We start from the raw sequence: 56401 nt of genomic DNA on the forward strand, positions 1-56401 counted from the left end.
GTGGGGCAGGTTCGTCGTTGATGTGGGTATGGGTGGGGACCTGCTGACGTGAGGCTGTGGGCGGGCGAGTTGGAGCGTTTGCATGAGCGGTTCGTGCACCGTTTCAGCAGGTCGGCCTCTGACTCCGCCCGCCCAAGCGCGTTCACTGGAGCCATGCCGGATTACAGCGCTGCTTCGTTCAGGGGCGACGATGTAGAAGGGCCGGTTGGCGAAGCGGTGCCGGCGCAGAAGGCGATGGCGTCGATGGCGTTGCCTTCCTGCAGCGCGGGTGGCGTCCGCGGCAGGCAGGACGCGGGCGCTTCGGCCGCAGCAGGTGCGCCGTACCCTCCTCCGCCATCAGCGAGCTTGCAGGGGTGCAGCGCGTTCTGTGTGCTCGGTACGTTGGAGCAGGGTGCGGAGGCGGTCCGCGGTGGCCTTGGTGTGCTCCAGGTGGCGGCCGATGCGGTCGCGTGCTTCTTCGCCGGCTGCGCCGAGGTCGGTACGAGTCATGATGCGCAGGGTGCGCAGTAGCGGCAGGAGCACGTGATCGTGGTGGATGTCGAGATTGTAGATGCCGGCGGTCGCGATGCGCAGTGCTCGTCGTTGGAAACCGGGGACGGTGGTGCCAGGCATCTGGAAGCTGCAGATTTCGTCGGCCAGCGCGGTGGCGGCGGTGTCGGGGGCGAGGTCGAATGCGTGGGCGTACAGGTCACGGTAGAAGAGCATGTGCAGGTTCTCGTCCGCGGCGATGCGGGTCATCAGATGCTGGCCCAGGGGGTCATCGCAGCCTGTGCCGGTGTTGCGGTGAGCTTCCCGGGCCGCCAGTTCCTGGACGGTGACGTAAGCGAGGGTATGTAGCGTCGAGGACTCAGGACGGTGGAAGCCGTTACTGATGGTGCGCATGCGGTGTTGTTCGAGCGCGACGGGGTCCACTGCCCGGGTGGCGTGGAGGTAGGCCCGCAGGACGTGGGAGTGCCGGTCCTCTTCCGCTGTCCACCGGTGGACCCACTCGCCCCAGGCCCCGTCGCGGCCGAAGCGGGTGGCGATCTCGAAGTGGTAGCTGGGGAGATTGTCCTCGGTCAGCAGGTTCACCATGAGGGCATCGCGCACGGCGGGCAGCAGGGTGGACTGGTCAGGCTGCCAGGGTTTGCCGTGGAGCGGCCCGTCGAAGTCGATGGCGTTACCCCAGGGCACATAGGTGTGAGGCAACCAGTCGGAGGCAGCGGCCAGGTGGCGTTCAAGCAGTTGTGCAACGTGCGGTTCGAGCTCGGCGAGGAAGTCGACGGCAGCAGGCATTTCGAGTCCCTAAGAGGCAGGTGATGGCGGTGGGCGGGAGTGCTGTGGAGGGGTTGTCCTCTCGCCCGCGCAGTGCCGATGTCGGTCGAGGGCTGCGCGGGATGGGGTGCTCACGGACGCAGGCCGCACGGTAGCGGCTACCTCGTCGGCCGCAGCAGCGAAGAACTGCTGGGTCTGAGATGTTCGCCGGTGATCGCCCTGCCGCCCTCCCGGGCCGTGAAAACGGGGCGCGTGGACGGCAGCCTGTGGCGTCGTGCAGGGCTTTGACGGCACCGTCGGTCAGCGCGCTGCCTCTGCCGCCGGCTCGGGGAAGGCGAGCACGTAGCGAAAGTACGCGCCAGGTAGGTCGCGTCGAGTGCCGGCGCAGGGGGGATGCCGGCCGCCGCATCGGCGGCGTCCGAAGTACTGCGGTCATAGCGACGTCCGAGGGTGCGGTAGCCGAAGGCGATGGGCGAGTGGCGTTCCAGCTAGTTCTTCCAGGGGAGCGGGGTCGGACAGGTGCGGCACGGTCTGCACGTCGATCCCGGGCGGGTGTCCGATCGATGCCCTGACGCAGGCCTCGACCGGCGTGTCGGTGGGGCGGACGATGTGGTGGGTACGTACTCCGTCGGGGGGGGAAGCGGTCGCCGGCCGCACCATGGCGGGTGCTGCGTACTCAATGGGGAGAACGTTGATCGTGGCTCGGGGGGCGACGGCGAGGCGCGCGGTCACGTGCCGTGAGTCCGGCAGGGACAGGCCTGCTTGACGGAGGAACCGATGCTGGCCGCGAGAGGCCATCATTGCCAGACGGGCACCGATGACCGCGTGGGGGTGACGAGGCGCGCGGGGAGCAGGTGGGTGGGAGGCGACCAGGACGCCGGGCCGCAGCACGGTGGTGTCCGCCCGGTGGGTGGCGGCCCAGTCGCGGATGAGGACCTCCGCCTCGTACTTGGACTGTTCGTAGGAGTTGACGAAGCCGTGGGTGCCGTCGAGGTCGTCTTCGGACACCGTGCCGTTGGGGCGCCGTCCGGCGACGAACGCCGTGCTGATGTGCACCAGGTGGAGAGGTCCGTCGGCGGCTTCGGTGAGTTGCAGGATGCGGCGTGTGCCGTCGACGTTGACGCGGCGTGCCGTCTGCTCGGAAGTGCCCAGGTCGATGCGTGCTGCGCAGTGCCAGAGGGTGTCGATCTCCTGGGCCAGGCGCTGGAAGCTGGGTGGGTCCAGGCCGAGAAGAGGTTGCTCCAGGCTGGCCCGGACCAGGCGTACGTGGTCCAGTCGCTGGAGCTGTTCCGGGCCGGCTCCGGTGGCGGCCACAGCGCGGGTGAGCCGGGCACGGGCAAGCTCGGGCCTCTGACGCACCAAGGCAATGATGGGACCGCCCCGGCGCAGTAGTTCACTGAGCAAGTAGGAACCCATGAAGCCGGTGGCGCCGGTGAGAGCAATGGCCACGATGCTTGCGTCCTCTTCGCTCGTCGGCTGCAGCGTGCCCCGCGCCGCGCCCGCCAGTGCGGCGGCGCGGGCGGGACGAAGTCACGGTATGCAGAACGTCCCGGTCGGTCCGGAGGTGACGTATGCGACGGTCGGTCACTCCGATGGTGCAACGTCAGGATGTTCTCCGCGACCGTTCGCCGTCACCGTCGTTGTGTGCCGTGAAGGACTCGACGAGTCCGGAAGCAGCGACAGAAATGACATCGATGCATGACCGACACGTAAAGCGTGCTCGGCGGCCAACGTTGCCCTGGCCGGGCGACAACGGCCCGCTGCCTTTCCCGCGGTAGCGGGGAAGCGTGTCACCTGTCGCCAAGGGGCGCCGTGGTGGAACGGCCCAGCTGCATCGTGGTATGTGCTCAGGAGGTCGTCCAGTGGCTTGCCCATCGGATCACGGCAACGCGCCGCCCGTCCCCCTCCATCTGCCGGGCACCGCCGAAGTGGGGGCGTCGCAGGCGTATGCACGATTGCACGACCGGGGGACTGCGCATCGGGCCCTTTTTCCGGGGGGGCTTGCGGCCTGGGCGGTGACGGGATGCGAGGCGGTGAGGGCTGCGGCGAAGGGCCGTCGGCTGATCCCCGATCCGCGCAGGGGCAGTGGTACCTGGCGCGTGATTCCGGCGCGACGCTATCCGCTGGTCGGTGTCTCTGCCAGCCGCAATGTGCTGAGCGCCGACGCCGACGATCACGCCCGGCTGCGGGGGCTGTTGCGGCGTTTCCTCACCCCCGGCGCCGTCGCGCAGCGCGCGCCGGTGGTGCGCCAGTCGGTGCATCGCGTGCTGGACCGCTTCGGCGAGCGGGGCGGTGGCGACGTGGTGGCAGATCTCGTGCTGCCGGTCGCGTCGGCGACGGTGGCGCACCTGCTGGGCCTTTCCCTGGAGCGGACACAAGCGCTGTTACACCTCAGCCTTCAGCTCAGCGGACCTGCGCACCCTGAGACGCCGGCGATGAGAGCAGCGGCCTCGGCGATGAGCAAACGACTCGCGGGCGCGGTGGCGCACGTACGGCGGTGTCCGGGGGACGACCTGACCTGCGCGTTGCTGGCCGCCTACCGACAGGGCGCAGTCTCCAGGGATGAGCTGCTGGGGTCACTCGCCTTTGTTCTCTTCGCGGCAGTGGACTCCACGCTGACCACCATTCCGAGCGGAGCACCGCACCTGCTGGCCGACACACAACGGGAGGCAAGGCGATGCCTGGTGACCGGTACGGCACAGGAGCTGACCGTCCTTGAGGACACGATCCGGTCGGCCTCCCCTTTCACCTACGGCGTGTGGGGCTTCGCCATCGAGCCGATGTCACTGGGAGGGCACGCTGTCGAGACCGGCCACCCCGTGGTGCTCTGCTTCCCCGCCGCCAACGTCGACCCGGTATGGCCATCGGCTCGGAAGGTCAGAGCGGACCGTCCGGGCCCGGCGCGACACGTGTCCTTCGGGCACGGCCCGCACTTCTGCCCGGGTGCAGATTTGGGACGGCTCCAGATGAGAACGGCGCTCGTCGAGCTGTTCCGTCGCTTCCCCGACCTCCGTCTCGCAGCCGACCGCAGGGAACTGACCTGTCATGCCAACATGACGCGGCGTTTCGTCACCGTGCCGGCCCTGAACGGTGGGCACCGCGGCACGGGGCGGCCACGTGCGGCTGTCCGGCCCGAAGGGCCGGCCTACGCACACCTGCAGCGGCGACACGTAGGTCCACCGCACAGGACCGGACGTGAGCACCGCACAGTTCACAGGACACCCCCTTCGTCAGCCTCCACCTGCCTCCCACTGAGCGGTAGGCAGGCGGCTGGACGGCTCGCACGCTGTCCGCTGGGGGCATGGCTCCACAGCGCCGTTTCGGCATGCAGCGGGTCTCTCTTGCGAAGCCGCGTGCACGGCCCGGCTCCACAGCGGACACGACAACCGGACCCGGCAACCCCCACCCTCACTATCACCGCGAACAGTTAAGGAATAAGCATGTCCGACATGCCGCATCTCGACGAGGCGATGCTCGCCCGTTTGCTGAGCGAGCACTTCGAAATCGACCCCGGCCAGTTGCGGCCGGATGCCACTTTCGACGAACTCGAACTGGACTCACTGGCGGTGCTGGAGCTGGTCGTGGTCATCGAGGAGCAGACCGGCCTGGAACTGGGGGAGGAGGACCTCGGCCTGGGGCCGACCAGTACGTTGGCCGAGGCCGCACAGGCACTGGCCCGCGCCGGGGCCGAAGCACGCACCGATAGCGCCTGCGCCCAGGGGAGCACGCTGCGATGACATCCGACAACGCGGTGGTGGTGACGGGCCTGGGCCTGGCGACCCCGGCCGGCATCGGGGTGAAGGCCACGTGGGATCGGCTGTGCGACGGCGCCTCCACCGCGGCGCCCGATCCCGAGCTGGACGGACTCCCCGTCGCGTTCTCCTGCCGCGTCGACGACGGCGCCTTGGCGGCAGCCGTCGGAAAGCGCCTGGCCTGGCGTACCGACCGGTTCATCAGACTGGCGCTGGCCGCGGCACGTGAAGCCGTCAACGACGCCGCGTTGGACTACACGGCCTGGGATGCCACCAGGGTCGGTGTGGTGCTCGGCGTGGGCGGCAGCAGCACCGAGATGACGGAGGTGTTCGGTGCCGTGGCCGAGGGGCGGTTCCGAGCGGTCACACCTACCGCGGTTTCCCGCAGCCAGCCCAACATGGCCGCCGGGGAGGTAGGCACGGCCCTCGGCGCGCTGGGGCCCACCCTTTCCCTCAGCACGGCCTGCGCGTCCGGCTCCACTGCCATCGGCACGGCCGCACTGATGATCAAGTCGGGCCTGTGCGACGTCGTCCTCACCGGCGGCAGCGAATCTGCGTGCTCCCGCATCGGGTCGGCTCTCTTCTGGCGGATGGGAGCACTGGCATCCGCACGCCATGACCCGGCCGCCGCCTCCCGCCCCTTCGACGCCGACCGCGACGGCTTCGTACTGGGGGAAGGCGCCGGCCTCCTCGTACTGGAACGGGCCGAGCACGCCCGCGCCCGCCGTGCCCGCCCCTACGCCCGCCTGACCGGGTACGGGGCGACCGGCGACGCCCACCATGCCACCGCACCGCATCCCGACGGCGACGGCACCAAGCGCGCCTTCCGTACAGCTCTCGCCGACGCGGGACTCCACCCGCACGACATCGACCACGTCAACGCCCACGCCACCTCCACTGCCCTGAACGACCGGATCGAGGCGGCAGCACTGCGCGACGTGTTCGACACCCCGCCGCCGGTCACCGCGACAAAAAGCGTCCTCGGGCACGCCCTGGGTGGCGCCGGCGGCATCGAGGCCGTGTGTTCCGTGCTGTCCCTGCACCACCAGCTCATCCCGCCGACGGCCAACCTCGACCGGCTGGACCCGGACATCGACCTGGACGTGGTGACCAAGGCCCCACGTGCCCACCGGATGACCGCGGTGGCCAGCAACTCCTCCGGTTTCGGCGGCCAGAACGCCGTCCTGATCTTCCAAAGCATGTGAAGGCTCTCGATGGCTTCCGTCCCGGACAACCCGTACCGCGCCCTGACCACCGACCTACTGTCTGCCGCTGCCCGGCCTCCCGCAACTCCGGCTCCGGCCTTCCCATCAAGGGCCCAGCACCGAAGCTCCGGGGTTGCCGTGAGCGGGAGCGGACTGGTCACCCCGTCCGGTACGGAGCCCGAGAGCGTCTGGAAGAACGTCTCGGCCGGACACTGCCTGGCAACCCCGGCCCCGGAGCTGGGCCGGGCTTCCGGTCGCGTTCTCCTGCCAGGCCGATGAAATTCGACGCGGCGGCAGAACTGGGGGCGAGAAAGGCACGCCCGCCTGGACAGATTCGCCCACCTCGCCCTGGTCGCCGCCCGGCGCTCCCTGGCCGGCGCGGCCTTGGAGCCGAGCGCCCGCCGTGCGCCACGGGTCGGGGGGTCCGCGGAGTCGGCAGCAACAGCCTGGAAACCTACGTCACCGAGTTCGGCCGCCTGGGCGAGGGCAGGCCCAACGCAGTTTCGCCACTGGCCCGGCCACGCAGTGTGCCCAACATGGTGGCCGGCGAAGTCGCCATGGACCTCGGCGTACAGGGCCCCAACTTCACCATCTCCAGCGCCTGCGCATCGGGAACCACCGCACTCGGCGTCGCTCGCGATCTGCTCCTGGCAGGCACCTGCGACATCGTCCTCGCCGGCGGCAGCGAATCGGCACGCTCGCGCATGACAGCGACCTGCTTCCACCAGCTGAGGGCAGTGTCGCGCCGCTGCGGCCGCCCTGACCGCGCCTCGCGTCCCTTCGATGCCGCTTCGATGCCGAGCGAGATGGCTTCGTTCTCGGAGAGGGAGCCGCCGTGCTGGTTCTGGAACGCCGGAGCGCGCCCGCCGCCGAGGTGCCCGCATCCGTGGTCTGTTGCGAGGCTTCGGCGCCTCAGCGGACGCTCACCACGCCACCGCACCGCATCCACAGAGGATGTCGAGCACGTCGAGGATGTGTCCGGTTCCGCGTACGGGGCGGAACATCTTGGAGATGTGCACGGTGTCGCCCGGCCGCGCGTACTTCAGCAGCTCGCCGAACTGCGGGCGTTCCAGCGGTGGAGGCGGCTGGAGGTGCCGGCTTCCCCCTCGAAGACGGCCGGGTCCTCGATCCCGGCCTCGGCCAGGACGAGGTTCTGACGGTCGGTCGACTGCTGGTCGGTCGACACCCGCTTGTAGACCAGATTGGCCACGCTGTTGCTCGCTTCTGCCGCTGCATCGGCCCTCGGGTGTCATATGACCCTGTCGTCAACCGGCATCGGATCTCATTGGATCTGAGCAGCCGTCAGGCCTCGGACAGCCCGTATCCATTGGACGTCCGCCGAGTCTGTCGTCATTCGTTCGTTTGCCGACAGGTGGTCGACGCGTCCGGGTGATGTGGTCGGGACAGCCTGCTGTCCGCCATCGGTGAACACCACCCCGAGCGGGAGCAACGGTCATTACTGTCCAGTCACATGACGACGGTCACCACTCGTACGGTCGAATACCCGGCCGACAACCTGACGATGATCGGATACCTCGCGCTCCCGGCCGGTGCCGAGCGTCGGCCCGCAGTCCTGATCGGACCCGAGGGGGTAGGGCTCAGCGATGTCGAGCGCCGCCGGGCCGAGGCTCTGGCCGAGCTGGGGTACGTGGCGCTGGCTTTCGACCTCCACGGTGGACGCTATTTGGAAGACCCAGAGGAAATGTTGGCCCGTTGCATGCCGCTGCTCGCCGACCCCGACCGGATGCGAGGAATCGGTCACGCCGCGCTCGACGTGTTGCGTGCCGAACCACGGGCAGACCCCGGCCGGACCGCCGCCGTCGGCTACGGCACCGGGGGCGCAGTCGCACTGGAACTCGGTCGTGATGGCGTCGACCTGCGCGCGATTGGGACGGTCAACGCACTGACCACGGGCCGACCGGGTGAGGCGGCACGCATTCGCTGCCCGGTATGGGCCGGGGTCGGGTCGGAAGACCCGATCATGCCGCCCGCCCAACGGGACGCGTTCACCGCAGAGATGCAGGCTGCGGGCGTCGACTGGCGCCTCGTGGTCTACGGAGGGGCCCTGCACGCCTTCCACCACCCAGCGGTCGACCACACCGTGCGTCCCGGCGTCGGCTACCACCCACTGCACGCACAGCGAGCCTGGCGTGACATCGTCGCTCTGCTCGCCGAGTGTCTGCCCGTCACGGATTGATCCGATTTGATCCGATCGGCTCCTGATGCTCACTCCTCCTCGCCGTCGTCGTCTTCGTCCAGCTCCGGTGCGTCCGGGCCGCGCAGCGGGCGCAGGGCACCGGCGGCCGGGGTGGAGGCGGTGAAGCTGTAGCGGCCGAGCAGGTTCGGGTTGCGGTGCTTGAGCGGGGAGAGCCGGGCGATGTCCTCTTCCCGGATCTCGTGGCCTTCGGCCTTCAGTTGGGCGACGGCGGCGTCGATGTAGCGGAGCCCGGCCGCCCCTGGTCGACCGGTCTCCGTCCGGTTTTGGGCCACCCTTGAGCGCTCGGATGTGAGAACTGTCGATCACCGCCCGGGACAGGTCGAGCCGGCCCGCGGCTCTCGGCTCGGCCGGCAGCACCTCGTGCAGGCGTTGCCGGACGCCCGCATTGTTCCAGTCCCGCAGACGGCGCCAGCACGTCACGCCCTAACCGAAGCCGAGCTCGGCAGGCAGCCACTCCCACTGGATGCCGGTGTAGAGGACGAACAGGATGCCGCACAGCACCTGGCGATCCTCCAATACCTGCTTCCGCTCCGGACGCCGACGCTCAGGCACCGGGTCCGGCAGCAACGGCTCGACTCTCGACCACAACTCATCGTCAAACAACCACGGTTGAGGGTTCCGCTTCCTCACACCCGAACAACCGCGACAACCACTCAGAAGACACGGCAACTCAAGTTGCGTTAGGAGTTCTGAGCCCCGCCCGGTGCGGGTGCACCGCGCCGGCTGTCCGCGGTACAAGCTCCCGCGGATCTCACCGCCGCCCAGGCCCAGGCCGCGTTCGGGCGGCCGCCGACGCCTGCCAGGTGTGTGGCGCCGCCCGGCTTCAGAACTGCGCCGCTGAACCAGGCGAAGCGACGCCTGTCAGCGGCCGGTGTCCGCCGGGACGCCCCTTGTCGTCGGCCCGGCGGAAGGAAGGTCCTGACCGGGCAGCTACGGCCAGGTCACCCGTTCACCCTGCGATATCACCCTGGCCGCGTGGAAGGTGTCGGGCATGCCGCCGCTGCCGAAGGAGCCGATGCTCGCCCAGCCCGTCGACACCTTCGCCCGGCCGGCCGGGTGGGCGGCGGAGCCCAAGTCATGGACGGAGTTCTGAACTGTCCGTTGTCCGCGTAGGAGACGCGTCAGCTGGTCCTGATGATGTCGTCGGGTTTCCAGGTCTGGTCGTAGAAGGCGGTGGAAGTCCCGTACAGGCGCAGGGCGACGACGAAGTTCCTGCCGACGACGGTCTGGATGAACGCCGCGTCGGTGACACCTTCGGGCTGCTGGGGTGCGAACCAGATGTCGACGGACCCGTCGGCGTTCGTGGGGATGTCGTAGTAGCTGTTGGTGGAGGGCAGGAGCTGGGGGGTTTCCGGCATGGTGCCGTCGGTGATGTTGTAGGCGGTCACTGCCCAGAAGAGGTCGGCCGGAGGGTGGGCGGGCAGGCGCAGGCGGTAGGTGTGGGAGCCGGTCAGGAACGCGCCGTCGGCGTCGCGGCCGGTGTAGGGGTACTTCGAGCCCGCGCCGGTGGTGCGTACGACCATGGCGGGGGCGGAGGAGTAGGCGTACTGGAAGAACCGCGAGCGGGCGTTGATGTCGAGGTAGCTGGCCTGCATCCACTCGGCGGTGGCGCCGGCCCAGGCGACTTCCCAGGTGCGGTCTTCGTAGTAGAGGTTGCGCTGGTCCTCGCGGCCGAGCTGGGCCAGGGCGAGAGTCATCCGCGGGGCATCTGTCAGGGCGCGTTCCAGTTGTTCGCGCTGCCAGGCGCTGGGCGCGAACGGCTCGCCCTTGACGATGCCGATGGAGGCGAGCACCCCTCGCAGTTCCGGCTCGATCGCGCTGACCGGCTCGTAGTCGACGAAGTCCTTGAGCTTGGTCCAGTAGGAGAAGTCGGTGGGGTACATCATGTTCACCCGCATGCCGCTGGCGTTGGGGAAGTCCATCGGGGGGACGTTCTTCTCCTCTTCCCACAGGGGGTAGATCCGGGTCTTCTCGGCGGTGGCGGCGCCCACCGAGGGGTCGGGCCGGCCCTCGCCCTTACCCATCACGGTGCGGAAGAACAGGAAGACGTTGAAGGTCCGGGACGGGAAGGCGAAGTACCCGTCCGGGACGTGGCCGTCGTAGCCGGGCGGCAGCAGCAGGTAGAGGCCGCCGCGGGCCCGGTCTGGGCCGACCGCGCCGACGTCGGTGATGGTGCGCTGGAAGAAGTCGGTGAACATGCCGATGACGTTCGCTGGTGCGTTCACCACCAGCGGTCCGGTTCGGCCCAGGTCCAGGTAGCCCATGGAGTAGATGACGTCCGCGTTGGGCGTTGGTACCCAGGTGCGGCTGTCCATCCGGTCTTTCCAGACCGGCAGCACGTGGTAGCCCTCGCCGAAGCGGGCCTGCGAGCCGTCCCGCATCCCGATCACGTTCAGCGCCGGCAGCATCGTCAGATACGCGTGGACCGCGCGCTGGTAGAACAGCTCGGCGCGCAACGCCTCGGCCTCCGACTGCGGAAGCCAGTTCCCGTCGTTGATCTGCCTCAGCAGCGGCGGCACGTCCCCCGCCTCAGGGACTGCGGAAGGCGCACCAGCTTCACCATGACCCTGCTCGTGGGACTTCATCACTCCATAACAACATCTTTGCCGTCAAACACGGTGATCCTTGTTGGTTGAGACCCACGTGTCGGACTCGGAACCGCGGGTCTTCCCGTCCGCCGAGCCGGTGCCGGGCCTGCGGTGCGTACACCACGTGATCGGGTGGCCCGGCGCCGTGAGGAGGCTGGGGTGATGGTGCCGTTGACGTGGTCAGCCGTCCTCAGGTGCGGCTGTCCGGGGCGAGATCGGGGCCGTTCACGTCGGGTCCGGGCTGTGGCGGTCGAGGAAGGCGGCTACCTGCTGGTGCTGCTTGGTCAGGTGGTGTCGTACGTACGGTCCGTCGCAGCTCCCCGCGGGCCGGGGCGGCAGCTGCGAGGGTGCGGAGACGCATGGGTTTCTTCTCCCGTCGGCAGGGACGCTCATTGGCTGAGCCTTGTCCTCCGCAAGTGCTCATTGGGCGCAAATAGTCGACAATCACCCCTCGAACGAGGGACAACTCTCATGAGGCCCGTGGGCCTTGCCGAACTGGTATCCGTTCAGGAGACGGGGCTGTGGGCTCTCTGCTCAGCCGTGAGGGGAGGGCTTCCCCGCGACGTGCATGCCGCCTGTTCTCGTGAACGGCGCCACTGGAGAGCCCGGCATCACCCATGCCTTCCACACCTCGGCCTGCCCGCGGTCGGTGTGGAAGAGGTGGTGCTTCCCGTTCCCGTCACGCAGCCATCGGGGCCGCAGAACGGGCGTGGGTTCCGGGAAGCCGAGTTTCTGGTCCTGCGGGCCCGTCAGCGCGGCACAGGTTTCGTGCGCGGGGTCAGCCGAGAAGCGGCAACCTGTCCGCCGCCGCGCCGAGTTGTCGACGCTCCGTGTCCGAGAGCGTCAGTCGGCCGGTGGCGAGCCGGGCGTACCGGGTGGGGTCCCAGGCGGCGGGCGCGGGGCGGCCGAGGAGGGCGTCGAGAGTGTGACGTACCTGGGCCAGCCCTGCGTCGGAGGGGCCGGGTGCGTCGTCGAGGGCCACGAGCAGGTCCAAGTGGTGCAGTGTCGCCTCGACCGTCAGCGTGCGCATCAGGTCGTCCGCGGTGAGCACGTGACCTTGCGTCGCGAGGTGGGCCGTACCGTCGGCCCCGGCGGCGGCGTGCGCCACTGCGGCTGCCGTCTCGTCGTACAGCGCTCGGACCTGGTCGAAATCCTGGTACGCGTCGGCCATGGTCCGGGTGCGGCGACGGCTCTCCTCCGCGTCGGGAGTGTCCGGCCGGCATTCCCTCCAGTACGTGGCGGCATCTCGGGACGGCGGCTGTGCGGAGGGTGTGTGCAGTGCCACCAGGCCGCGCTGCGCATCGGTGAGGCAGTGCAGCGCCAGGTCGCGTACCGACCAGCCGGTGCAGCCGGTCGGAAGCCATGACTGCTCTTCGGAGACTGTGGCGAGGGCGGCACTGAAGGCCCGGTAGGACGCTCGGAGGTCATTGCGTGGGGAGAAGGAGTCGGTCGGCAACACGTGGCGAGTTTGCCACGTCCGAGGGGGCGGTCACGTGGGCGACGCCGAGGCGTCGCGGCTCCTGTTGCTGGACTGTCCGGCGACGGCGCCGATCGACGCGGCAGTGATGCAGGCGATCGCCGCCCACTGCGGCAGTGAGAGCGCCTCGCGCAGCAGGAGCAGTCCCGCCAGGCCGGCCACCACCGGCTCCAGGCTCTGCAGGACACCGACCACGCGGGCCGGGAGCCGGCGCAGCGCCGTGAATTCCAGGGAGTACGGGCCCGCTGCCGAGAGGATGGCCACGCCCAGGCCCACCGCCAGGGCGTAGGGGTGCAGCAGGCGGGTGCCGCTGTCGGCGATTCCGGCCGGAAGGGACAGCAGCGCCGCCCAGAGCACGGCGAGTGCCAGGGGCCCGCTGCCGGTCATCCGCGCCCCGACGCGCTGGCTGAGGAGCAGGTAGGTGCCCATGGAGACGGCGGATGCCACCGCGAAGACCACGCCGAGGAGGGGGAGCGAGGAGGCCGAGCCGGGGTCGGTGAAGAGGAAGACGCCGAGAGCCGCCAGGGCGCCCCACAGTACGTCGCGCCGGTGTCGGGAGGAGAGGAGCGAGACAGCCAGCGGTCCGGTGAGCTGGATCGTCGCGGCCACGCCGAGGGGCAGGTACTTCATCGCAAGGTACACGAGGTTCATGCCTGCGATCGCGGTACCGAAGGCGAGGATCAGCAGAACGTCGCCGGGGCGCCGGGGCAGCCTGGGCCGCCACAGGGCAAGGAGCAGCAGGGCGGCGAAGGACAGTCGGAGGGCGACCACCCCCCACGGGCCGCCGACGGCCCCGAACAGCCCCTTGCCGAGGGCTTGGCCCACCTGGACGCTGCACACGCTGCCCAGTACGAGCGCGGGTGCCGGGACGCCCCGGATGCGACGGCGCGTGCCGCGCTCTTCGGTCCTCTCGACAGTCGGCGTCTCGGTCGTGGGCGGTATGCAGGTCTTCTTCATCAGGCCCGCTCCTCGCCGCTCGCGATGAGGAGGCGTGGTTCCGCCTCCGCTGCCTTGTCGAGCCACACCCGTAACCGGCCGCAGGCGCAGCGCGTGTAGACGATGACGCCCTGGGTGGTCCGGTGGCAGGACACCACATGGGCGGCCTCGGCCAGCGGCCAGCCACAGTGCCTGCAGGCGGTACGGGAGGTGCTGGTGCGTGCAGTCATGAGTCCAGCGTGCCGCCGGAAATAATGAAGGTCCATCGCAGATTTCAGCACATCATCATGTTGAATGGCCGCATGATTGACTTGCGGCTCCTCCAGACGCTGCGCGTGCTGCATGCGCAGGGCACCGTGACGGCCACCGCCCGGGCACTCAATCTCTCCCCCTCCGCCACCTCCCAGCAGCTGCGTCAGCTCGCCGCTGAAGTAGGCGTGGAAATCCTGCGGCGAGACGGCCGGCAGGTACGCATCACCGACGCCGGACACATGCTGCTCGGCCACGCCGACGCCCTGTACGCACAGTGGGAACGCGTCAGGGCAGACCTCGAGCGGCACGCCACCGGTCCCTATCGCACACTGCGGATCGGTGGCTTCGCCACGAGCCTGGGCTCCCTGCTGGCGCCGGCCGCCCACGAACTGCGGGATGCGGACGATCCGGTCGAGACCCACATCAGCGAGCGGGACACCGAAGAGAGCTTCCAGATGCTGCTGTCCGGACAGCTGGACATCGCCGTGGTGATTCCGCTGGCGGACAGCCCGCCGCCGGACGACCCCCGGTTCGACCAGCAGCCGTTGCTCGACGAGCTGCAGGACCTGGCTGTCCCGGCCGGCCACCGGCTGGCCGGCCGGGACAGCGTCACCCTGCTCGACGCCGCGGGGGAGGACTGGATTTCCGCCCACCACGACCAGCACCGGCTGGCCCAGGCGCTGTGCACCGCGGCCGGCTTCGCGCCCCGGGTGACCCATCACGCCGACGAATGGCAGGCGGTGCTCTCCCTGGTCGCGCACGGGCTCGGCGTCTGCCTGGTCCCGCGGCTGGTGTCCGCCTCCGGCCATCCGGCCGTGGTCCGGGTGCCGGTCCACGGTGACCCCAGACCGTTGCGCCGCGTGCTGACCTGCGTGCGCCGCGGAAGCGACGGCCAAGAGGTGATCGCCCGGGGGCAGGCGGCGCTGCGGTCCGCCGCCGCCCGCGCCCTCGGGCCGGGCGCCGCTCCGGCCTGACCCTCGCGGCCGTCCCGTCACAACGGCAGGACCACGGTAAGGGCCGGCGCCGGTCAGGAGGCTTCGGTCTCCTCCGGCGGCGGGTAGGCCCCGTTCTCGTCGTGCACTTCCTTTCCGGTGAGGGCCGGAGTGAAGACACAGACGTTGCGCACTTCGGTCAGCGCCCGGAAGGTGTGGGGGTCATGCTGGTCCAGTACGTAGAGGGTGCCGGGGGAGATGCGGTGCACTTCCTGTGTGGTCTCGTTGACCACCTCGGCCTCTCCCGAGATGCAGTACACCGCTTCCACATGGTTGACGTAGTGCATACGGGTCTCGGTGCCCGGCGCCATCACCGTGTCGTGCAGGGAGTAACCCAGCTTGTCCTGCGCCAGCATAAACCGGCGGCTGCGCCATCCGGTGCCGCTGACGTCCCGGTCGGTTCCCTCGATCTCCTGCAGAGAAGTGACGATCATGCCTCTCGCTCCTGTTCCGTGGTGTCCATCGCTGTTCCGGTGTCAGGCCGACGGCCGCGCCCGAGGGGCGGCCCGCGCCCGCGCGGGATGCTCGGTGCTGTCCTCACGACACGGCGTGGGCGCGCCGCTGGTACAGGACCAGCGCGGAGGTGTCGGAGCAGTGCTCGGTGCGTACCGGCCGGCCCACGAGCAGGGAGTGGTCCAGAACGGAGACCGTCCGGTCGAGCGCGCACACCAAAGTGGCTGCGGTGTCATCGATGACCGGCAGGCCGTGGGTGAGGGTGTGCGCGACACCGTCGAAGCGCCGGCCCGGATCGACACGGGAGAACCGCTCGCTGAGGTGCCGCTGGTGCCAGCCGAGCACGTTGATCACGAAAGCGCCGGCATCGGTGATCTGCCGCGCCGTGCGACTGGTGCGGGCGAGGGAGACCAGCACCGACGGCGGGGTGAGGGAGAGGGACAGCAGGGCGCTGGCCGTACAGCCCACCGGACCGTGCGGCCCGGTGGTGGTGATGACCGCGACCCCGGTGGGGAGATGGGACATCACGGTGGCGAAACGCTGGTCGTCATCGAGTGGTTGTGGCGGACTGACGGGCATCATGCGTCCTTTCCTGCGGTGCTGTCGGCAAGGGCCGGCGGAAGCCGGTCGCCGGCGATGACCGAGGAGACCGCCTTGCGGTCGGTCTTGCCGTTCGGGGTCAGCGGCAGCCGGTCCAGCTTGTGGAGGGACCGCGGGATCATGTACGGCGGCAGCTCCCCGCGCAGGTCCTCCAGGACCGGGCCGGCGGCGGGCGCCTCGCCCACGTAGGCGGCTTCCAACGCCGTTGTCGTGCCGTCCCGTTGACGTGCGATCACCACGGCATCCTGGACGCCGCGTTGGGAGCGCAGCGCCTCCTCCACTTCGCCCAGCTCCACTCGGTACCCATGCACCTTGACCTGATGGTCCAGGCGCCCCAGGTGCAGCAGCCGGCCGTGGTGTGTGGTGACGCGATCTCCCGTGCGGTACCACAGGGAGTCGTCGACCACGGGACCCGTGGGCTCGGCCACAGTCCCCCGTCCGCCCTCGAAACACACGAACCGGCCCGCGTTGTCGGCCGGGTCCAGGTAGCCGGGGAACCGCTGCGCCCCGCGCACCAGCAGCTCGCCCTCGGCGGCCGGGCGCAGCCGCTCATCCACGATCAGGGCTTCCAGCCCGGGGTGCACCTCGCCGATCGGCACCGTACCGTTCGCCGGGCGTGGCCACCGCGCGGGCTCGGCGGGCAACCGGTACCCCGTGCAGGTCACGGTGAGTTCCGTCGGCCCGTACAGGTTCTCCACCACCGCCCGCGGTGCCGCGGTCCGCCAGAGTTCCGCCTGCCGGAGGGTGAGGGGTTCGCCCGCGAAGCAGGCGTACCGCAGCCCGGGTATGGAGTCCGGCGGCAGCCGCCGCAGCCGGCCGGCGAGGGAGATGACGGAGGGTACGGAGAACCAGTGGGTGATCCCGCGCCCGTTGATGAAGTCCGCCGGCGCCAGCAGCTCCTCGCGCTGGGGGACCACCAGGGCCGCCCCGGTGCTCCAGGCCACAAACATGTCGAACACCGACGGGTCGAAGGTGAGGTCGAAGGTCTGCGAGAGCCGGCTGCCGGGCCCCGTGCCGTAGCGGGGCAGGACGTGGTCCAGATAGGCGCTCACGTTGCGCTGGCTGACGCCGACCCCTTTGGGGCGACCCGTGGACCCCGAGGTGAAGAGGATGTACGCGATGTCATCCGGCCGGGCCGGACACGGCGGCGGGCCGGACCGGCGATCCGCTTCGGGGCCGGCAGCGCCGTCACCCACCGGGTGGGTGAGGATGTCCGGCACGATGCGCGAGGCATCAGCCTCCAGGTCCGCCAGTACAGTTCCCACGCCGGCGGCCTCGACGATGGAGCCGTTGCGCCCGGCCGGCGCGTCCGGATTCAGCGGTACGACGGTGGCACCAAGGCGCTGCGCGGCGAGATAGCCGATGTACGTGCCGGCCCGGCGCTCCGCCAGGAGCCCCAGCCGGGCCGGCGGGACGCCACCGTCCGCCGAAGCCAAGTCCGCGGCCAATTGCTCCGCCCGTAAACGCAATTCCTCGTACGTGAAGGTCCGGCCGCCGACTTCCAGGGCGGGCCGGGCGCCATGCCGGGCGGCCGCGGCGGCAAAGCGCTCCCACAAGGTGGGCAGGTTTCGTACGGTGTGCTCCTCGGGCATCTCACACACCTCCGGCAGCCGGCACTCCGGCCGGGGCTGCGGGCCGGGCCGCCGGACCGTATCCGTGGCGGGCCAGGACCGGCGCCGTGCGGCGCTCCCTCGCACGCAGGGCGTCGAAGGCGGAGGTCACCAGGGAGCGACGGGGGCGGCCACGGCGGGCGGAGTTCACTGCGAACCGGAGCGTGCGCGGCAGCTCCTGCCACCCGGCGACGGCCTCTGTGACCGCGGACCGCTCCGGGGTGGAGAGGTGCGCTCCGTGGGCGTCCAGCAAGTGCTCGTACCGGAAGACGTGGTGCCGGCTCGCCGCCCACAGATCGTCCAGCAGAGCCGGCTCCCCGGGCCGGGTCGCCATGTCCACGGCCCGCTCCGTGACGACGGCCAGCACCTCATCGGTTTCGGTGAGCCACCCGGATTCCAGTTCCCGGGTGGCGGTGCCGGGTTCGGCGGCCAGCCACTGGCGGTCTTCATGTGCCGGGGGCGGGGTGGGGAACCCGAACACGTAGGCGTTGCGATGGCGATGTGCCGGGGGCAGCGGACCGTCGAAGGCCATCAGACGGTGCAGTTCTCCGGCGCTGAGGCGGCCCGCGAAGGGCCGCACCTCACCACCCGCGCTGAACAGGGCACTGAAGGCATCACGTACATGCCAGCTGCCTGCCCGGCAGCGGCCGTCCACCAGCAGCAGATGGGGAGCCTCGCCGTCCCCCGGGCCGTCGAGCCAGGGCAGTCGGCCGCCGTTGGCCACCACCAGGGCCCGGCCCTGGGCGTCGAGCTCGGCCGCGACGCCGCTCTCCGCTTCCGCGGTCGTCGTGGCACCCCGGTAGGCCAGGCGTCGCCCGCCCGGCAGCGCGTTGAGCGGCTGCGCGTGGTGGGAGAAGCGCTTTCCGTCGTCGCTGATCGCCAGCCGTACCGACCGCGCCACGAGCGCAGCCGGGTCGTCGTGGTCGGCGGACAGGTAGGACGCCAGGTTTTCGGTATAGCAACTGAGTCCGAGCGGGCGTGGGAGCAACGCATCGGCTTCCATGGTCCGAGGTCTCCTTTCCGGGATCAGGTGTCGTCCGGCGGCCCGCACGCCCAGCTGACCGGCGCCCGGACGGGGCAGTGCACGAGCGAGTTCCAGCGCAGGTCCCGCCATGTGCCGCGGCGTCGCCCGGCTCGTACCGGGATGCGCCAGGGGGCTCCGGCCAGTCCGGTGCCCTGCGCCTTGACGCAGGCCTCCTGCACCGTCCAGATGCGAGCGAACTCCCTGGCCCGCTGCGACGGAGACAGAGCCAGCAGGGTGCGTGCCGTCCTCGCGTCACAGCAGCGGCGGATCATGCCCGGTGACGGCGGCCGGGGCGCCTGGAGGTCGATGCCGACCCGGTGCCCCGGGGCCACCGCGACCGCGGTGTGGGCCCCGCTGTGCGAAATGCTGACGCCGATGTGCGGGTGGTCGGGCAGCCAGGGCCTGCCGCGGGCGCCCCGTGCGATGTCGGGGGCGCAGTGGAGACCGGGCAGTGCCTCCGCGAGCACCAGAGTCAGCAGCGCGCGCCCGGCCATGAACTCCTCGGCCCGCCACGTAGGCATGCGGGCCATGGTCTCCCGGACCGCCGGCAGCGCCGCGCATACGTTCAGCCCGAGCACGGCCGGAATGTGTGCCACGGCAAGGGTGACGCCCTCCGCCGCGGTACCGGAGCCGCCTCCGGGGCCCCACGCGGGCCGGGCCGCCCAGGACCGCAGGAGGGTGTCCTCAGGCAAGGACGACCTCCTTGTCCAGCAGGGCGAGCGCCCCGTCCGCCAGGTGCAGACGGTCGTTGCCGTAGTTCAGCGAGGCCGAGCGCAGATCACGCAGCGCCCGCTCCAGCGCCAGTGGGCCGCCGCGCAGATAGCCGTGGCGCAGGCCGACCAGTTCGATGAGGTCGTCCACGGCGGCGGGGCACTGTTCCGACGCCGTCAGCTTGACCGCATTGATGAGCAGCTGCCACGACGTGGCATTGAGCTCCTGCTCACCGGCGTGCGCGTACACCTCCTCGGCGTGCCGCAGCAGCGCGTGCACGGAGTCGATCCGCTGCCGCGCCCGGGAGAGCCGGCTGAGCAGGAGTTCTCCCTGCAGGTCTCGCTTGCGGCGTTCGGCAGGGCTGCGCAAGAAGGTGATGACACGCGACAGGGCGCCCGCCGCCGCCCCCAGCCAGCAGGCGGCCCACCCCAGATGCGCCAGGGGCGCGAAGGTCTGCACGGTGATGCTCCGGAACGCGCCGTGCTCGCCCACCACGTGAGACTCCGGGACGTGGCCGGTCAGCCGCATCGGCACGCTGTGCGTACCGCGCATGCCCAGCGGGTCCCAGCCGCCCAGCACCTCGATGTCCAGCTCGTTGCGTTCGGCGTACACCAGCGAGACCTGCTGAGCGGTGTCCGCCCCCGGCGCCTGAGTGGTCACCAGGTAGGCGTCGGCGTACGCACCGCCGGTAACGATCGGAGCCATCCGGTCGAGGGCGAGCCGGCCGGCCTCGTGACGGGTGCGCGATTCGGAGGTCAGCAGATGACCTCCCTTGCCTGCCTCGGTGGTCACCGATGCCAGGTACAGTTCGCCGCCGGCGATCCGCGGCAGCACGTCCGTGCGCAGTTCCGGTGAACCGAACCTCACGAGCGCCGCAACCTGCTGACAGTGCATGGCGAAGATCATGCCCACGGACATGTCCTGGCGGGCCAGCTGCTCGGCCACGTACAGCATGTCCGCTGTCGTACCGCCCAACCCGCCACGCTGCTCGGGCACCAACAGCCCGAGCAGGCCTGCGCCGCGCAACTGGTCCAGCACCTCCGTGGGGAAGGCAGCCTTCTCATCGCTCGCGGCCGCGTGCGCTTGCGCCGCCCGCAGCACGGGTCCCATCCTGCGCTGGAGGTCGGTCGCGGGCGCGGTCACGAGGCGTCCCTCAGCTCGCCCGTGCGCGACCGCTGGACGGCGTCCCACAAGGAACCCGCGGTCTCGAACGTGGCGTCGTTGAGTTCGTCATCGGGCAGGGCCACTCCGCAGCTGTCCTCGATGTCGAAGACCAGGTCGATGGCCTGCATGGAGTTCAGGCCCTGGTCCCGCAGCCGGGTGTCCGGCCGCAGCTCCTCACCTGCCGGCAGGAAGCGCAGGTGCGGGCGGAGAGTCTCGGCGAAAGCGGTGTCCATCTCGTGTCCCTTTCTCAGAACGGGCTGGTGGCAGATGCGGTGGTGACGGGCTGCCGGGTCAGCTGGAGCCGGCTCGCCTCGACCACTCGCTCGCCGTCGGTGACGATCTCCAGCGGCATGGGATGGCCGAGGAACAGCGCGAGGCTGGCGTGCAGGCCGTATGCGCCGGTGTTGGGCACGCTCAGTACGTCACCGGGCGAGACATCGGGGAGGGGATGGCTGCGGGCCCAGGTGTCCAGCGGTGTGCAGAGTGGCCCGCACACCATGGCGGGGGAGCCGGCCTCCGATGCGTTCGTCTCGGCATCCCGGTCCGGCAGGCCCGCCGTCAGGTGCGGATGGAGGGGCGGAACGCGGCGCAGGCCGGACATGCCGCCGAGATGGTTGATCCCGGTGTCGAGCACCACGACGCGGGTTTCGTGCGACCGCTTGGCGTCCAGCACACGGGTCAGCAGCTGTCCGGCGGTGGCGGTGAGGTAACGGCCCGACTCGAACGCCACATGCGGTGCTCCGGTCCGCCAGCCGGGCAGGGAGGCGTCCAGCAGGTCGGTGAGCCGGGCCGCCAGGCCCGGGAACGCGGGCAGCGCGCCGGCGCGGGCGTAGGGGGCGCCGAAGCCGCCGCCCAGATCCACCACGTCGAAGGGGGTCTCCAGCACCTTCTGGAGCTCGCATGCGACGCGCACGGCCTCGGCGAACTGATCGAACAGCGCGTCCTCGGCGTCGATGTTGGTCGCGAGGTAGAGATGCAGCCCGGCCAGGCGTGCGTGCGGCCGTCCGGTGAAGGAGTCGGGATCGGCGACGATGACATCGGCATCGGTGCCGAACTGCGAGGCGGCCCCCGTCATGTGCAGACCGGCACCTCGGCTGCCCTTGTCCGGGTTGACCCGGAGGAGGAAGCGGACGGTTCGATCCTTCCGGGCGGCGGCCTCGTCCAGCTGACGGATGCCGTGGGCGGAGTCGACGGAGAACTCTCGCACGCCGGCGTCGAGCGCGCCCTCGACGTCCTCGGCACGCTTGCCGGGGCCGGTGTACAGGATGTCTTCGGGCGGCACCCCGGCCGTCAGGGTCGCCTCCAGTTCGCCCGGTGAGCTGACCTCCGCCCTGCAGCCCTGCTGGTGCAGCGCGGCGACGACGGCCGGGTGCGGATTGGCCTTCAGGGAGTAGTACAGCGTGCTGGGGGCCGGCAAGAAGGTGCGCAGGCGCGCATGTGACGCTCGTACCTCGGCCAGGTCGTAGACGTATGCGGGGGTGGGAAGGGACTGCGGATCAGCCATGAGCCGCCTCCGTGAGCTGCTCGGCGAGCACTGCCTTCGCGGTCTTGCCGTTGGCGTTGGTGGGCAGCTCGGGAACCGCCCGGCACAGCGAGGGCACCTTGAACTCCTCGATGTGGTCGCGCAGATGCTGTAGTACCACGTCGGGTTCGACGTCTCCGGTGACCACCAGCACCGCGTGCTCGCGGTGGGCATCGGGCACGAGCACGGCCGCGGTGGCCACGCCGGGCACCCGACGGGCCGCCGCCTCCACCTCCACCGCACTCACCCGGAAGCCCTGCTGCTTGTAGACATCGTCCCGCCGCCCCGCGAAGTACAGCCGGCCGTCCTCGTCGACCCGGCCGTAGTCACCCGTGCGCAGTTCGGGGAAGAGCCCGTCGCGTCGCGGGAAGCGCTGAGCGGTCAGTTCGGGGCGTCGCCAGTAGCCCGCCATGACGTGGGGGCCGCGCACGATGAGCTCTCCGGTCTCGCCGGGAGGCAGCCGCCGGCCGTCCTCATCGGCGGTGAAGACTTCCGTGCCGTCCAGCGGTGTTCCGCAGCTGCCGGGATGCAGGAGGTCCTCGTCGGGCTCGGCGATGGAGACACGTTTGCATTCGGTCAGCCCGAACATCAATTGGACGCGGAGGCCGGGCAGGTGTTCGCGCAGGCCCTGCGGGACGTCCGGTGGCATCGCGGCACCGGTATTGGTCAGCAGCCGCAACGGTGGCTTGCGTCCGGGGCGGCGGCGCAGCAACCGCAGCAGACCGGCGGATACCGGGGGCACGGCGGGCAGCACGGTGGCCTGGCTGCGGACCAGGTTGGCCAGCAGGCTGGGGCCGGCTTCGGCGGCGGTGCCCAGCCATAGGTGGGAGCCCGCGTGGGCGGCCAGGAACACCTGGTAGAGACCGTAGTCGAAGGAGAGCGGCAAGGGGCAGTACACGACGTCCCGGTCGGTGTAGCACAGCCGTTGCGCGATCGCCTGCACCGCGAACAGCGCTTGGGCATGGGTGGAGACGACGGCCTTGGGCAGCGCGGTGGTGCCCGAGGTGTAGATCAGGCAGCACGGGTCCACGGGCAACGGCGGGCGCGACAGGGCGGTTTCCTGGGCGGCAGGCGACTGCTCGACCAGGGCGGCGGGGGACAGGGCGGCGATACCGGCCTCCTCGGCCGCTTGCCGCGTCCCGGCCTCGTCGGACACGAGCAGTCGCGGAGTGCAGTCGTCGAGCACGTGCCGCAGCACCTCGCCGCGTACCTGATCGTGGATGACGGAGAACACCACACCGATGCGGGAGGCGGCGTACAGCAGTGCCACCAACGGCAGCCCGCCGTCGCTTGTGGCCACCAGCCGGTCACCGCGGCGTAGTCCCCGTTGCTGCAAGCCGGCGGCGATCCGCCGGCTGAGGCCGGCCAGGTCGCGGTAGTCGAGGGTACGGTTGTCCGAGGTGACCGCGGGGGCGCCGGCCTGCGCCGCCCGCCGGTCGAGCACATCGTGCAGCAGGGTCGGGGTGTTCACCGGTTGGCCACCTCCGTGCGGTGGTCGGCCCGGATCAGCACGGCCACCAGCTCCTCCGTGCGGCACAGCGTTTCGGGCGCGAGGTCGGCGGCCGGTATCTCCACGCCGAACGTCTCCTCAAGGCGCTCGATGGTCTCCACCATCTGGAACGACGAGTAGCCGGCCAGCTCGGTGAGGTTTTCGACCGCCGCCACCTCTGCCGGGGGCACGGCCAGGACATCCGCGACGGTGCGTTGCACCGTCGCGCGAACGTGCCCGGGTTCCAAGTGCATGACAACTCCTGGTCTGTGCAGTGAAGGGGGTGGGCTGCCGGATTCACACGGCGGGTGGCCCGTCGAGGGCTGCGGCACCGGCCAGTACGGCGTCGGCGGTCAGCAGGTCGGCCAGTTGGTCGAACAGGCCCGCGGGGAGGGGGCGCCCTCGCTGAGCCCGACGCATGCCCAGGTAGCACGCCGCGGCGAAATCCTCCCAGGCACGGGCGCGGTCGGCCGCCGCCTCGGCATGCCAGGGCTGCCCCGAGTCCGTGAGCCAGTCCGCGTGCAGACGACGTGCCCGGCTCAGCAGCCAGCTCTCCAGGAGCAGGGAGTCCAACGCGTGACCACGATCGGCGTGGTTGCGGAAGGCAGCGGCACAGCGGGCGGGTACTTCGCCCGCGAGGCAGGCGGCGGCACGCTCGGCGTTCGCGGTGAGCGCGGCGTCGCGGGAGAGCGGTGGCAGGGCGGTGGCGTGCACCTGGAACACAGTCGACTCCATTCCGCCGAGCGCCGCCGCGACCTCGTCGCCGGTGTAGGTGCGGGTGACCGGGCGGGCGCGGCCGAACGGCGTCTCGTTGTCGTAGGCGTCGCTCACCTCCACCGCGCCGTCCTGCAGTGCACGCATCAGGAAGCTGTGCGCCATGTGCTGATGACCGTGGTAAGGGAGCCAGGGCATGGCGTAGGCATCGGAGACGATGTAGACGGGCGTGCCGTCGCCGGGAAGCACGTCGCAGATGGTGGTGCCGCTGGGCTTCGGAAGTTCCGTCGTCTGCACCCCGAGCGTCGCGGCGGTCGTCCGCACCTGGTCGAGGGGGTCCGGTTCGACCGTGGGCAGGCATGCCGAGTCCTGCCCGGGCGATCCGGTCTGCCAGGGGAACTCCAGCCGGGCACCCAGTCGGCGGTGGGTGCCCGGTCCGTGCCTCAAATCGGCGAGCACGGCCAGGTTCACCTGTAAGCAGTCCAGCGTCGAAGTGTCCATGCCGTGCGGGGCGTCGACGAACGGCGGATCGGTGTCGCAGGCGCGCGCTGTGGCGTCGGCCGGAGCGGCCGGGGCCGATCGTGTGGAATGGGCAGGGGTACTCATAGGGGCCCGCCGGCCGGGGCGAAGGCGAGGTCCATCAGGTCGCCGACCGTCCGTACGGAGGCCAGTCGCTCGTCGGGAACGGTGACATCGAAGGTCTCCTCGATGTCCTCCAGGACGTTCACCACTGCCATGGAGTCCATCCGGAGGTCCTGTTCCAGCAGGTCCGTGGGGGAGAAGGGACCGTTGGTCCGGGGGGAGCGGGCCGCCAGCAGCGGAGTCAGGCGGTCTAGGGATTCATGTGGAGACAACGAGGCTCCTCGGTCGTAGGGGAAACCGGGTGCGGCGTCGATGCAGCCGTGCGGCAAAACCTCTCGGCCTTCGTGCGGCAAGGCCTCTCGGTCTGGCAACGAAAAGGCAGGCACCCGGATGCCACTCAGCGGCTTTTGCCGTAAGCGGTCATGTGAGGTGTGAGTAGCCATGGAGAAATCGGGTGGCTTCTCTTCGGGGTCGTGGGCCGCCGAAGTTCACGATTTTGGCGCGCATTCGTTGAGGCCGATTGGCAGCCAGCCTTAACGGTGCCCGGTGGCGACGTCAAGCATCAGCGACTGGGTTGCCCGTCACTCCCGCACCATGCGTCTCAGGCCGGCAGTTGGCGGAAACACGCCAGTAAATCGATCAAGGAAGAACGGAAACGGAGTCGTTGCTGTTATGTGTGGACCGTGGAGCGAAAAGAAAAGATCAACTTCTGCTGTGGAGTGAATCTACGCACGTCCATCCTCGCGTTTGACGCCCCGTCAAGATGGCCGTGCAGTACGGCAAAAGACTTGTGTCGGGAGGAAATCGGAGGATGATCAAGGCCACGCATTGGTGGCAGGAAGGCTCATTTTTCAGCCACGCCGCCCCGCCTGGTCGTGCGGTGAAGCGCCCGCTCCCTTGGTCACGAACCATTCACAAATCCCGTGCTCAGCGCTTTGACGTGCATTAATTCGCAGCGGAGATTCGGGTTAATCCGTAAACCGGTGATGGCGTGTTGGCGTGTCCTGTAATTCCCGTGCTAGACAAGTCGAGTGCCCCTTGTGGTCGACCCGCGACGCCGCAGCGCGGACATGCCCGAAGTGATTCCGGTACATCGTGAGGGTTTTCCATGCGACAAAAGGAAGTCATGCAGGACATCGACATCTCCCGGATACGGCTGCGATCTCCGGAGCCCGGCGACGCCGTAACGATGTGGGACCTCACCCGCCGCTCGGCGATCCTGGACACCAACAGTCCGTACTATTACCTCCTGTGGTGCCGGGACTTCGCCCACACCTCGGTCGTGGCATCGGCGGGTGACACCCTGATCGGCTTCATCACCGCCTACCCCCGCCCCCAGCAGCCGGACGTACTGATGGCCTGGCAGTCCGCCGTCCATCCCGGGTTCCGGGCCCCCGGACTGGGAGTCAGGATGATGCACGAACTCGCGGAGCGCGGCGCCGCGCACGGTGCGGCGACCATCGAGACCACGGTGAACCCCGGCAACAAGGCCGTCATCATGATGCTGCGGAAGTTCGCCGCAGAACGAGGTCTCGACGTCAGTACGCAGCTGCTCTTCCCTGCCGAGTCCTTCCCCGAAGACCATGACGCGGAAATCCTCTACCGGCTGGCACCACCTGACGCCGCGCGCCCGGAGGAGGCCGGCGCCGCCGCAGCCGCCCGAGGCCGTATGGCCGGAACGGCCACCTCATGACGCACGTTCCCGACAGCCGTACACGAGCAGCGCGGACCGGCAAGGCCGCGCCGCCGGCCTGTAGAACCGGCGCGCTCCAGGTCCTACGGCAAGGGCCACTGGCCGAGGTACGCATCGCCGGCACCGGTGAGGGCAATGCCCTCGGCGGCGATTTCTGGGAGCAACTTCCCACTGTCATCGGCGCCCTGGGGGCGGACGCCGAGGTGCGCTGCCTTTCGCTGTCCGGTGCCGGTTCGTTGTTCTCGGTCGGGATGGACCTACGCTGGTATCTCATCCGGTTGCGCCGTGCCGAACGCCGAGGTGACCAGCGGTTCGTCGAGCAGGACGTCAAGCAGCTCCAAGGTGCGGTGTCGGCCGTGGCCGACTGCCCGAAGCCGGTGGTGGCAGTGGTCGATGGAGAGTGCGTCGGAGCTGCCCTGGAGCTGATCGCGGCCTGCGACGTGCGGTACGCCACGGACCGAGCCGAGTTCGCCCTTCCCGAGGCGGAGCTGGGAGTGGTCGCCGACCTCGGAGGGCTGCAGCGTCTGCCCCTCCTGGCAGGGCAGGGGCACGTCCGGGAGATGGCCTTCACCGGACAGCCGGTCTCCTCGGCCAAGGCGGAGCGGATCGGACTGGTCAACGAGGTGTTCCCGACAGCATCCGAAGCGCATGACGCTGCCCGGCAGTTCGCCGCCAAGGTGAGCTGCCACCCCGCCCACGTCCCGGCGGGCATCAAGGCCGTACTGGACGCGCCACGCGCCGACGAAGTGGCACACGGCCTGAGACACAGCGCTCACTGGAACGCTCAATACAGTGGCCTGGCGGGAGTGGCAGCCGGCATGTCGGCGCGTCTCGACCGCCACTCCGGCGCAGGATGAACGGCCCAGTGACTGCGGGCGTGTCAAGGAGCCCTTTCAGAAAGCTGGGAGTCAGCGTGCGAGGACCACTTGTCTGAGGATGGTGACATGTGAGAGACGGATGACAGAGCCCTGACGTGTAGAGATGAGTTGTCGGGGGCCGGGCGTGGCGCCGCCGAGTAGCGGTAGGTGCGTCGTTGTTCGATGCCCCCTTGGCAGCCAGGCGCCGGCGTAGCGACGGAAGCCGGGCCGGCATGCCAGCAGTGGACATTCCCCCTGAGCTTGTCGTTTATCTGAAGAGGTCGAAACAGGCCTCGAACTGCATTGCTGACCTGGGCATTCGCCGGACGCGGGCCGAGCCCTCGGCTTGATCATGTGCTCCGACCAAGGACGCACCGATCAAGCCGAGGCCAGTGGAGACGAGTGTGCTGCAACAGAGCTGGCTCCGGCCGGACGCGGCAACCTGTCCGGACCGCTCGTTCTGCCACACCTACGGACGCGGGGACGCATAGCACCAGATGAGCCCCGGCCGGCCCTACTCGATATCCGACACCCCGGCGATGGCACCGCCAGCGGCCGCCCCGCGCGGTCGGCGCTCGCGTCGGCTGCCGTCCAGTTCTGGCGGCCACGGACGGTAGGTGGGAGGCCCGCGCCCTCGAAACGGCAAGCCCCGCGCCCTGTGGCACCGCGGCCCTGGCCGCGCCGCCACAGGGACCCGGGACTGACGCCGCCTGGTTTGCGAACGCTGGCCGATCCACCTTCGAAAGTGGGCGGGACGAGCGCGGCGCATACACAGCAGACACGTGAAGGAGCACCTCCCGGCCGCCGTGGACAGCCGCACCGATGTCGGGGAAACCGGCACTGCCGAGGCGCCGCCCTGCTCACCGCCTTCGGCCTGTCCGTGGCTACAGGGCCGAGTTCTGGCTGCACCTGGCCGTTCAATGTCTCCCGGACCACGCCGGCCCGTTCGTCCGGGAAGTGCTCGGGTCGGCCCACGTAGTGTGCCGCCCCGCCCGTCCGGCCAGACACATCTGGCACGGCCGGCTCGAACGGCGATTTACTGTACGGACAAGCGACACCGAAACACCCGGAGTCGGCCTTCACTCTCTACGAGGCCATAAGGCGAGGTTATGACCTCATAGAGAAGGAGTACCTACCGGCCCGCACAGCACGTGGGCAAGGTGGTGGCATGGTGACAACGGACGCAGCAACCTTCGCAGCCCGCGGGGTGGTCAAACCGATCTCGGCGGACACCATGGAGGACACCGGTACCGGCCTGGACTTCGGCACCAGGGCGGACCGGATGCCGGGCCATCTCACTCCCAACGACAGCTTCTTCATCCGCAGCCATTCCCCCACTCCTCGAATCGACGCCGACCGGTGGTCCCTTCGGATCGAGGGCGACGCTGTACAGACGCCCATCACCTTCACCTACGACGACCTATGGCGCGCGTTCCCCCTGGTCTCTTTGACGCGCACGATCGAGTGCGCGGGCAACCGCCGTGTTCTCTTCGGCCAGCAGCACGGTCAGCAGATTGCCGGTACCCCGTGGGGTCGTGGCGCGGTCAGCACGGCCGAGTGGACCGGTGTGCGCCTGCGTGACCTGCTCGGCGAGGCGCAACTCAGCCCGGACGCACACGACGTCATGCCCGAAGCGCTGGACGAGTGCCGCGCCCGGCGGCCCATGCCGCTGGCCAAGGCGATGGCCGACGACACCCTTCTCGCCCTCGCCATGAACGGTGCGCCGCTGCCACCCGACCACGGCTACCCCGCCCGTGTCGTAGCCTCAGGCTGGCTCGGCGCAGCCAGTATCAAGTGGGTCGGACGGATCGAGGTGTCACGAGAGCCGCTCTACGTGCCCTGGAATACCGAGGACTACGTACTCATCGGCCCCGAACACCCGGCGTCCGGAACCGTTCTGGGCGCACCGATCAACGAACTGCCGGTGACCAGTCTGGTGGAACTCGACTGGCCCGCATGCTTGGAGGCGCGGCCTCAGATCATCCGAGGGCGGGCGTTCGCCGGGGAACGCCGGATCGCGGCGGTCGAGTACTGCATTGATCGTGGCCCCTGGCAGACGGCGCAGCTCACCGGCCCCCGGGAGCCGGGTTCCTGGACACGCTGGCAGTTCGCGTGGAATCCCGAGCGGGGTGAGCACACCATTTCCGTACGCGCCACCGACGACCAGGGCCGCACACAGCCGGACCGCGTCCCGTGGAACCGGCTCGGCTACCTCTACAACCAGGTCCTCGACCACCCCGTGCAAGTGACGGCCGGCGCCCGTCGCTGAACGATGCCGCAGGCGAACCGGCCGGACGCGAGTACCGCACACGGTGTCCGGACTCTTCGCCTGCGTTCGGCGGAGAGAGCCCTGGGAAAGAGCCTCGCACGCCGATGCAACGGACGCCCCCTACCCCTGGCTCGGCCCCGCCGGCCGCTGCCGATAAGGGAGACGGGCCAGCAAGTGGGCGTCGAGGAAGCTCAGCTCGAAGGGACCGACAGTCCAGCGCACGGTGAGGGTGTTGCCCACTGCGCGTCGGTCATTTCTGCGAGGTCGGCGACCAACGCCGCACGCTCAGCATGCACCAGCGGCCAGACCGTGCTCCTCGAAGGGTTGCCGGGTGGGCCCATCCGTGACTGAGGGGGCGAGCCCCTGGGAGAAGCTGTTCTGCACCGGGGCCCTCAGCACCTCATCCGTGGGTAAGGACCGTGAGTAAGGACGTTCCAAGGCAGCGAGCGGCGGTATCGCTTTCGCAGGTCAGCGAGCATTGTCAGTGGTTCCCCCCCAGCGTGCTCACTGTCCCTGGGACGATGAGGAGACGAGCGGGACCGCCAGGCGCTGCTGCGGGCCCGCACCGGCCGCCGGCCACCCGCCCCAGCCCCGCTCCCACTTCGGGGCCGGACGCGGAGGCGGAGAAGTGGTGGGCGCTACGTGTGCGCGGTACGACGAGTTCGTGGCCGGGGCCGGCAGCTCGTTGTGGACGAGACGAAGATCAAGTTCAAAGCCGCGAGCATGCGGTGGAAGCCGGGCCCGCTTGGTGGAGGCGGGTCGTCTGGAGGGGGGCCTGTGCGGCTGCGGTCAATGTCTGGTGTGGGCGTACGGTCGGCTGCTCGGCACCTGGCGTGCCGAGCGCGCCGACTGCGGGATCAGAAGAGGGCGATCGGGTTGACGGCGAGTCCGGTGGTGCCGGTGATGCGCGGTGGAGCCAGGACCAGCATGAAACTCCAGCGGTTCGATGCCTCGCAGTGCTGGGCGAGTGCTTGGAGGTCGGCGGCGTCGACCAGTGGGAGGCCGAGCCGTGCGAGGGCGACCTGGTGCAGGGGCAGGGGGAACTGTGCGGGGCGGGCGTCGCTGATGTCGCCGAGGTAGACGCTCACCTCGTGCTCCCTCAGCCACTGCACGGCGCTGAGGTCCAGGCCGGGCACGGGCTGGTCGAGCGGCTGATGGGTGTCCCATCCGCCGCGCACCGCGACGGCGTCTCCGGCGGACAGTGCCGTGCCCGCCCGTTCGAGGGCGGCGTTGAGGTCGGTGGCCCCGATGCGCCGGTCGGCGGGCAGGCTGCCGCCTCCGGGTGCCAGGTCCAGCAGGACGCCTCGGGTCACGATGCCCTCGCCGAATGGATCGGCCGAGCCGTGGGTCACGCCGGTCGGTGTCACTGCGGCGTGCACCGGTATGCCGGGGTAGATGTGCTCGTCGACCGGCATGTGGGCGACGGCGTCGAGGTGCGTCAGGCCGGCGTTGTGTGTGTTGATGAGGAGGCTGTCCGTCATCGCCTGGGGTTTTGCGCCGTTGAAGTTCACGGCCTGAAGGACGCCGGCCGGCATGGTGGCCGGGCTTCCGACGGGGCCGAGTCCGGTTGTGAGCGGCACCGGTTCGGTGCGGCGGGCCAGGCTGACGTGGTGTGCGTCGCGTACCTCGGCTGCGGCGCGTTTCCTTGCTGCCGCGTCGATCAGGTGCAGTGTGCCCAGTTGGTCGTCATCGCCCCACCGGCCCCAGTTGGTGGGGAGGTGTGTCGTGGCCATGGCCTTGCTCCGTTCTGATGTGACGGTCGTACGGTTTTCTCCCGTCGCCGGCCTGGGGCCGATCGCCGGCGCCGAGAGGTGTTCTCGGTAGGTGTGCTCGGTGTGTGAGGGGCGGGGTCGCGGCCTGCACGGCCTGGCTGGTGCCTTGCTGCTCACACTCGTGCGCGCTCCCGCAGGTGCAGGCCGGTCAACCGGTCCAGGGCGGCGTTAAGGCTGGTGTCGCCGGTGCCGCGAGCGCTGAGGTAACCGTCGGGACGTACCAGGATCCAGTCCCCGTCGGCCGCGGCCAGCGTGTCCTGGACCCGGCCGTCGGGATCCCACACACCGCTGTCATCCCCCTCCGGCCGCTGCCGGCTGACGGTCACCTTCTCCAGCCAGGCCGGTAGTGACGTGGCGTGCGCGACGACCTGATCCTGAGGGGTGGCGTGCCGGTTCCCAGCGAAGACGAGCAGGTGCCAGGCGGAGGCCCTGAGCGCCGCGCGCAGTGCTGTCCAGCCGGGTGAGTGAGCATCGGCGGCGGAGACTTGGGTGAGTCGCTGGCCAGGTCGTGGGCCCTCACCTGACGCGTCGTCGGGCACCGTCAGCGGGCTGTCGGGGTAGGCGATGCTCAGTCCCGACATGCTCCGAATGAGCTGGCGCATGAAGTCGCGGTCGGCGGTTCGGGTGTCGCTGGTGGTGGCGTCGGTGGTGTCGACCATGGCCGTGTTCATGACCTCTCCGGTGGAGGCGAGCAGGGCTTGGCCGATGGGAACGCGTTCGGCGTCGTAGGTGTCGAGCAGCGCGGCATCGGCGTGGCCGCGTATGACCATGGCCAGCTTCCACGCCAGGTTGTACGCGTCCTGGATGCCGGTGTTGAGGCCCTGCCCGGACGCGGGTGAGTGGACATGGGCGGCGTCACCCGAAACGAAACACCGCCCGACGTGCATCGCAGGTACCGCGCGCTGCTGGATGGTGAACTTCGACACCCAGCTGGGGCTGCCCACGAGCGTGTCGCGCCCCAGAACGTGCGACAACTTGGTGCTGAACTGCTGGGCAATCCGCCCGGGATGCTCAGCGTCTCCTTCGCCGGTCGTGTCCAGAAGCCGCCACTTGCCCGGATCCGGAAACGGGAACAGCATCAGCGCGCCGCCGGCCGGGAACAGCCAGTGCAGGCCGTCTCGCTCCAGATCGGTGTGCACGATCGCATCGGCGATCAGCCAGGTGTGGGCAGTCTCGCCCGACAACGGGAGCTGGAGGGTCTTGCGGACGGTTGAGTGTCCGCCGTCGCAGCCCCAGAGATATCGCGCACGCACCGTCTGGTGCCCCGCGGCGGACCCGTCGCCGCTGCGCAACACGGCCGTGACGGCTTCCTCGTCGTGCTGGAACGACTCCAGCCTGGTGTTCCACTCCACCTCGACCCCGGCCGTACCGACATGGCCGCGAAGGACGCCTTCGGTGATCACCTGATCGATATTGAACATGTAGGGAAACCGGGTCGCCAGGCCGCCGAAGTCATAGTCGACCCGGGATGTGCGGTCGGCCTGATGACGGATGAATCCGTTGACCCTCGTTCCGTGCGGAGCGATGTCGCCGAGGATCCCGAGCTGATCGTAGATTTCCAGGCTGCGGGCGTGCGTACCCAGCGCGCGGCTGGTCGTGGCCGGACCAGGCGCGGCATCCACCAAGCGAACCGAAACACCCCGCCGGGCCAGTTGCAGTGCCGCCGTGAGTCCGACCGGGCCGGCCCCTACGACAAGGACATCAACGTCATAGCCTGCCATGTAAGCACTCCCTCTGTGTCAGCCATGCTTACACAGAGGGTATTCCACGATCGAGAGGACCGCCAGTAATGGGCGCCACAGAGCCATCGGGTGTGAACCCGCCACTCCTCACGCTGCTGCAACGAGGGGTGCGGTGGTTTTCCGACGAGTTGCTGGAGCGCCTGGAGGCCGCGGGTGTGGACCCCATCACGCCGTCGCATGCGGCCGTACTCGCGCACCTGGATCGCGATTCGGCGCTGAGCATCGCCGAACTGGCCCGCCGAGCCGGAGTCACGCGCCAGACGATGCATCGCGCCGTCAAGCAGCTGCTCGGCGAAGGTCTGCTGGCCAGCACACCGGGGCCGGGATTTCCGCGCAGCACCCTCATCAAGCTGACCGATGCGGGCTGCCGGCGGCGCGACGTCGCATCGGGAATTCTCCTTGAGCTGGAAGAGGCTCTTGGCCATCAACTGGGGCCTGCGGCGCTGGCGGAGTTGCGCAGTAACCTGACGCGGGCGTGGCCGCAGTAAATGGCGGCGGCTTCCGTGGACGCCTGCTTCTCATGGCTGGGCAGCCGAGAAGTTGCTGAGGCCGGACTCCTCTCAGACGCTTTCCCCGCTCCCCCCGGAGGCGCCGGCTCCGGGGGCGAGGCCGGCGTCAGGTTCCGTGGCTGAGGGGCTGTCCAACGCCAAGCCCCAACGCGGCTGAGGTGTGATCTGGAGTCTTCTCCGCGCTCTTTCGGCATTGCCAGCTGCCCTGTGCGGGCTTTGTTCGGCCGCAGTGCTGTCGCTGGAACGCTCGCGGCTGCCCGCGCCGCAAAAACCCGGTCCGGCGGTTGCCGGAGTGGGGTCGTAGAGGGAGCGGGGGAGGGGCGTGGAGGCGTTCTCGGTGGCCGCGTGGGGTCCTGGCTGGGCGCGGTGCCCGGGGGCGCCGGAAGGTACTGTCGAGCCCCTCTCCGGATCCGTTAAAAACGGCTCTGACCTGCTCTTTTTGGGATAGTGAGCGCGGTGAACGCCGCCCCCCCCGATGACAGGAGCAGTTCCTTGCCGGTCATACCTGACACCCAGCCGACCGATCTCAACAGTCACCGTTCCTCCTCTCCTCTGCACGACTTGATGTACGGGCACCTCTACGCCTCCGCGCTGCGTGCCGTCGCCCTGCATGGCATCGCCGACCTGGTCGCCGGCACGCCGCGCACGGCCGAGGACCTGGCCGAGCGAGCGGGCCTGGACGCCGCGGCGCTGCGGCGGGTCCTGCGGTTGCTGGCGGCCCGCGGCCTGTTCCGTCAGGACGCCGACGGGGCGTTCGCGCTGACCGATGCCGGCCAGGCGCTGCGCAGCGATGTGGCCGGCTCCCAGCACGCCGCCGTCCTGCTGTTCACCGACGAGATGTTCCGGCGTTCCGCCGAAGGCATCGAGGACATCCTGCGCACCGGCCGGCCCAGCTTCGATGCCGCCTACGGCCGGCCGTTCTTCGACCACCTGGCTGCCGCGCCCGACAAGAGCGAGCTGTTCAATGCCGCGATGACCTCCCTGACCTCCGGGGTCAATGAGCAGATCACCCGGGCCTGTCCCTTTCCCGAGGAGGGCACGGTGGTGGATGTGGGCGGCGGCCGCGGCGGACTGCTCCGGCAGGTGCTCACCTCCCGGCCGCGCCTGACCGGGATCCTCTTCGACCAGCCGCAGACGGTCGCCGACCACCTCTTGGACACCGACGCGCTACGGGGGCGCTGGCGCACGGAGGGCGGAAACTTCTTCGCGGCCGTACCTGAGGGCGGCGACCTGTACCTGCTCAAGAACGTCCTGCACGACTGGTCCGACGAGGACGGTCGGCGCATTCTCGCCACGATCCGCCGTACGGTCACGCCCGGCACCCGGCTGCTGGTGATCGACGCCGTGCTGCCCGGCAATGGGGCGCCGCACCCGACCCTCGCGCTGGACATGGTCATGCTGATGACGCTCAAGGGGCGGGAACGCACCGCTGCCGACTTCGAGGATCTGCTTGCCTCATCCGGCTTCCGCCTCAACCGCGTCGTGCCGACCCAGGCCCTGTCCTCGGTCATCGAAGCCGAGGCCGTCTGACCGGCAACACCACCCACTCACCGACGACCAGACCGACGACCAACGACAGTTCCGCCCGGACGCGAGCCGGGCGGAACCGGGCGAACGAATCCATGGAGCAGGAGCCCGCTCACTCCGCCTGCCGCATCGCATGTGGGCTGGCTCCTGACCTGACCCGGGCCGGCCGGGCCCGCGGGCCGCGGGATGCGCCTGTCCGCCAGCGGTCGCCCTCGTACGCCTTCCTCGGCCCCATCGGCGCCATGGCCTCTTCGCGTCAACGCCCCGCCGAGCCTGACCGCGACCCGCACGCGTACACACGCGCACGCATACACATGTGGTGTCAGGCATACGCTCTTGCGCGGAATTACATAGTTACGTAATCTCGTGATCATGGATTTGGAAGAGCGCGTTGCCGAACTCGAACGGCGCATGGCGGAGCTGGAGGGCGCCGGCCCGACTGCGCCCGCCGTCGGGGAGGGGGATTTCTGGGCCCTCGACGCGTTGAAGGCGCGGCATCCGGTTACGGAGGAGGCGGACGGCGCTGTCCTGTTCACCGGAGCGGTGCGCGTGCCAACGGGGCATCGGTATGAGTGGCAGTACGGCCTCCTGACGGAGTCGCTGTTCGATGACGATTGGCGGGATGTGGCCGAGGCGTTCGCCGCGCTGGGCAACCCGGTACGGCTGCGGCTGCTGCGGGAAATCCTCGGCGGCCTGCGCACCGCCGCTGAGCTGGCCGCGCTGGAGGACGTCGGCACGACCGGCCAGATCTACCACCACCTGCGCCAACTGACCGGCGCGGGCTGGCTGCACACCACCGAGCGCGGCCGGTATGAGATCCCTGCCGGACGGGTGGTGCCGCTGCTCGTGGCGCTCACCGCCGCACGCCCCGTGACCTGACCGTTTTCCGTACGAGGGGGAAGTAATGTCTGCAGACCGACGCAAGATCGCTGCGCGGGTCCAGCATGCACTGTGGCTGATCTTTTTTGCCCAGATCGTCATCGGGTGCTTCGTGGAGCTGCCGTACAACTACTGGCTGAGCTGGTTGCCCGCACTCGGTGCGATCGCCATCAGCCTGGTGACCTCCCGTTCCGCCCGTCGGCGGATCGAGACGGAGCCGCCGGCGCCCGTTGAGGTCGCACCCCCGGTCACCGGCCGCTGGTCGGCCCTGAACAGCCCGGCCGACAAGGTGCCCAGCCACGGCACGCACAACCTCGCGCAGACCTACGCCATCGACATCGTGGCCGAGCCGGCGGAGGGCCCCGTGCGTCCCGATCCGGTCTGGTTCTGGCCCATCGCCCACCCCAACCAGGCCTATCCCGCCTTTGGGGCGCCGCTGCATGCGGTGGCCGATGCCACCGTCGTGCATGCCGAGGACGGACAGCGCGACCACCTCAGCCGCAGTTCGCTCGCCGGAGTCCTGTACTTCTGGCTGATCGAGGGCGTCGGCAGGACGCTCGGCGGGGCTCGTCGCATCGTCGGCAACCACGTCGTCCTGGACCTGGGCGAGGGAACGTACGCCGTGTACGCGCACGTTAAGCGCGGCTCGCTTCAGGTCCGGGCGGGTGACAAGGTCGTCGCCGGCCAGGTGCTCGGCCGCTGCGGGAACTCCGGCAACTCCACCCAGCCGCACGTGCACTTCCAGCTGATGGACGGGCCCGACCTGGACACGGCGCGGGGCGTGCCGTTCCGCTGGCACGGGGTGGGAGTGCCTGCCGGCGGCGAGGCGTTCACGGTGGCCGCGGAACCCGCAGCGCCGGGCCTGTCCCGCGGAGCATGATCCGCCCCGGGCGGCGGCCGGCCCGCCCGCGCGGGGCGCTGCCCGGGAGAGTGGCCCTGAGGGGCCGCGGGCGGATCCCGTACGCGCGGGGGTGGCCAACGGGGACGACTCGAGTTGGAGAGCAGCACTGGTCAGCATGTTGCTGAGGAGAAAACGTTGACCAGCAAGCCCCGTCGGGTGCGCCGCCTCGACAGTCGAGGCGGCGCACCCGACGGGGCGAAGATCACCCGGCTTGTTCCTGCAGGTGTGCTGTACGAACCGGTGCGGGCATGCGCCAGGCGACGACCGCACCGGTGACGAGGCCCACGGTGGCCAGCAGGGCGGCGACCAGGAAGGGATCGAGGGAGTGCAGGGTCGGAGCGAACCCGATCCCGACGCAGATGGCCACCCCGCTCGCACCGCCCAGCTGGTCAGCCGCTCGCTGGATACCCGAGGCGATCCCGGCGTCGTCCTCGGTGACGCCGCTGACCGCGACGTACTGCAGCCCCACGAGGCCGAACCCCATCCCGGCCGCGATCAGGAGCATGGCCGGAATCATCGCCGCCCCGTCTGCCCCCAGGGCCGAAACGAGCGCGATCGCGGCCATCGCGGCCGCGGTGAACCCGACGCCGGCAAGCACACACGCGCGTGCTCCCCAGCGGCCCAGCAGACGAGGCACGAGCATGGAGAACACGATCAGCGAGACCGCCAGCGGCAGCATCGTCAGGCCCGCGCCCAGCGGGCCGATGCCCAACCGATCCTGCAGATAGAAGGTGAACAGCAGGAACGAGGTCGCCAACGCCCCGCTCAGCAGCATCGTGGTCAGGTTGGCCGCCACCCGCGTGCGGTGGGCGAAAAAGCGCAGCGGCAGCAGCGGGTTGCCCGAGCGCGCCTCGACCCGCACAAACCAGACCCCGGCGGCCACCGCCCCGGCCAGCGCCCCCGGGACCACCCATGCAGGCGTCCCGGGTTCACCGGCCTGGACCACGCCGAAGGTGAACAGCAGCGGACAGGCGGTCAGCAGCAGCGCGCCGGGAAGGTCCAGCGGCGGGGCGTCCTTGACCACGGGCCGGTCACCCTCGACCAGGAAGACGGCCGCCACCAGCACGACCAGGATGAACGGAACCGAGACCAGGAAGATCCACCGCCACCCCAGGTGCGCGGTGATGAATCCGGACAGGACGAATCCGAGCACGAGACCGCAGCTGGCCACCGCCGCCCACACGCTCAAGGCCCGCGACCGGCGCGGGCCTTCGGGGAACATCAACACGATGGTGGCCATCGCGGCGGGCAGCGCGATGGCCTCACCGGCGCCCTGCAGCAAACGCGCGAGGACCAGCAGGGCAAACGTGGGGGCCAGGCCTGCCAGCAGGGAGGCGGCACCGAACAGGCCGGTGCCGACCAGCAGCACGCGCCGCCGCCCGAGCAGGTCGCCCAGCCGGCCACCGAGCATCAGCATCCCGCCACCGGTGACCGTGTAGCCGACCACGACCCAGGTCAGAGCGTGCCCGTTGACGTCGAAAGCGGCGCCGATCGAGGGCAGGGCGATATTGACCACGGTCACATCGACCGCGATGAAGAACTGCAGCATGGACACCGCGCACAGCACCAGCCATGCGCGCGCCGGGGACGGGCTGCGCCCGCGTGAAGAAGGGATGCCTGGAAGCATCAGGTACTCCGCTCAGAGAAAGCTCCGAGCAGCACAAACGTGCCGCTCCGGTCCGATCACGAAGCGGCTGGACGCCCAGGAAGAGAAGTGTGAGTCGAACGCCCCGCCGCTAGCGGGACGTCCTGGTCACCGCGGCGCAAGCGGCCGCGCACGAAGCAGCAGACATGCTGCGAACGCTACCAGGGAGAGGCGCTCAGGCCAGGCATCCGCCTGAGGCCCCATGCCCTCGCTGGTAGATCCGGTCGCCGGAGCTCTCGGGCGCGAGGAGCTCCTCGTTGCGGATTGGAGGCACCGGCTCCACGAGAACCTCGAGGCGGTACTGGCCCGCGTCGGCGACTCCGACTGCTCAGGCGCCGGCCTCGAACGGGACCGGGTGCGGCGCACCGGATGCCGGGCACGTGTGGCGCGCATCCCTTGCCCCGCGATCCGAGCGCGGAAGCCGCAACTACTGGCTGTCCTCGGTCTTGCCGCAGTCCGCAGCCGCTCCGAGCACCTCCAACAACTCACCGTACAGAGCAGGCCACGGACTTTGGTCATGCTCACGACCCGGACCGATCTCACCGAGGAATACGCGACAGCTCAACATGCGAGTCCATCAGTCCCGAGGCCGGATCACTTGCGAAGTCGAGAACGGTACTCGCCCGGGGCCGTGCCTCGGGCACGTCTGAAGGCACGGCTGAAAGCGTGCGGAGAGCCGTATCCGACGGCGCCGGAGATCGATTCGACCGGCTCATCGGTATCGCGGAGCCGGACGGACGCCAGGTCGATGCGCCACTGCGTCACGTACGCGCCCGGCGTCTGTCCAAGCGCCGACCGGAAACGCCTGGACAGCGTCGCCCGGGAGACGCTCGTCGCGGCCGCCAGGGCCTCCGTGGTCCAGGGGTGTCCCGGTTGGGCGTGGACACATGCCAGAGCGTCGCGCACGACCGGATCACGTAGCGCTCCCAGCCATGAGCCGGACTGCTCCTGCGGGTGGCGGACCAGCCAGGCGCGTACGAACTGGACGAGCAGAAGGTCGACGATGCTGTTGACGGCGGCGGTGGTGCCGATCTGTGGCTGTGCGAGCTCGGCAGCGAGAAGTTCGACGGTCCTTCTGAGCTGCGCGTTCTCCCGGGCTGTGACGTGCATCGGCCGGGCGAGGGAGGTGAGCACCGGTGTGCGCACCTCCGGGTCCTGCTCGTAGTGCAGGACGATCACTTCCGTCTCCACCGGCGCCGAGCCCAGCCGCAGGGCCCGGCCATCGCCAATAGACCGGGCCGCCGCCTCACGGTCGCAGGAACCCATCCTCACGCCGGCGCCGCCGGCTATCCCGTGTGCGGTGCCCGGCGACACCAGGACGGCGTCTCCGGCCTGCACCTGAAGAGGTTTCTCACCTGTGACGTGGAGCCACATGGTGCCGCGGGACACCACGTGCAGGGCCGCTCCTGAAGAGGAGTCCAGCCACAGACCCCAGGTTCCTCCCGCCTTCAGCCTGACCCCGAGCGCCCCACGCGCACCCGAAACACGCAAGACCTCCGCCAGCACATCCATGGGTCCATCCTCGTCCACCGCCGCGCACCGCCCACCGGCGGCCGGCGACGCATGTGTCCTCGTCCACAGCTTCAGGCCACGTCAAGAACGACCTTTCCGTGCACCTTCCGCGCGAACAGCGCCTGGACGGCGTCGTCCACGCCCTGCCAGTCGCCTCGCAGTCCGACCGGCGCCGAGAGCCTCCCGGTGGCCATGAGACCCAGCAGGTCCGTCAGCTCCCCGCCGGTCGGCGTCATGTCGCCGTAGGTGGCGATGCTGCGGGGTTCGCCGAAGCCGAACAAGGCCCCTGACGGGAAGGTGGTTTCCTGCCCCGAGGAGTAGCCGACCAGGTGGAGGGTGCCGCCCTCGGCCAGGGAACTCCACGCCTGGGCCACCAGCGGCCCGCCGACCGTGTCCAGGACGAGGTCGAACCGGTCCCCGGTCCCGGCCAGGTCGGTCAGGACCCTGTCGGCGCCGAGTTCACGGAGTCCGGCGGTCCGCTCCGGCGAACCGACGAGTGCCGTCACCCGGGCGCCCGCCAGCGCCGCCAGCTGGACGGCGAAGTGCCCCACGCCCCCGCTGGCGCCGGTGATCAGCACGTCGCGCGCCAGCAGGGAACGCTTGCGCAGCACCCGGAATGCGGTGACTCCGGCGATCCCCAGCGCGGCGGCGTCGGCCAGGTCCACGCCCTCGGGGACGGTGCCGAGCGAGGCGGGGCTGACTGCCACCCGCTCCGCCCACGCGTGGGGAGCCATTCCCACTGCGACGCGCGTACCTGCGGGCGGCCCCGAACCATCGGATGCGGCGCGCACCACGATGCCGGCCGCGTCGTGGCCGTGCACAGCGCCGGCCGGCCACTGGTGCACGTAATTCAGCTCTCCGAAGTTGAGACCGATGTGCCGTATCTCCACCAACGCCTCACCGGTGGACGGTACGGGCTCATCGACATCGGCGAACCGGACGGGTCCGGCCGCACTGTGATCGACCACAAGGGCGCGCATAGGGGGTGTGTTTCCTTCTCTCGTGGGTGCGCCTGAACACTCGGCGCGGCAGCAGATCGAGTGCGCAAATGCCGCACTGCCGCCTTCTCGGAACCCTTTCGCAGGACCGGGACAGCGACCAGACCCGTGAGAATCAACCAGTTGACGATCTGTGTCAGTGCGACTCGCGGCGCGTCGAGCCCTGCACCCGTCCGGTGGACGACGTGCCGGGCGACCGCGTCGACGCCCGGGCGGGCGTACCGCTCCAGGGAGGGGACGGAGGCGTGGCGGGATCGGGCCAGGAGCATCGGGGTGGAGGTGCCGCCCCACGTGGCAGCCGCGCGTTCGGCCAGCGCCTCCGGCAGCGCCGGATCGTCGATGACCGCGATGGGGAGGGTAGGGGGCACAATCGCCGGTTCCGCCCCATGAATCCGGGCAGTCTCCAAGCCCACCTGCGGGAGATCGGCGTCCCGCCACAGCGCGGCAGGACCTCCGCGATCCGCCAACTCGTCCTACAGGCCCCGGCCCCCGTCATCGCGAAGGCGCTCGGTAAGCCGGAAGAACCTGGAGTCGATACGCCTCCGGCGACCACACACGGTGACACCAGGCACGGCCTCAACGAGTAATTTGCGGCACCTCAACATGCGAGCCCACCAGTCCCGAGGCCGAAGCCCGGCCCGGAGCCGTGGTAATCGCGGCGATGTCGAACCTCCCTCGGCGCGGCCGCGGCCGCGCCTGCAGCCGGCGTCGTGTACGGATGCCACGTGCCCTTCGGCCGCGGGGGAGCGACCCGAGCCCCACGGGCGAGGGAATACGGCGCACGGCTTCGCATTCCGTCACCGCAGGCGCGGAGCAGGTCAGTGGGCGGAGGGCGAGGACGCTGTTGTGTCCTCCGAATCCGAAGGAGTTGCTCAGCGCCAGTGTGATCCGTTGCTCGTGGGTTTGCCCTTTCACGAGGTCGATGCCGAAGTTGTGGCGGTTGAGGTTGGCGCAGGGCGGCATGGGCGATGGACAGGTCGGTGAAGGCTGCTTCCACGGCGCCGGCCGCCCCGATGAGGTGACCGGTGACGCCCTTGGTGGAGGTCACGGTGGGGCGCCGGCCCAGCAGGCGTTTGAGGGTGGCGGCTTCCACCGCGTCGTTGCGCACGATGCCGCTGCCGTGGGTGTTGACGTGGTCGACCTCGTCCGGGTGGGCGCCCGCGTCGGCCAAGGCGGCATGGACGGTCTGGGCGGCGCCTGCCCCCTCGGGATGGGGGCCACCGCGTGGTGGGCGTCGGAGGTGGCTCCATAGCCGACGATGGCTGCGTATCCGGTCCGGCCGCGTGCCTCGGCGTCGATGGCACGTTCCAGAACGAGTACGCCCGCGCCCTCGCCCATGACGAACCCGTCCCGGTCGTCGTCGAAGGGACGCGAGGCTCCTGCGGGATCGTTGCTCCTGCGCGACAGTGCCCGCATCCGTGCGAAGGCACTCGTCATGAGGGGGGTGACGCATGCCTCCGTGCCCCCTGCGATCACGACGTCGCACGTACCGGAGCGCAGCAGGTCGACGGCGATACCGATCGCGGTGGCCCCCCCGAGGCGCAGGCGGTGCTGGTCTGGAGGCTGGGACCACGCGCGTTCAGGAGGATGGAGAGCTGCCCGGCCGCCATGTTGGGCAGGTAGTGCGGCAGCATCATCGGTGACAGGTGGAGCGGGTCGGCGGTGAGGAACCTGCGGTGCTGTTTCTCGTAGGTGCCCCTGCCCCCCATCGCCGTACCGAGGACGACGGCCACGCGCTCGGCGGGCCAGTCGGCGGGCGTGTGTCCCGCGTCCGCCATGGCCTCGCAGGCGGCGGCGACGGCGAACTGGGTGAACGGGTCGGTGTGCTCGGTCTGTGGTCCGCCCGGGAGCCCGGCCGGGCTCCATTCGGGTACGCGGCAGGAGAAGGCGACCGGCAGCCCGTCGAGTTCCGGGTCCGCCGCCGCGGTCGGCCTTGCCTCGCAAACCCGTTGCCAGGAGGCCGACCGGCCGATGCCGGCGGGGGTGACCAGGCCGATGCCGGTGACCGCCACCGCCCGTCCGGTCATGCCGCCGCCTGCTTGGCGCGGATGACATCGCACACCTCGGTGAGGGTCATCGTGGCCTCGATCTCGTCGTCCTCGATCCACACGCCGCAGTGGGACTGGAGCATGTCGTAGAGCTCGACGAGGACGAGAGAATCGAGGTCGAGTCCGGCCAGCGTGCTGTCGGCAGTGATGTTCCCTTCCGGGACGCCGAAGCGGTGCGCAAGGGTGTGGACCAGGAAGTCGTACACGGGCGTCGTCGGTTGCATGGAATCCTCCTGCGGACTGGGAAACGGGTGAGGTATCCGATGTGCCCCATGCCGTGAACAGCGGGTTCGGGTGCTCCGAGCAGGGCGGCCGCCGGCTCTGGCAGCTAGCGGGACGGCGGGTTCGGCCGGTGTGCCGGCCGGGCCGAGCCGCCGGCACCGGCGCGGCCCCCAGGAGGCCGGCCGGGCGGTACGGCCTGAGGGGGGGTGCCGCCCTGCCATGACGGCAGTGGCATCCGGTAGGGCTTGGCGTATTCGGGCTGGTAGCGGGGGACGGTGCGGTGCCAGTGGGTGATCCCCGAGGCGTAGCTGCGCATCCGGTCCACGTATTCGTTGAGGGCGGCCCGGTCCTCCTGGCCGAGATGGTGCAGCTCGGCCAGCGCAGGGAGCTCCTCGGCCACGATGTGTTCGAACTGCTCGGCCCTATTCCGGCGAAGGCGGGCCACATGTGCGGCGGCTTCGTGGACCGTACAGCCGAGAAAACGGCGGAAGACCCGAACCGCGTTGTTGATCGCCCTCTCGGCGAGGGCTTCCTTGTCGTAGGACACCAGGTCGTTGGTCAGGCCCAGGAATTCTGTCATGCACTGCTGAAACGCCAGCATGGGCGTGGACCGCAGCACGGGCCGCAGGCCGTGGATGCGCGGGCCCATGGCCACCCAGGCGAACATCGAGGTGAAGTTGTCGCCGAAGGTACGGCGCCGGCTCTCCATGTACTCCACCGGGTCGACGGGCTCGCTCCGGAGGTGCACGTCCAGTTCCCGTACGTTGGCCTGCGCCAGGAGGACGGTCTGGTCCCGAAGGTGGGGGAGCGCCTCGGGCGGAAACAGCTCCCGCGACAGTTTCCACACGGCCCAGGTGACTCGGTCCAGGGCGGTCACTGCCGGAATCCGCGCGTCGCCATCGTCGGGCATGAAGTGCGGCAGCCGCTCTGCCTGAGCCAGCATCCCGGCAGGTCGCGTTTGTAGGCGAAGTGAGCTGGATGGAAGTCGTCGGCGAACGTGCCGTGCAGGTACCACGCGGTGGTGGCCTTGACGAAGTCGACCGGGTCGTCGGGGCAGGTGACCGCACCGGTAAGGGCCATGTCGTTGTCGGTGAACCATTCCCGGCTCCAGGTGCCCCGTGGACCGTGGGAGTCCAGCAGTTCCGAGGCGGGCAGTCATTCCTCGTCGACCCAGCGCCGTACCTCTTCCAGATGCGGGCTGATCCTGAGCGGCCACGGCCGGTACACCCGGTCTTCCGCCACGCTCAGTTTCGTCTGTGCGTTCCACGACGCTTCGCGTGGCGGAACACGCAGTCCTGTCGTACCGAAGCCGTGCGGGCCGGTCGGAACGGCGCGGCTCTCGGCGGTGAGGTAGCGGGACGACTGCGTGTGCCATGCGTGGCCGCCGGCCTGCCAGTCGGACACGAACCGGTTCGGGGGCGGACCTGGTTTCGCGTCACTGGTGTTTTGAACTGGGGTTTCCGGACAACGAGGCAGTCGCCGCGATCAGCAATCACAAGATCGCGTGGGCTTATGATCCATTCCTTGTGGGTTCGACTCCCACAGGTCCGAGAATCGGGCATCCGGTCGTCGCGTCATGAACTACGGGGAACACTGTCCGTTGGGTTGTTGGGCGCCTGGCCTTCGAGTGCCTCAACCGTCGGCTGAACGGCTGTCCGGCCCGCCGCCGTGCGTCTGCGGAGTCCGCCCAGGCCAGGGTCAGTTCGGGGTGTCGAATGCGGAGGCGGAAGAGTACTGGAGCGAGGCAGGGTGACCATGACGGCGAAGGGGAGGCCGCGAGTGTCGACGGGCAGATGCCGCTTGCGTCCGTTGATCTTCTTGCCCGCGTCGTAACCGCGCGAGGTGGACGCCGACGGTCTCGGCGCGCTTGATGCTCTGCGACGCTGGTCGATGTATCGACTCCCCGCGCTGTGCACCGCGATCTGCCGTGCCCGCTCTCCGGGGCACACCAGCACCACAACCTCGCGGTCGCCATCGCCGCAGTGGACGCCATGGCCGAACGCGGCCACATCCGCGAGCCGGACGGGGAACAGCTCCGCTCACGGCTGGCAGCCACACACTGGCCCTTGGTCCTCACCCGCACCGACGCGCCCCAGGCGGCGAGCCGCACCGCGTTGCGCACTCGGCTTGCGTCCAGTCGCCGAGGACCGTGCCCGACCGCCGAAGACACTCTCTCGGCGCTGCGCCGGGCCGCCGAACTGGCCGGACCCGGCGGCTTGATCGTCGTCTTCGGTTCGCTGCGCCTGGTAGGGAATCCCGTACCGCACTCGGTCTGCAGCCCGCGTGAGGGGTGTGCGGCTCTTCGCCCGGCGCACATGTGGGCGGCGGCCTCGGACCGGCCGGAGGCCTCGCCGTATCAGGGGCCGCACGCTTTCATCGGGCCGGCGGTCTCACAGGCATCGGCCGTTGGCGGGGCGGCCGGGTCAGCGCGCGCCGATGGACTGAGGGTGGCGGAAGAGGCGGGTGGGGTCGTACCGGCTCTTGACGTGGAGCAGGCGCGCGTAGTTGGCCCCGTAGTAGGCGGTGCGCCAGTCGTGCTGCTCGGGGTCAGGGAAGTTGGCGTAGGCGGCGTCGGTGCCCAGGCGGCGGCGCAGGAGGTGGTGGGCGGTGCGGGTCTGGTCCAGGAGGCGTTGCGTTTCGTTCGGTGGTGTGCCGGGGTTCCAGTGGGTGCCGATGTCGATGACGTACGTCGCGTCCCGGTGCGGGTAGGCGGTCTCCTCGGGGCGCGGGCCGCCGCTGGCGCCGCCCATGGCGAAGAGGGTGATGTAGCCGCTTGCCTGCGCGGGGCCGGGCTGCCAGGCGCGGGTCCACTCGGTGATGTGTTCGAGGTCCCCGGGTGTCAGCCACCGGTCGGGGACCAGGGAGCGGGAGGCGTAGCAGTCCTTGGCGGCGGGAGTTTCCATGAGGTAGTCCTGCGCGGACCAGAAGCCGCGCTCCTGGAGGAAGGCGGTGGTGGGGCGGAGGCGCAGGAGGGGGGCCAGCAGGCGGCGCACGGCGTCCTCGGCACCCAGGCGCTGGCCGAGGACCACCACGGTGGTGGTGCCGTTGCCGGCGTGCTTGAAGGCGACACGTACGTCGAGATCGCCGGCGCGGTCGGCGGCCAGGAGATGCTGGAGTTCGGCGGTGACGGCCGGGCCGGCGGTGAGGGGGAAGGTGAGGTCGAAGACGGTGGCACGCTGCCGGCCGACGGGGACGGCGTCGAAGACGAAGGCGGTGTTGACGCCGAAGTTGCCGCCTGCGCCGCCGCGGCATGCCCAGTACAGATCGGCATTTTCGTCCGCGGCGGCGCGCACCAGGGATCCATCAGCCAGCACCAGACGGGTCTCGGCGAGGCGGTCGCAGGTCAGGCCCCACTTGCGGTCGTTGAAGCCGAGCCCGCCGCCCAACGTGAGGCCGGCGACTCCGACGCCGGGGCAACGGCCGCCGGGAAAGTACAGGCCAGCGGACCGGGCGGCGTACACATCGGAGTTGGTGGCGCCGCCGCCCAGGTGCAGACGGCTCCCCACGGGCTGGACGTCGTGCATCGGCCGCAGGCTGATGACCAGCCCTTCGGTGGTGGAGTGTCCGGCATAGCTGTGACCGCCCGAGCGGACCGCGAAGGGCATGGCCTGCTGGGTGCACCAATGCAGCGCCGCCTGGACGTCCTGCTCGACGGCGCAGGCCACCACCCCGGCCGGGCGGACGGAGGCGTAGCGCTGGTTGTCGGCGGTGGCCTGCGACGGGTAGCCGGGGTCCCCCGGCCGGTAGAGGCGGCCGCCGGGGCTCAGGAGTCGGGCCAGAGCGCGCCAGGCGGCCGGCTCTCGGCCCGTGCCGAGCACCGCCGTCGCGGCCGTAGCCCTTCCTGCTCCTTGGAACGGCGGGGCCAGCGCGGAAACGGCCGCGGCGGCTCCCGCGCGGAGGACTGTTCGCCGGTTGGTCTGCACAGCTTCTCTTCTCTGCCCCGTGACGGGCTGCCGGACCGGTGTGGACGGGCCACACTCCACTCGGGCAGCAACGCGGCTGTGCTGTGACACACCGAGAGACGATCATGGTTCACGCGAATATCCGCGCCCGGACATGTGCGGGGCCGATGGCGGCTCGAGTCGGACGGTGTGGTGGGCGGGCTTTTCAAACGGTGAGCCCGCAGCGGCGGGCGATGTCGAGAGGGGAGGCGCCGATCCGGTGGGCCGGACGCAGGAGCAGGGCTAGAACCCGGCCCGCCACATCAAGGGCGGCGACGCTGTCCTGGACGAAGGAGAGCGAGATAAGCCGTGGGGGACTTCGAGGACACGCTGGACCGTGGCGGCCAAGAGGCCTCCACCCGCCAGCCGCCGAAGACGCCGCTCGTGCAGCGCCTCCTGGTCCGCGCGGAAAGGGCTCCACGCGGGCCGTAGCGGCTCGCCTGGGTGTCTCCCAGCGCACCGTCGAGGAAACTTACCTCGCCTGACAGCGCAAGACCCCGCAAAAGCGCCTTGCAGACGCGCTGCGCCGCGAGGTGCCCAAGGTGTGGCAGCCGCGGGTCCGGCAGCGCCGCCGCAAGCAGGCCGCCGCCACCGCCGGCATCACCATTGAACTCTTCGACGCCCAGCAGCAGGGCACCAGCGACCAGTAGATGCGCTCAATCGAAGACGTTCGTGGGCGCGAGACAGATATCGGTGCTGACGGGCTGGGACGACTTGCACGGCCGCGAAGAACAGACGGGGGGTCCACTCTGGCGATCCGATCATGCTGTCCCTCGACTACCGGGTGGACGAGCTGCTCAGTGAGTACTTGAGCCGCTCCAGCTTCATGCTCCTGAAGCACGGCGCGCTGACCATCGTTGCACCCGTGCCGGGGAGGGACACCGGCCAGCGAACGGCGTCTGCGCCAGCAGGTCCGGCAACCCAAAGAGCTCAGAGGGGGGTTTGCGAGTTAATGCCCAGTTCGTCGTTAGGCTTGGATGGGAGGCGCTCTTGACCTCAACTTTGGTTGATGTACAACACTTGGCGCATGAAGATCACAAACAGCAGCGCCATTCTCTTCCGCAACACCATGCGCATCACCGACGGCCACCTCGACGGCTTCCGGCACGCCATCGCGCGGGCGGTGGCATTCGCTCAGGAGCACGGCCCCCAGCTAATGGTGGAGGTCTTCATCGACGAGGAGCGGATGCTGGCGTACAGCTTCCAGCTCTACCGTGACTCCGATTCCATCCGCGCCCACTGGCGGCTGTCGGACCCGTACATCCGCGAGGTGATGGAGCACTGTACCGTGCAGCACTTCGAGATATTCGGCGAACCGGACCACGACATCGTGGCGGTCCTCAAGACCCCCGACGGCAAATCCTTCCCCTTCGCCATCTCGCCCCGCATCGCCGGCTTCAACCGCCTTGAGAAGCCTGACCGGGGTGGTAACCCACCAGAGGGATTCATGAGCTGATGTCCGTTTCTGGGGGACGGGTGAGGTAAGTGTGCTGGTCGCGGGGCTCGGTCGGCTACTGCTCTCTGGTAAAACTGCCGGTGGTGACCTCGTCTAGAACGTCAAGCTTGACCATGCGTTTGAGCTTGGCGCGGGTGCCCTCGATGTTCTTCGGCAGCGATTCGTGATCGAGGGCTGCACAAACGTCGCGGGCACTCAGCGGTCCGGTGGCCTCGTTGAAGACGGCGAGGATGCGGGGGTAGTCCGGATGTTCGGGTAGATCGGTCGAGACCGGCTGGGTGGGGATTCGGTCGGCCAGGGCGGTGACCGTCTTCCGGGCGATCGTCAGGTGCTCGAGGTCCGTCTCGGTCTCCGCCAGTCGGCTCTGCAGCTCAGTGATCTGTACACGGAGGTCGTCGGCCGGGGACCGGGCGGCCTCCTCCTGGATGCCGAGCGCGTCGAGCAGGGGCTGGATGTTCATGCGGTCACTGCCTGCGGGCCGCGCCAGGTGGGTGTGGTGGCGCCGGTGAGCCTGTGCACCATGACATCGGTCATCGCCCAGTAGACGCGGGAGGCCGAGGAGGCCGGCCTGTGCGCGTAGTCGCGGATCAGACGCCGGTGCAGCATGAGGATCCCGAAGGTCTGCTCGATCTTCCACCGCTTCGGCTGCGGCACGAATCCCTTGTCCTGTGGATTGCGGTGGACGATCTCGACATCGATGCCCAGGTGGGCGCCGTGTGTGACCACCTGGTTCTTGAAGCCCTGGTCGACCAGTGCTTTGCGGACGGTGTCGCCGGCATGCTCGGCGACCTGGTCGAGAAGGGTTATGCCCGCGGCGTTGTCGTGCGTACTCGCGGCGAGGATGGTGACGGCGATGACCAGGCCCAGCACATCCACGGCCAGCCCCCGCTTGCGTCCCGGCACCCGCTTCGAGGGATCCCGGCCGGTTGTGGAGGAGGGGACCCCGGCGGCCGCGTGGACGCTCTGCGTGTCCAGCACCACCAGGGTCGGGTCTTCTAATCGGCCTGCCCTCTCCCTCACCTGGCAGCGCAGGAGTTCATGGATGACGTCGTCGGTCCCGTCGTCCCGCCACGCGGCGAAGTAGTAGTACGTCGCACTCTTCGGCGGCAGGTCGTGCGGGAGATAGGCCCAGTGGCAGCCGGTCCGGCTCTGATAGAGGATCGCGTTCACAATCTCCCGCACCGAGTACCTGCCCTGATGGCGGCTGACGGAACGATGCCGGTCCTTCCAGGTCCTGATCACCGGCTCGATCAACGCCCACTGCTCGTCTGACAAGTCACTTGTCTACGGCACGCGTTCACTCGCCCGATCAGATCAACAGATCAGCGACTGTGGACCGGCGAATTCCGCCTGCGTCCCACACCATCAGGCGACACTGAACTCGATCAAAGACTCGCAAACCGCCCTCTGAGAGGGCCCCGCGACGGGGGAGCGCGGGGCCCTGCTGGAAGCTATCGTGATGGCCTCCCCGCCCGGGCCCCGCGAGGGGGCCGCCTTTACCGACGGCCTGCACCGGGGAACAGGACCCGCCTTGGACGCAGCTGGTGTCGGCCCCGGGGCGTAGGGCCACAGCCCCATGTGTGTCCCGATCCTGCTGGGTAGCGTGGGCGCCTATGCAGAACATGAGAATCGTTGGTCGCTCGGTGGCGGAACGTAAGCGCGAGGCTCTGGAACGGCTCGCCGCGGAGCGGGATGTCTGGGTGGCGACGGCGCACCCTGAGCACGGGCCGCACCAGGTGCCCCTGTGGTTCTCATGGGACGGGCAAGCGGTGTGGATGTGTACCAGCGCGACTTCCGCGACGGTACGGAACGTGCGCAGGGAACCGCGGGTGCGCCTGTCGCTGCCGCACACCTTGGATGTGGTGCTGCTCCAGGGAGAAGCGGAGTGCTTCCCGAGCGGGGCCGTGCCAAATGAGGCAGCAGATGCGTTCGCCGGCAAGTTCGGGTGGGACCCGCGCACGGAGGAGAGTTCCTTTGTGTATGTGCGCGTAGTACCGAAGACGGTGCGTGCCTGGCGGGGCGAAGCGGAACTGCGCGGCAGGGTCATCATGCGTGACGGGGCGTGGCGGGAGTAACTGGCGTCCGCCCCGTGCATGCCGCTGCTTCTCTCCGCCACAACCGTCACCTTCGGCCCCGAGCCTTAACCGCTGACCGCCTCCAACCCCGGTCTTGGAGGCGAGGAGCTGCCCGGGGCGCGTAGCCCATCTCGGAGCGACGTCGAAGGCGCCTCGACGGCGAGAGGCGGACAACTCCTTGATCGGCGAGCGAATCCGCCACGTTTGTTTATTGCGTAATCAAGTGGGGCGGATGAGCGGCTCTGGTGAATTTCGGAGGTCCTCATCATCGTCAACCGACCGATCGCCGACGGACCTTGGGTGATCTGGCTCACGTCCTGTCACGGCGACCGTTGGCGCGGTGTCTTGAGGCCGAACACCTGGAATCGGAGGGAGCATGATGACTGGGAACACGCATGTGGTCGTGATCGGTGGCGGATACGCGGGCGTGATGGCCGCGAACCGGCTGATGCTGCGCGCCGACGTGGCAGTGACGCTGATCAACCCGCGCCCGCAGTTGGTCCACCGGGTCCGGCTGCACCAGCTGGTGGGCGGGTCCGACGACGCGGTCATCGCCTACCAGGACGTCCTGGCCGAGGGCGTCCGGGTGGTGGTCGACACCGTCGCCAGGATCGACGCGGCCGAGCGCAGCGTGACACTGACGGCCGACGGCACGCTCGGCTACGACTACCTGATCTACGCGGTGGGCAGCGGCAGCGCCGAACCGAGCGTGCCAGGGGCGACCGAGTTCGCCTATCCGATCGCCACCCTGGAGGAGGCACAGCGGCTGCGCCCGGCCCTCGACGCCGCGCCCGCGACGGCCCCCGTGACGGTGGTCGGCGCCGGTCCCACCGGCATCGAGACCGCCGCTGAGCTGGCGGAGGCCGGCCGCCGGGTGACCCTGGTCTGCGGAGGTGCGCTCGGCCCGTACCTGCGCGCCCGGGGCCGGCGCTCGGTTGCGAAAGGGCTGGCCAGGCTCGGTGTGACGGTCATCGACGGCTCTGACGCGATGGTGACGGCGGTGACCCGCGACGTTGTGCGGCTCGCCGACGGCCGTGAGCTGCCGAGCGCGGTCACGGTCTGGACCGTCGGATTCGGCGTTCCGGATCTGGCCGTCCGCAGCGGGCTGAGCACCGACGCGGTAGGGCGCCTGCTCACGGACGAGACGCTGACCAGCGTGGACGATGCGCGCATCCTCGCGGCCGGGGACTCGGCGGCACCGTCGGACCTGCCGCTCAGGATGAGCTGTCTGAAGGCGGTGCCGCTCGGCGCGCGGGCCGCCGATACCGTGCTCAGCCGACTCGCGGGTGAGCAGCCGCAGAACCTCCATCAGTCGATGTACGCCCAGTGCATCAGCCTGGGCCGAAGCGCGGGCATCTACCAGTTCGCCAACAGGTCCGACGTCGCGGTGCGGCTGCACATCGACGACGGCCTGGGCGCCAGGATCAAGGAAGCGGTCTGCAAGGGCATCCCCAAGCACCTGGCCGGCGAGGCGCACAAGCCCGGCTCCTTCAGGCTGCACCGCATGCCGGGAGGTGTCGCCAAGCGCCGGCAACTGCTGCGCGCCCACCGCGCCGAGGCCCCGGCCGCCGCCGACCGGGCAGCCTGACCGGTGCCTGCTGCGAGGATCCAGCTGTGGACGCAGGCGAACGCCGTCGGCCGCCAGGGCCGACCGCGACGGACGGGGAGAGGGGACGAGAGATGAGCGACGACACCACCGACCCGGCGACCGAGACGTTCATCGCCCACCGCAACCTGCTCTTCACCGTCGCCTACGAGATGCTCGGATCGGCCGCCGACGCCGAAGACGTCCTCCAGGAAACCTGGCTGCGCTGGGTCAAGGCCGACCTGGGGCAGGTGAACGACCAGCACGCCTACCTGGTGCGGGTCACGACCCGGCAGGCGCTCAACCGGCTGCGCACGGTGAAGCGCCGCAGGGAGGCGTACGTCGGCTCCTGGCTGCCCGAGCCGCTGCTCACCACGCCGGACGTGGCCCACGACATCGAGCTCGCCGAGAGCGTGTCGATGGCGCTGATGCTCGTCCTTGAGACCCTGTCGCCGATGGAACGCGCCGTCTTCGTGCTGCGCGAAGCCTTCGACATCGGCTACGACGAGATCGCCGAGGCCGTCGGCAAGAGCCCCGCGGCTGTCCGCCAGATCGCCCACCGCGCCCGCCGACACGTCGATGCCCGGCGCCCCCGCCGGGTGGTCTGCGCGAACGAGGGCCAGGCGGTGCTGGAGTCGTTCCACCGTGCGGTCGAAACCGGGGATCCGCAGGCCCTCCTTGACGTGCTCGCCCCTGATGTCGTGCTGATGAGCGACGGCGGCGGCATCAAACACGCCGCGCTGCGACCGGTCACCGGCGCTGAGCGGGTGGCCCGTATGTTCGCCGGCGGGATCGGCAAGTTCGAAGACACGCTCACCGCCGAACCGGCCGTGGTCAACGGCAACCCGGCGCTCCTCGTCCGCCTGGACGGCGAGATCGACGGCGTCATGGCGATCCGCGTCCAGGACGCCCGCATCACCGGCCTCTACTACGTCCGCAACCCCGAGAAGCTGTCCCACGTCACATCCGTGACCCCGCTCACCCTGCGCTGAACACCAACGGTCCCCGACCCGCGGACGTCAATCCGTACACGAGGTCCAACCCGGCCGGCCTCGCCCCGGCCGCCTTCGTTGCATGGGGCCGCTTCGGCCGCGAGCCCTTCACCAGCTGACCCGCCAGAGAGATGACCGATGAGCCGTGCAAGCAAGCGAAGGGGAGAAATCATGAAGGCAGTGCGCTACCACTCCTACGGCGGCAGCGACGTCCTCGTCCACGAGGAGGCAGACCGGCCGGTGCCAGGTGTGGGCCAAGTAGTGGTGCAGGTGGCCGGCACCTCGTACAACGACGCGGACTCCGGCCTCCGCGCGGGATTGCGACAGGACCTGCTCCCGCTGGCCTTCCCGCACATTCCCGGCCTCGACCTGGCCGGAGTCATCACCGAGGTCGGCGAGGGCGTGACCAGCTGGAGCGTGGGGGATGCGGTGGTCGCGCTGCTGCCGGCGGACGCGCCCGGCGCGGCCGCCGAATACGTCGCCGCATCCGCCGAGGCGCTGGCCACCGCCCCCCGCACCGTCGAGCTGGCCGACGCCGCCGCCCTGCCTCTCGTCGGGCTGACGGCATGGCAGGCGTTGTTCGAACACGCCGACCTCCAGCCCGGGCAGAACATCCTGATCAATGGCGCGGGCAGCGCGGTGGGCGGGTACGCCGTCCAGCTTGCCGCGCAGTCCGGTGCCACCGTGACCGCGACCGCCGGCGCGCGCAGCCGCGACCGTGTCCGCTCCTACGGCGCGGACCGGATCGTCGACTACACCGTGACCCCCGTCGTGCGGGCGCTGGCCGGGCAGCACTTCGACGTGGTGCTCCAGTTGGCTCCCGCCGGCCCCGAGGAGAACGCGCAGCTGGTGGACCTGGTCGCCGACGGCAAAGCCTTCGTCAGCGTCACAACCCCCGGCCCGCAGGATGCCGGGCGCGGGGTGCGCACGGTGCACGTGTTCGTGCGCAGCGACGTCACGCAGCTCTCCGACCTGGTCGCCCGTGTCGACGCCGGAGATCTGGCGATCGAGGTGGCCCAGCGGCTGCCACTGGCCGACCTGGCCACGGTCCACGCCCGCGCCGCCGGCCGGTTCGCCCGGATCGCCGAGCTGGCCGCCCGGGTCGAGGGCGGAGACCTGGCCGCGCGGCTGCGTGCCGACCAGGCCGCGGTCCGTGCCCCGGCTGCCGCCGGAGAGCTGGCCGGCAAGACCGTCCTGACCCCCTGACCACCTGACCCGAGCGGCGCCGGCACCGGCCCGGTCTCCCCGGCCCACTCGGCGATGGTCCACAGTTCGTGCGCGGCAGGTCCGACAGCGGGCCGAGTATCAACCGCCGCGCCCGCAGGCGGGGTTCAACCCGCGTAAGCCGGCCTGCGATCCGCCCGTCAGGCCCGCGAACGCCTCTTGCCACCGGGCAGGGTCTACGCTGTGAACTGCGGCCACCGCATGATCGTTTGTCTTCTCAGGCCGATGACCAACGGTGGCTGCCCTCGTCTCCACAACGCGTCAGGGGCGCGCAGTTCCGCCTGCCGTCCTGAGTCAGGAGGGCATGTGCAGCGTGGCGAAGTCTGGTGGGTGGAGTTCGACGAGCGGCGGCTGGTCGTACTGCTGGCGGCAGACGACGCGTCCAGGATCCGGGCGATGCAGGTCGTCACTCCTGCGGGCATCGACATCAGCGGTCTGGGCGTCGAAGTGCACGTAGGCGTCAGGGAAGGGCTGCCCTTTGAAGGCGTCCTGCGGTTCGCTTTCCCACGCCCGGGCCTCACCCCCTGCACGTGGCTGACCACCGTCTCCCGGGACGACCTGATCGAGCGGGCGGGCGTCCTGTCCTCCGCGAAGCTGAGCGAGATCGAGGGCGCCCTCCGTCTCGGCGAACAGGCGAAGGAACGGACCCCGGCGACAACCGCGAAGCTCAGCGAGATGAGGGACGCCCTTCGTCTCGGTGAACTCGGGTAGGCGGAGAGGCGCCACTCACCATCGAGATCACGATCTACGGGGCGGCCGGAGCGGAGAAACGAGGGCTACGGCAGCTACTCAGCACTACATGCCCGTTCGCCGTAGCTCTACGAGAACAGGGCCGAGGCAGACGGCCGCCCCCTGCCAGCACGTGCACCCCTGGATAGCGTCACTCCAGGACCCTGACCTGCCTTCAAGATGGCGGCAGCTCAGTGTTGAGTCTGTCGGCAGGCACCTGCTCGATGCGGGTCCAGCCCCTCCAGCCCCGCTCCTCCAGGATTGCCAACAGCCGCGCGGCGTGCGGTGAGGACTCGACCATGGTTGAGTCCAGCAGGTCGACGAACTGATCGTCGATGCCGTCATCGGCATCCGCCTCGCCGGCCTCCACAGCGCGAACCATCAAGCGCTCCATGATGTCGGCGACCTCGACAATCCGCGGATCGTCGGTCGGCCGGTCGAGTACCCCGCTGAGAAGGCTGTAGAGCTTCACCATCTCGGGGTCGTCCAGCTCCTCGTGCTTCTTGGCGATCACGGAGTCGATCGAATGCGGCACCTGGGCGGCGATCATGATCCAGGCGTCCCGCTCCATCTCGATGTACCGCTCCTCAACGCCGAGACCGCGCAGCCGGTCGAGGTAGTCCACAACGCTCTGCGGAAGCGCCAGGTGCTCTCCGGCGGCGAGCCTGGCGAGTCGGCTGCGCGTGTCCTGCAGCCGCCGGATCTCGGCACGCAGCGCCTTGTCGATCTCCTGGACGCCGCCGGCGAACTCCTCCGGCCCGGCGTCGAGGAGTTCCTGCACCCGGGCCAGCGGCACGCCGGCGTCGGCGAGGGTGCGGATCCGGATCAGTCGCACGACCGCGACAGCGTCGTAGGTTCGGTATCCGGACCGGTCGCGCTCGGGCTCCGGCAGCAACCCGATCCGGTGGTAGTGACGGACCGCCCGCACCGTCACTCCGGCGTACGCCGCAAGCTGGCTGATGGTGAGCATGGGGCTCAGCCTGCCTCAGGCGATCTTCCGGCGATAGGCGGCCATCGCGAAGATGTACGCCACGACGAGGATGCCGACGCACCACGCGAGGGCGGTCCGGATGTCGTCGCCGACCGGCTGCTGGGCGAACAGGTTGCGGATCGTGTTGACGATCGACGTCACCGGCTGATGTTCGGCGAACCAGCGCACCGGGCCGGGCATCGTCTGTGTGGGCACGAACGCCGAGCTGACGAACGGCAGGAAGATGAGCGGGTAGGCGAACGCGCCCGCTCCCTCGACCGACGACGCAGAGAGCCCGGGGACCACGGCGAG

The 56401-nt window shown here is 69.8% G+C and carries 51 protein-coding genes and 6 pseudogenes (1 of these 57 cut by a window edge); 19 read left to right on the top strand and 38 right to left on the bottom strand.

Annotation, left to right across the window (positions count from 1 at the left end):
- Positions 1-336: 336 nt before the first annotated feature.
- Positions 337-1275 (bottom strand): acyl-ACP desaturase, encoded by a 939-nt coding sequence (locus tag ACZ6WH_RS05195; RefSeq protein WP_469726103.1) that lies wholly within the window; start codon positions 1273-1275, stop codon positions 337-339.
- Positions 1276-1686: 411 nt separating this feature from the next.
- Positions 1687-2703, bottom strand: coding sequence for an SDR family oxidoreductase (locus ACZ6WH_RS05200; RefSeq protein WP_469726104.1), 1017 nt, complete (start codon positions 2701-2703; stop codon positions 1687-1689).
- A 650-nt stretch (positions 2704-3353) separates the two neighbouring features.
- Between ACZ6WH_RS05200 and ACZ6WH_RS05205 the strand changes: the two genes are divergently transcribed.
- The 4 genes and pseudogenes from ACZ6WH_RS05205 to ACZ6WH_RS05220 all read left to right on the top strand — a co-directional run.
- Entirely contained in the window at positions 3354-4685 is a 1332-nt protein-coding gene (locus ACZ6WH_RS05205; protein WP_469726106.1) for a cytochrome P450, read from the top strand.
- Between the two features lie 9 nt (positions 4686-4694).
- Positions 4695-4991 carry an acyl carrier protein gene (locus ACZ6WH_RS05210; protein WP_469726108.1) on the top strand — a complete coding sequence of 99 codons (297 nt, stop codon included), beginning with the start codon at positions 4695-4697 and terminating at the stop codon, positions 4989-4991.
- The gene (locus tag ACZ6WH_RS05215) at positions 4988-6211 is read left to right on the top strand and encodes a beta-ketoacyl-[acyl-carrier-protein] synthase family protein (RefSeq protein ID WP_469726109.1); all 1224 of its coding nucleotides are present in this window, start codon (positions 4988-4990) and stop codon (positions 6209-6211) included. Before ACZ6WH_RS05210 ends, ACZ6WH_RS05215 begins: the two co-directional genes overlap by 4 nt.
- A gap of 536 nt (positions 6212-6747) precedes the next feature.
- Positions 6748-6957 (top strand): annotated as a pseudogene (locus ACZ6WH_RS05220) (beta-ketoacyl synthase N-terminal-like domain-containing protein); the annotation flags it as partial.
- Between the two features lie 296 nt (positions 6958-7253).
- On the opposite strand, the gene ACZ6WH_RS05225 reads toward ACZ6WH_RS05220, so the two are convergent.
- Positions 7254-7421 (bottom strand): hypothetical protein, encoded by a 168-nt coding sequence (locus ACZ6WH_RS05225; RefSeq protein ID WP_469726293.1) that lies wholly within the window; start codon positions 7419-7421, stop codon positions 7254-7256.
- Between the two features lie 261 nt (positions 7422-7682).
- Here ACZ6WH_RS05225 and ACZ6WH_RS05230 point away from each other — a divergent pair, with 261 nt between their 5' ends.
- Positions 7683-8408, top strand: a complete 726-nt coding sequence (locus ACZ6WH_RS05230; protein WP_469726110.1) for a dienelactone hydrolase family protein — start codon at positions 7683-7685, stop codon at positions 8406-8408.
- Positions 8409-8437: 29 nt separating this feature from the next.
- Here the strand turns inward: ACZ6WH_RS05230 and ACZ6WH_RS05235 are convergent.
- From ACZ6WH_RS05235 to ACZ6WH_RS05260, 6 genes and pseudogenes are all read right to left on the bottom strand, one after another.
- Positions 8438-8653: pseudogene (locus ACZ6WH_RS05235) on the bottom strand (Tn3 family transposase); the annotation flags it as partial.
- Positions 8653-9086 (bottom strand): annotated as a pseudogene (locus ACZ6WH_RS05240) (transposase); the annotation flags it as partial. The pseudogenes ACZ6WH_RS05235 and ACZ6WH_RS05240, both read right to left, overlap by 1 nt.
- A 464-nt stretch (positions 9087-9550) precedes the next feature.
- Positions 9551-10948: a DUF1254 domain-containing protein gene (locus ACZ6WH_RS05245; RefSeq protein ID WP_469726111.1), complete on the bottom strand. Its 1398-nt coding sequence runs from the start codon at positions 10946-10948 to the stop codon at positions 9551-9553.
- 847 nt (positions 10949-11795) lie between these two features.
- On the bottom strand, positions 11796-12476 hold the full coding sequence (locus ACZ6WH_RS05250) for a maleylpyruvate isomerase family mycothiol-dependent enzyme (RefSeq protein ID WP_469726112.1): 681 nt from the start codon (positions 12474-12476) through the stop codon (positions 11796-11798).
- Positions 12477-12506: 30 nt separating this feature from the next.
- Positions 12507-13451: an EamA family transporter gene (locus ACZ6WH_RS05255; protein WP_469726113.1), complete on the bottom strand. Its 945-nt coding sequence runs from the start codon at positions 13449-13451 to the stop codon at positions 12507-12509.
- Entirely contained in the window at positions 13451-13660 is a 210-nt protein-coding gene (locus tag ACZ6WH_RS05260) for a hypothetical protein (RefSeq protein ID WP_469726114.1), read from the bottom strand. Before ACZ6WH_RS05260 ends, ACZ6WH_RS05255 begins: the two co-directional genes overlap by 1 nt.
- A gap of 72 nt (positions 13661-13732) precedes the next feature.
- On the opposite strand from ACZ6WH_RS05260, the gene ACZ6WH_RS05265 reads away from it, so the two are divergent.
- Positions 13733-14656 (top strand): LysR family transcriptional regulator, encoded by a 924-nt coding sequence (locus tag ACZ6WH_RS05265; protein ID WP_469726116.1) that lies wholly within the window; start codon positions 13733-13735, stop codon positions 14654-14656.
- Between the two features lie 53 nt (positions 14657-14709).
- Here ACZ6WH_RS05265 and ACZ6WH_RS05270 read toward each other — a convergent pair whose 3' ends face one another.
- The 12 genes from ACZ6WH_RS05270 to ACZ6WH_RS05325 form a co-directional block, all read right to left on the bottom strand.
- Entirely contained in the window at positions 14710-15108 is a 399-nt protein-coding gene (locus ACZ6WH_RS05270) for an ectoine synthase (RefSeq protein ID WP_469726118.1), read from the bottom strand.
- A 103-nt stretch (positions 15109-15211) separates the two neighbouring features.
- A complete protein-coding gene (locus ACZ6WH_RS05275; protein ID WP_469726120.1) occupies positions 15212-15709 on the bottom strand; it encodes a flavin reductase family protein in 498 nt (165 codons plus the stop codon).
- A complete protein-coding gene (locus ACZ6WH_RS05280; protein ID WP_469726122.1) occupies positions 15706-17319 on the bottom strand; it encodes an amino acid adenylation domain-containing protein in 1614 nt (537 codons plus the stop codon). The genes ACZ6WH_RS05275 and ACZ6WH_RS05280 overlap by 4 nt, the downstream gene beginning before the upstream one ends.
- 1 nt (position 17320) lies before the next feature.
- Positions 17321-18340, bottom strand: a complete 1020-nt coding sequence (locus ACZ6WH_RS05285) for a hypothetical protein (protein WP_469726124.1) — start codon at positions 18338-18340, stop codon at positions 17321-17323.
- Between the two features lie 23 nt (positions 18341-18363).
- Positions 18364-19053: a 4'-phosphopantetheinyl transferase family protein gene (locus ACZ6WH_RS05290; RefSeq protein ID WP_469726126.1), complete on the bottom strand. Its 690-nt coding sequence runs from the start codon at positions 19051-19053 to the stop codon at positions 18364-18366.
- Positions 19046-20215, bottom strand: a complete 1170-nt coding sequence (locus tag ACZ6WH_RS05295) for an acyl-CoA dehydrogenase family protein (RefSeq protein ID WP_469726128.1) — start codon at positions 20213-20215, stop codon at positions 19046-19048. The genes ACZ6WH_RS05290 and ACZ6WH_RS05295 overlap by 8 nt, the downstream gene beginning before the upstream one ends.
- Positions 20212-20469 carry an acyl carrier protein gene (locus ACZ6WH_RS05300; RefSeq protein WP_469726130.1) on the bottom strand — a complete coding sequence of 86 codons (258 nt, stop codon included), beginning with the start codon at positions 20467-20469 and terminating at the stop codon, positions 20212-20214. The genes ACZ6WH_RS05295 and ACZ6WH_RS05300 overlap by 4 nt, the downstream gene beginning before the upstream one ends.
- A gap of 14 nt (positions 20470-20483) precedes the next feature.
- Positions 20484-21740 (bottom strand): type III PLP-dependent enzyme domain-containing protein, encoded by a 1257-nt coding sequence (locus ACZ6WH_RS05305; protein ID WP_469726132.1) that lies wholly within the window; start codon positions 21738-21740, stop codon positions 20484-20486.
- Positions 21733-23229 carry a class I adenylate-forming enzyme family protein gene (locus ACZ6WH_RS05310; RefSeq protein ID WP_469726134.1) on the bottom strand — a complete coding sequence of 499 codons (1497 nt, stop codon included), beginning with the start codon at positions 23227-23229 and terminating at the stop codon, positions 21733-21735. The genes ACZ6WH_RS05305 and ACZ6WH_RS05310 overlap by 8 nt, the downstream gene beginning before the upstream one ends.
- Positions 23226-23501, bottom strand: coding sequence for an acyl carrier protein (locus tag ACZ6WH_RS05315; protein WP_469726136.1), 276 nt, complete (start codon positions 23499-23501; stop codon positions 23226-23228). Before ACZ6WH_RS05315 ends, ACZ6WH_RS05310 begins: the two co-directional genes overlap by 4 nt.
- 43 nt (positions 23502-23544) lie before the next feature.
- Positions 23545-24462, bottom strand: a complete 918-nt coding sequence (locus ACZ6WH_RS05320; protein WP_469726138.1) for a hypothetical protein — start codon at positions 24460-24462, stop codon at positions 23545-23547.
- A gap of 101 nt (positions 24463-24563) precedes the next feature.
- Positions 24564-24815, bottom strand: a complete 252-nt coding sequence (locus ACZ6WH_RS05325; RefSeq protein ID WP_469726140.1) for an acyl carrier protein — start codon at positions 24813-24815, stop codon at positions 24564-24566.
- A gap of 836 nt (positions 24816-25651) precedes the next feature.
- On the opposite strand from ACZ6WH_RS05325, the gene ectA reads away from it, so the two are divergent.
- From ectA to ACZ6WH_RS05340, 3 genes are all read left to right on the top strand, one after another.
- Positions 25652-26236 carry a diaminobutyrate acetyltransferase gene (gene ectA / locus ACZ6WH_RS05330; RefSeq protein ID WP_469726142.1) on the top strand — a complete coding sequence of 195 codons (585 nt, stop codon included), beginning with the start codon at positions 25652-25654 and terminating at the stop codon, positions 26234-26236.
- Positions 26233-27093: an enoyl-CoA hydratase-related protein gene (locus ACZ6WH_RS05335; protein ID WP_469726144.1), complete on the top strand. Its 861-nt coding sequence runs from the start codon at positions 26233-26235 to the stop codon at positions 27091-27093. The genes ectA and ACZ6WH_RS05335 overlap by 4 nt, the downstream gene beginning before the upstream one ends.
- Positions 27094-28261: 1168 nt before the next feature.
- A complete protein-coding gene (locus ACZ6WH_RS05340) occupies positions 28262-29362 on the top strand; it encodes a sulfite oxidase (protein ID WP_469726146.1) in 1101 nt (366 codons plus the stop codon).
- Positions 29363-30219: 857 nt separating this feature from the next.
- Here the strand turns inward: ACZ6WH_RS05340 and ACZ6WH_RS05345 are convergent.
- Both ACZ6WH_RS05345 and ACZ6WH_RS05350 read right to left on the bottom strand, forming a co-directional pair.
- On the bottom strand, positions 30220-31095 hold the full coding sequence (locus ACZ6WH_RS05345) for a cyclase family protein (RefSeq protein WP_469726148.1): 876 nt from the start codon (positions 31093-31095) through the stop codon (positions 30220-30222).
- 152 nt (positions 31096-31247) lie between these two features.
- Entirely contained in the window at positions 31248-32855 is a 1608-nt protein-coding gene (locus ACZ6WH_RS05350) for an FAD-dependent oxidoreductase (RefSeq protein WP_469726150.1), read from the bottom strand.
- A 68-nt stretch (positions 32856-32923) separates the two neighbouring features.
- Between ACZ6WH_RS05350 and ACZ6WH_RS05355 the strand changes: the two genes are divergently transcribed.
- The 4 genes from ACZ6WH_RS05355 (at position 32924) to ACZ6WH_RS05370 (ending at position 36671) form a co-directional block, all read left to right on the top strand.
- Positions 32924-33364: a MarR family winged helix-turn-helix transcriptional regulator gene (locus ACZ6WH_RS05355; RefSeq protein ID WP_469726152.1), complete on the top strand. Its 441-nt coding sequence runs from the start codon at positions 32924-32926 to the stop codon at positions 33362-33364.
- Positions 33365-33877: 513 nt separating this feature from the next.
- On the top strand, positions 33878-34915 hold the full coding sequence (locus tag ACZ6WH_RS05360; RefSeq protein ID WP_469726154.1) for a methyltransferase: 1038 nt from the start codon (positions 33878-33880) through the stop codon (positions 34913-34915).
- A 369-nt stretch (positions 34916-35284) separates the two neighbouring features.
- Positions 35285-35791, top strand: coding sequence for an ArsR/SmtB family transcription factor (locus ACZ6WH_RS05365; protein WP_469726287.1), 507 nt, complete (start codon positions 35285-35287; stop codon positions 35789-35791).
- A 25-nt stretch (positions 35792-35816) separates the two neighbouring features.
- Positions 35817-36671, top strand: coding sequence for a M23 family metallopeptidase (locus ACZ6WH_RS05370; RefSeq protein ID WP_469726156.1), 855 nt, complete (start codon positions 35817-35819; stop codon positions 36669-36671).
- 223 nt (positions 36672-36894) lie between these two features.
- Here the strand turns inward: ACZ6WH_RS05370 and ACZ6WH_RS05375 are convergent, their stop codons facing one another.
- From ACZ6WH_RS05375 to ACZ6WH_RS05420, 10 genes and pseudogenes are all read right to left on the bottom strand, one after another.
- Positions 36895-38247, bottom strand: a complete 1353-nt coding sequence (locus ACZ6WH_RS05375; protein WP_469726289.1) for an MFS transporter — start codon at positions 38245-38247, stop codon at positions 36895-36897.
- A 684-nt stretch (positions 38248-38931) separates the two neighbouring features.
- Positions 38932-39849, bottom strand: coding sequence for an AraC family transcriptional regulator (locus ACZ6WH_RS05380; protein ID WP_469726158.1), 918 nt, complete (start codon positions 39847-39849; stop codon positions 38932-38934).
- Between the two features lie 71 nt (positions 39850-39920).
- A complete protein-coding gene (locus ACZ6WH_RS05385) occupies positions 39921-40829 on the bottom strand; it encodes a zinc-binding dehydrogenase (protein WP_469726160.1) in 909 nt (302 codons plus the stop codon).
- A gap of 846 nt (positions 40830-41675) precedes the next feature.
- A pseudogene (locus ACZ6WH_RS05390) lies at positions 41676-42874 on the bottom strand (beta-ketoacyl-[acyl-carrier-protein] synthase family protein); the annotation flags it as partial.
- A complete protein-coding gene (locus tag ACZ6WH_RS05395; protein WP_469726162.1) occupies positions 42871-43119 on the bottom strand; it encodes an acyl carrier protein in 249 nt (82 codons plus the stop codon). The pseudogene ACZ6WH_RS05390 and the gene ACZ6WH_RS05395, both read right to left, overlap by 4 nt.
- Positions 43120-43223: 104 nt before the next feature.
- Positions 43224-43994 carry a terpene synthase family protein gene (locus ACZ6WH_RS05400; RefSeq protein ID WP_469726164.1) on the bottom strand — a complete coding sequence of 257 codons (771 nt, stop codon included), beginning with the start codon at positions 43992-43994 and terminating at the stop codon, positions 43224-43226.
- Complete coding sequence (locus tag ACZ6WH_RS05405; RefSeq protein WP_469726166.1) at positions 43991-44197, bottom strand: hypothetical protein; 207 nt, start codon at positions 44195-44197, stop codon at positions 43991-43993. Before ACZ6WH_RS05405 ends, ACZ6WH_RS05400 begins: the two co-directional genes overlap by 4 nt.
- Before the next feature lie 75 nt (positions 44198-44272).
- Positions 44273-44521, bottom strand: a complete 249-nt coding sequence (locus ACZ6WH_RS05410; RefSeq protein WP_469726168.1) for a hypothetical protein — start codon at positions 44519-44521, stop codon at positions 44273-44275.
- A gap of 344 nt (positions 44522-44865) precedes the next feature.
- A pseudogene (locus tag ACZ6WH_RS05415) lies at positions 44866-44955 on the bottom strand (transposase); the annotation flags it as partial.
- A gap of 585 nt (positions 44956-45540) precedes the next feature.
- Positions 45541-47040, bottom strand: a complete 1500-nt coding sequence (locus ACZ6WH_RS05420; protein ID WP_469726170.1) for an FAD-binding oxidoreductase — start codon at positions 47038-47040, stop codon at positions 45541-45543.
- Between the two features lie 1045 nt (positions 47041-48085).
- On the opposite strand from ACZ6WH_RS05420, the gene ACZ6WH_RS05425 reads away from it, so the two are divergent.
- On the top strand, positions 48086-48514 hold the full coding sequence (locus ACZ6WH_RS05425; RefSeq protein WP_469726172.1) for a hypothetical protein: 429 nt from the start codon (positions 48086-48088) through the stop codon (positions 48512-48514).
- A 55-nt stretch (positions 48515-48569) separates the two neighbouring features.
- On the opposite strand, the gene ACZ6WH_RS05430 is transcribed toward ACZ6WH_RS05425, so the two are convergent.
- Together ACZ6WH_RS05430 and ACZ6WH_RS05435 are read right to left on the bottom strand one after the other, a co-directional pair.
- Positions 48570-48974, bottom strand: a complete 405-nt coding sequence (locus ACZ6WH_RS05430) for a hypothetical protein (protein WP_469726174.1) — start codon at positions 48972-48974, stop codon at positions 48570-48572.
- Complete coding sequence (locus ACZ6WH_RS05435; RefSeq protein ID WP_469726176.1) at positions 48971-49789, bottom strand: IS5 family transposase; 819 nt, start codon at positions 49787-49789, stop codon at positions 48971-48973. The genes ACZ6WH_RS05430 and ACZ6WH_RS05435 overlap by 4 nt, the downstream gene beginning before the upstream one ends.
- Positions 49790-50127: 338 nt before the next feature.
- Between ACZ6WH_RS05435 and ACZ6WH_RS05440 the strand changes: the two genes are divergently transcribed.
- The 4 genes from ACZ6WH_RS05440 to ACZ6WH_RS05455 all read left to right on the top strand — a co-directional run bounded on the left by ACZ6WH_RS05440 (position 50128) and on the right by ACZ6WH_RS05455 (position 54372).
- Positions 50128-50589, top strand: a complete 462-nt coding sequence (locus ACZ6WH_RS05440) for a pyridoxamine 5'-phosphate oxidase family protein (RefSeq protein ID WP_469726178.1) — start codon at positions 50128-50130, stop codon at positions 50587-50589.
- A 379-nt stretch (positions 50590-50968) separates the two neighbouring features.
- Positions 50969-52177 carry an NAD(P)/FAD-dependent oxidoreductase gene (locus ACZ6WH_RS05445; protein ID WP_469726180.1) on the top strand — a complete coding sequence of 403 codons (1209 nt, stop codon included), beginning with the start codon at positions 50969-50971 and terminating at the stop codon, positions 52175-52177.
- Positions 52178-52269: 92 nt separating this feature from the next.
- The gene (locus ACZ6WH_RS05450) at positions 52270-53166 is read left to right on the top strand and encodes an RNA polymerase sigma-70 factor (protein WP_469726182.1); all 897 of its coding nucleotides are present in this window, start codon (positions 52270-52272) and stop codon (positions 53164-53166) included.
- A gap of 171 nt (positions 53167-53337) precedes the next feature.
- A complete protein-coding gene (locus ACZ6WH_RS05455) occupies positions 53338-54372 on the top strand; it encodes an NADP-dependent oxidoreductase (protein WP_469726184.1) in 1035 nt (344 codons plus the stop codon).
- A 26-nt stretch (positions 54373-54398) separates the two neighbouring features.
- On the opposite strand, the pseudogene ACZ6WH_RS05460 reads toward ACZ6WH_RS05455, so the two are convergent.
- Positions 54399-54588: pseudogene (locus ACZ6WH_RS05460) on the bottom strand (IS701 family transposase); the annotation flags it as partial.
- A 108-nt stretch (positions 54589-54696) separates the two neighbouring features.
- Here ACZ6WH_RS05460 and ACZ6WH_RS05465 point away from each other — a divergent pair.
- On the top strand, positions 54697-55101 hold the full coding sequence (locus ACZ6WH_RS05465) for a type II toxin-antitoxin system PemK/MazF family toxin (protein WP_469726186.1): 405 nt from the start codon (positions 54697-54699) through the stop codon (positions 55099-55101).
- A 193-nt stretch (positions 55102-55294) separates the two neighbouring features.
- Here ACZ6WH_RS05465 and ACZ6WH_RS05470 read toward each other — a convergent pair whose 3' ends face one another.
- Entirely contained in the window at positions 55295-56089 is a 795-nt protein-coding gene (locus ACZ6WH_RS05470; RefSeq protein ID WP_469726188.1) for a MerR family transcriptional regulator, read from the bottom strand.
- 15 nt (positions 56090-56104) lie between these two features.
- On the bottom strand, positions 56105-56401 hold the 3' portion of the coding sequence (locus tag ACZ6WH_RS05475) for an ABC transporter permease (protein WP_469726190.1). Its footprint extends 465 nt past the window's final position; the window shows 297 of its 762 coding nt (coding positions 466-762); its start codon lies off the right edge, out of view; it ends in the stop codon at positions 56105-56107.

Source organism: Streptomyces sp. NPDC050806 (assembly GCF_055586425.1).

Coding starts and splice junctions, on each gene's coding strand:
- ACZ6WH_RS05195 (WP_469726103.1), bottom strand. CDS start 1,275: ATGCCTGCTGCCGTCGACTTCCTCGCCGAGCTCGAACCGCACGTTGCA.
- ACZ6WH_RS05210 (WP_469726108.1), top strand. CDS start 4,695: ATGTCCGACATGCCGCATCTCGACGAGGCGATGCTCGCCCGTTTGCTG.
- ACZ6WH_RS05215 (WP_469726109.1), top strand. CDS start 4,988: ATGACATCCGACAACGCGGTGGTGGTGACGGGCCTGGGCCTGGCGACC.
- ACZ6WH_RS05230 (WP_469726110.1), top strand. CDS start 7,683: ATGACGACGGTCACCACTCGTACGGTCGAATACCCGGCCGACAACCTG.
- ACZ6WH_RS05255 (WP_469726113.1), bottom strand. CDS start 13,451: ATGAAGAAGACCTGCATACCGCCCACGACCGAGACGCCGACTGTCGAG.
- ACZ6WH_RS05260 (WP_469726114.1), bottom strand. CDS start 13,660: ATGACTGCACGCACCAGCACCTCCCGTACCGCCTGCAGGCACTGTGGC.
- ACZ6WH_RS05265 (WP_469726116.1), top strand. CDS start 13,733: ATGATTGACTTGCGGCTCCTCCAGACGCTGCGCGTGCTGCATGCGCAG.
- ACZ6WH_RS05270 (WP_469726118.1), bottom strand. CDS start 15,108: ATGATCGTCACTTCTCTGCAGGAGATCGAGGGAACCGACCGGGACGTC.
- ACZ6WH_RS05275 (WP_469726120.1), bottom strand. CDS start 15,709: ATGATGCCCGTCAGTCCGCCACAACCACTCGATGACGACCAGCGTTTC.
- ACZ6WH_RS05280 (WP_469726122.1), bottom strand. CDS start 17,319: ATGCCCGAGGAGCACACCGTACGAAACCTGCCCACCTTGTGGGAGCGC.
- ACZ6WH_RS05285 (WP_469726124.1), bottom strand. CDS start 18,340: ATGGAAGCCGATGCGTTGCTCCCACGCCCGCTCGGACTCAGTTGCTAT.
- ACZ6WH_RS05300 (WP_469726130.1), bottom strand. CDS start 20,469: ATGGACACCGCTTTCGCCGAGACTCTCCGCCCGCACCTGCGCTTCCTG.
- ACZ6WH_RS05305 (WP_469726132.1), bottom strand. CDS start 21,740: ATGGCTGATCCGCAGTCCCTTCCCACCCCCGCATACGTCTACGACCTG.
- ACZ6WH_RS05315 (WP_469726136.1), bottom strand. CDS start 23,501: ATGCACTTGGAACCCGGGCACGTTCGCGCGACGGTGCAACGCACCGTC.
- ACZ6WH_RS05320 (WP_469726138.1), bottom strand. CDS start 24,462: ATGGACACTTCGACGCTGGACTGCTTACAGGTGAACCTGGCCGTGCTC.
- ectA (WP_469726142.1), top strand. CDS start 25,652: ATGCGACAAAAGGAAGTCATGCAGGACATCGACATCTCCCGGATACGG.
- ACZ6WH_RS05335 (WP_469726144.1), top strand. CDS start 26,233: ATGACGCACGTTCCCGACAGCCGTACACGAGCAGCGCGGACCGGCAAG.
- ACZ6WH_RS05340 (WP_469726146.1), top strand. CDS start 28,262: ATGGTGACAACGGACGCAGCAACCTTCGCAGCCCGCGGGGTGGTCAAA.
- ACZ6WH_RS05345 (WP_469726148.1), bottom strand. CDS start 31,095: ATGGCCACGACACACCTCCCCACCAACTGGGGCCGGTGGGGCGATGAC.
- ACZ6WH_RS05350 (WP_469726150.1), bottom strand. CDS start 32,855: ATGGCAGGCTATGACGTTGATGTCCTTGTCGTAGGGGCCGGCCCGGTC.
- ACZ6WH_RS05355 (WP_469726152.1), top strand. CDS start 32,924: ATGGGCGCCACAGAGCCATCGGGTGTGAACCCGCCACTCCTCACGCTG.
- ACZ6WH_RS05365 (WP_469726287.1), top strand. CDS start 35,285: ATGGATTTGGAAGAGCGCGTTGCCGAACTCGAACGGCGCATGGCGGAG.
- ACZ6WH_RS05370 (WP_469726156.1), top strand. CDS start 35,817: ATGTCTGCAGACCGACGCAAGATCGCTGCGCGGGTCCAGCATGCACTG.
- ACZ6WH_RS05380 (WP_469726158.1), bottom strand. CDS start 39,849: ATGGATGTGCTGGCGGAGGTCTTGCGTGTTTCGGGTGCGCGTGGGGCG.
- ACZ6WH_RS05385 (WP_469726160.1), bottom strand. CDS start 40,829: ATGCGCGCCCTTGTGGTCGATCACAGTGCGGCCGGACCCGTCCGGTTC.
- ACZ6WH_RS05395 (WP_469726162.1), bottom strand. CDS start 43,119: ATGCAACCGACGACGCCCGTGTACGACTTCCTGGTCCACACCCTTGCG.
- ACZ6WH_RS05405 (WP_469726166.1), bottom strand. CDS start 44,197: ATGGCCCTTACCGGTGCGGTCACCTGCCCCGACGACCCGGTCGACTTC.
- ACZ6WH_RS05425 (WP_469726172.1), top strand. CDS start 48,086: ATGAAGATCACAAACAGCAGCGCCATTCTCTTCCGCAACACCATGCGC.
- ACZ6WH_RS05430 (WP_469726174.1), bottom strand. CDS start 48,974: ATGAACATCCAGCCCCTGCTCGACGCGCTCGGCATCCAGGAGGAGGCC.
- ACZ6WH_RS05440 (WP_469726178.1), top strand. CDS start 50,128: ATGCAGAACATGAGAATCGTTGGTCGCTCGGTGGCGGAACGTAAGCGC.
- ACZ6WH_RS05445 (WP_469726180.1), top strand. CDS start 50,969: ATGACTGGGAACACGCATGTGGTCGTGATCGGTGGCGGATACGCGGGC.
- ACZ6WH_RS05450 (WP_469726182.1), top strand. CDS start 52,270: ATGAGCGACGACACCACCGACCCGGCGACCGAGACGTTCATCGCCCAC.
- ACZ6WH_RS05455 (WP_469726184.1), top strand. CDS start 53,338: ATGAAGGCAGTGCGCTACCACTCCTACGGCGGCAGCGACGTCCTCGTC.
- ACZ6WH_RS05470 (WP_469726188.1), bottom strand. CDS start 56,089: ATGCTCACCATCAGCCAGCTTGCGGCGTACGCCGGAGTGACGGTGCGG.